This is a genomic window from Catonella massiliensis, from assembly GCF_016651435.1.
In the GTDB taxonomy this organism is placed as follows: domain Bacteria; phylum Bacillota; class Clostridia; order Lachnospirales; family Lachnospiraceae; genus Catonella; species Catonella massiliensis.
In genome coordinates this window covers 922,742-979,084 of the sequence record NZ_JAEPRJ010000001.1, presented here as the reverse complement: position 1 = coordinate 979,084, position 56,343 = coordinate 922,742, and the positions used below count along the sequence as shown (strand labels likewise).

The window sequence follows — 56,343 nt, the reverse complement described above, 5'->3', positions numbered from 1 at the left end:
TTCTTTTCAATTTTAATTCCCTGCTTTTTCTGCCTAAAATTAAATATATCAGGTGCTTCGTGAAGATTCTGCCCAATTCCATGTCCTGCAAGGTCTCTTACAACTGAGTAGCCATGGCTTTCAACATAAGACTGGATAGCGATAGATATATCATTTATGTGATTACCGGGTACCGCCTGCTTGATTCCCTCAAAAAAGCTCTGTTTAGTAACTTCAATAAGGTCCTTAAGCTCAGGAATAACCGTTCCTACGGGTACGGTCCTTGCTGCGTCTGCATGCCACCCCTTATAGATGAGGCCTGCATCAAGACTTACTATATCACCTTCATCAATGTAATGCTCTTTAGCAGGAATTCCGTGTACAACCTGATCGTTGACGGATACACAAATGGAAGCTGGAAAACCATTATAACCAAGAAAAGAAGGGATTCCATCACATTTACGAATCAGTTCTTCTCCTTTTTTATCTATCTCATAAGTTGAAAGTCCCGGCTTAACATAGGCTTCAAGCTCTGAAAGCACAAAAGCCAGCCGTTTGCCGGCCTCTCTCATCAAAGAAATAGCGTTTTCATCCTTTATTCCCACTTCCATAGTCTCTCCCTCAGCCTCTTAATCAGCCTAATATCTTACAAATGTCCTCAAATACTTCCTTCATATCCTTTGTGCCGTCTACTTCTTTGTATACATTTCTTCTCTGATAGAACTCTTCGAGCGGTTTTGTCTGAGCGTGATATACCTCAAGACGCTTCTTTACTGTCTCAGGCATATCATCAGGGCGCTGAATAAGATCCCCGCTACATTTATCGCAAACACCATTTTTCTTTGTGTTATTGTACACAAGATGATAAGTTTCACCACAGTTCGGACAGGTCCTTCTTCCAGACATTCTCTCAATTATCTTCTCATCAGGTACAACCACATTTACAGCATAGTCAATTTTCTCGCCTAATTTCTTAAGAGCCTCTTCAAGTACTTCAGCCTGTGGAATGGTTCTTGGATAACCATCAAGGATATAGCCCCTAGCACAGTCATCTTTTGATACTCTATCTAAGAGAATGCTTACCGTAAGTTCATCCGGAACAAGCTGCCCCTTATCGATGTATTCCTTAGCCTTTAGACCAAGCTCCGTATTGTTTTTAATATTATATCTAAAGATATCGCCGGTTGAGATATGTGGAAGACCGTATTTTTCAGCAATTTTAATTGCCTGTGTACCTTTGCCCGCCCCAGGAGCACCGAGCATAACAATTTTCATATAGACCTCCTCAAGTTATTATTTAATAGGGAATTCCAGAGGAATTACCTATTAAAATAAAAGCTGTAGCCGGACTATAACATTCATCTGTCATAACCTGCTACAGCTCGATATTAAATGTAACTCTTAATCATTTAAAAAACCTTTGTAATGTCTCTCAAGCATCATTGACTCAATCTGCTTCATTGTTTCAAGTATAACACCTACAACGATGATGAGGGATGTACCACCAAACGATACATCTGCCCCAAATACTCCTGAACATATAATCGGAATAAGTGCTGCAACTGTAAGGCCGCAAGCTCCGATAAATATGATGCTGTTAAGTACCTTTGTGAGGAAATCACTAGTAGGACGGCCAGGTCTGATACCCGGTATAAATCCACCCGACTTCTTCATGTTGTTTGCAATCTCAAGCGGATTGAAGGTTATTGAGGTATAGAAGTAAGCAAAGAATATAATCATAACCACATAGAGTATAAGTCCCAATGTGTATTTTGCCTCTCCCCAGCTACTGAAGTTACACCAAGCCTGCTGGTTCAATACCTTTAAAATCTTCTCACCTAAGGTTGCACCTGCTCCACTCTTTGGCTGTATTCCAAGGAATCTGCAGATAATAATAGGTGTCTGGAGAATTGAACTTGCAAAGATGATTGGCATAACACCGCCGGTATTTACCTTAAGTGGTATATTTGATCCTGAACCACCTACAAGTCTTCTTCCCTGAAGCTTCTGTGCGTACTGCACAGGAATCTTTCTAATTGCATCATTTAATACAATTATATAAACAGTAAGCGCAACAATTATTGCTACGATGAGTATTGCTGCTATAACCTTATTGATAACAGTAGTTCCGCCTACAACATAAGTCTTAAAAAGATTTATGATATCTGAAGGCATTCTTGAAACTATGTTTACAAGAAGGATGATTGATATACCATTACCAACTCCCTTGTCAGTAATCTTTTCACCTATCCACATAAGGAAGGCAGATCCTGCCGTAAGAGTAAGAGTAATTACTACAACTGAAAGCACAGAGTAATTCTCCAAATATCCTGAACGGCCAAATCCGATTGCCATAGCTATACTCTCAATAAGAGCAAGTGCAACTGTTACATAACGTGTAGCAGCACCAATCTTCTTTCTGCCTTCTTCTCCCTCTTTCTGTATCTCCTCAAGCCTAGGAATGGCTATTGTGAGGAGCTGCATAATGATGGAAGACGTGATATATGGTGTAATACTAAGTGCAAATATTGATAACTGTTCAAATGACCCACCGGTAATGGCATTCAGAAATGAAAGCTGTGTAATCTGGTTCAAGAACTCAGATATCCTGCTACGGTCAATTCCCGGAATAGGAAGCTGTGATCCAAGTCTGACTACTGCAAGACACAAGAGAGTGAATAAAATTCTCTCTCTTATATCTTTTACCTTAAGAGCATTACGAATCGCTTTTATCATTAGATCACCTCAGCAATCCCGCCAAGATTTTTAATCTTTTCTTCTGCCGAAGCACTGTAAGCGTTTACTTTAACTGTAAGCTTCTTTGTAAGTTCTCCGTTTCCAAGAATCTTTACGCCGTCGCATACCTTTTTGATTACACCTGCATCAAGGAGAGCCTGAATTGTTACTTCAGTTCCATCTTCGAAGAGGTTAAGCTCAGATACATTGATAGCTACAATTTCCTTAGAATTTCTGTTGTGGAAACCTCTCTTAGGAATTCTCCTGTAAAGTGGCATCTGACCACCCTCGAATCCCGGTCTTGGAGCTCCTGAACGAGCCTTCTGTCCCTTATGTCCCTTACCGGCAGTCTTACCATTTCCAGAAGCATGACCACGGCCTCTTCTGAAATTATTACTCTGACGAGAGCCCGCTATTGGCTGTAAGTCTGTTAAATTCATGTTCACACCTCCCCTTCTTTAGATTTCTTCTACCTTAAGCAGATACTCAACCTGCTTAATCATTCCTCTTGTTGCCTCATTGTTAGGAAGGGTGTTGCTACGGCCTGTTTTCTTAAGACCAAGAGCTTCAACTGTCTTCCTGTGCTTTGGTATACGTCCGATAACAGACTTAACCAATGTTACTTTTAATTTATCAGCCATTTTATTATCCTCCTATGTTTTATTTACTATTATATCTTAGCATTTACAGATCAGATACGGAAATGCCACGAAGTCTAGCAAATTCTTCAGGAGTCTTAAGCTTTGATAAACCGTTGATTGTTGCAAGTACAACGTTCTGCTTATTGTTTGAACCAAGAGACTTAGTTCTGATATTCCTGTAACCTGCAAGCTCAAGTACGTTACGAGCAGGACCACCGGCAATTACTCCGGTACCATCAGGGGCTTTCTTAAGAAGAACCTCTGCACTTCCAAACTTACCAACATAATCATGAGGTACACTTCCGTTTTCATCAATTGGAAGTGAAACCATATTCTTAATAGCGTCTTCTTTACCCTTACGGATAGCTTCAGGGATTTCAGCAGCCTTTCCAAGACCTGCACCAACTCTGCCGTTCTTGTCTCCTACAACTACGAGAGCTGAGAATCTCATGTTGCGTCCGCCCTTTACAACCTTGACAACGCGCTTGATGGCAACTACTTTGTCAAAAAGCTCATTGTTCTCAGTATTATTATCTACTGAACGATTCATGTTTATTCCTCCTTCTCTTAGAATTGAAGACCTGCTTCTCTAGCAGCGTCAGCGAGTGCCTGTACTTTACCCTGATAAATGAAACCACCTCTATCGAAAACGACTTCCTTAATTCCCTTTTCAAGTGCCTTTTTAGCTATAGCAGTACCTACTGCAGAAGCAGCAGCTACATCATTGGTATGCTCAAGACCGGACTTAACATCCTTTTCAAGTGTGGATGCAGCAACTAAAGTAGCTCCAGCCTGGTCGTCAATGATCTGTGCGTACATATGGCTATTACTTCTAAATACAGCGAGACGAGGTCTTGCAGCTGTACCTGAAAGGTGTGCACGCATTCTTCTATGTTTCTTTTCGCGAATAGCGCTTCTTGATGCTTTACGAACCATTCTTTTTCACTCCTTTAATTATTTTTTACCGGTCTTACCAACCTTGCGTCTGATAACTTCATAATCATACTTAATACCCTTGCCCTTATATGGCTCTGGCATTCTCTTTTCTCTAATCTCAGCTGCGTACTGTCCAACTTTCTCCTTGTCAATACCTTTAACAATAATCTTGTTAGTACCTTCAACTGTTGACTCAACTCCCTCAGGATCGGTCATAACTACCGGATGAGAATATCCTAAGTTAAGGGTAAGCTCTTTTCCTGCTTTAGAAACTCTGTAACCTACACCGTTTACTTCAAGTGTCTTGGCATAACCCTCAGTTACACCAACAACCATGTTATTAATAAGTGTTCTTGTAAGTCCATGAAGAGATTTCATCTTCTTCAATTCATTAGGTCTTGTAACAACAATCTCACCATTTTCAAGCTTGATTATCATTTCTTTAGGAAGCACTCTCTCAAGTGTTCCCTTAGGACCTTTTACAGTCACTTTATTATTTTCTGCAATATCAACAGTAACTCCTGCCGGTACTGCGATAGGCATTCTTCCTATACGTGACATGCCCGCACCTCCATTTTTATTTTTTTGCAGATTATTCTGCTTGTTATCAGATACTAATTACCAAACAAATGCAAGAACTTCTCCACCAACTCCGAAGCTTCTAGCCTCTTTGTCAGTGATAACACCCTTGTTAGTAGATACGATAGCAACTCCGAGACCACCAAGAACCTTTGGAAGGTCTGCACAGTTAGCATATACTCTATAACCAGGCTTTGAGATTCTCTTTAATCCGTTAATAACCTTTTCATTCTTATCCTTACCGTACTTAAGCTCGATGTGGATATTCTTGAAACCATTAACCTCATTGATAGCGAAACTCTTTATATAACCCTCTCTTAAGAGGATCTCTGCGATTGATACCTTCATATTGGAAGCAGGTACATCAACCTCATCGTGTTTAGCCGTATTTGCATTACGGATTCTTGTAAGCATATCAGCAATTGGATCACTTGTTGTCATTTATCTAACCTCCTTCCTAATATTACCAGCTGGCTTTCTTCACGCCTGGGATCTGTCCTTTATAAGCTAATTCACGGAAGCAGATTCTGCAGATTCCGTATTTTCTTAAATAAGCATGAGGACGGCCACAGATTTTGCAACGTGTATATTCCCTGGTAGAGAACTTTGCAGGTCTTTCCTGCTTAAGTTTCATTGATAACTTAGCCATGTTTCCTCCTTAATTACTTTGCAAAAGGCATTCCGAATGCTCTAAGGAGCTCTCTTGCCTCTTCGTCTGTTTCAGCGGTAGTAACGAAAATTACGTCCATACCTCTTACCTTGTCTACTTTATCATACTCAATCTCAGGGAAAATAAGCTGTTCCTTAAGACCAAGTGCATAATCACCTCTACCATCAAAAGCATTAGGATTAACACCTCTGAAGTCACGTACTCGTGGAAGTGCAAGATTGATGAGACGGTCAACGAACTCATACATTCTGTCACCTCTAAGAGTAACTTTACATCCGATTGGCATTCCCTCACGGAGTTTGAAGTTTGCGACAGACTTCTTAGCCTTTGTATATACAGCTTTCTGTCCTGTAATTATTCCAAGGTCATTAGCAGCTGTCTCAAGAACCTTAGCGTTCTCTTTAGCCTCACCAACACCCATATTGATAACTACCTTATCAAGCTTTGGAATCTGCATTACATTCTTATAACCGAACTTTTTCTGTAAAGCAGGTGCAATTTCCTTATCGTAGGTTTCTCTTAACCTGTTCACTATAAATACCTCCTTCCGTTTTAGTCAATGATATCGCCTGTTGCTTTAGCTACGCGGACTTTCTTATCACCCTGCATAGTAAATCCAACTCTTGTTACCTTGCCCTTTGCAACATACATAACATTAGAGATATCTATAGCAGCTTCCTCGTGTACGAGACCGCCGTTAGGATTGCTCTGTGATGCTTTCTTATGCTTTGTTACCATGTTAACACCTTCAACGATTACCTTACCTTCCTTAACGGAGATAACTTTTCCTTCGGTGCCCTTGTATTTTCCTGTGATTACCTTAACGGTATCACCCTTTTTAATCTTACTGGTAGCCACTCTTACACCTCCTTATAAAACTTCCGGAGCAAGTGATACGATCTTCATGAAGTGTTTCTCACGAAGCTCTCTTGCTACTGGTCCAAATATACGAGTTCCGGTTGGTGTCTTGTCATCCTTTATTATAACTGCTGCATTCTCATCGAACTTTATGTAAGAACCGTCTTTTCTACGGCAGCCCTTCTTAGTACGAACTACAACAGCCTTTACAACGTCACCCTTTTTAACAACTCCGCCTGGTGTTGCATCTTTAACGCTGGCAACGATTATATCGCCTATAGCTGCATATCTTCTGGTCGAGCCACCCATAACACGAATGCAAAGAAGCTCTTTTGCACCGGTATTATCAGCAACTGCCAATCTGGTTTCCTGCTGTACCATTACTAGCACTCCTTTCAAATATTAAAAGATGGGATAATTATTTTGCTCTTTCAACTATTTCAACAAGTCTCCATCTCTTTGTCTTTGACAGAGGTCTGGTCTCCATAACTTTAACTCTGTCACCTACATGGCACTCGTTGTTAGCATCCTCAGCGTAAAGCTTACGAGTTCTCTTAACGATCTTACCATACAGTGGGTGCTTCACATTATCTATAACTGCAACAACGATAGTCTTGTCCATCTTATCGCTAACTACCTTGCCGGTACGCACTTTTCTAAGATTTCTCTCTTCCACGAGTATGTCTCCTTTCTTCGGATTAATTACCTAAGTTAGTTAGCCTGTCTTGTTAAAACAGTCTGAATTCTTGCGATATTCTTTCTAACTTCTCTAATACGGCTTGTATTATCAAGCTGGTTGGTTGCATTCTGGAATCTTAAGTTGAAAAGCTCCTTCTTTGCAGCAACCAATTCTTCATTAAGCTCAACCTGTGTCTTACCATTAAGGTCCTGAACATACTTTGTACTTTTCATTATTCAGCACCTCCTTCTAAATCTGCTTTAGATACTACTTTACACTTAAGTGGAAGCTTGTGCATAGCGAGACGAAGTGCCTCTCTTGCTATAACCTCATCAACTCCACCAATTTCAAACATTACTCTGCCAGGCTTAACAACTGCTACCCAGTAGTCAAGGGAACCTTTACCTGAACCCATTCGAGTTTCAGCAGGCTGAATAGTAACCGGCTTATCAGGGAATATCTTAATCCAAACCTTACCACCACGCTTAATGTAACGAGTCATAGCAATTCTGGCTGCTTCTATCTGATTTGACTTAACCCAAGATGGCTCAAGTGCAACGATACCGAACTCTCCATTTGATATAGTATTGCCTCTGTGAGCAGCGCCCTTCATAGAGCCACGGAACTGCTTACGATGCTTTACTCTTTTAGGCATTAACATTATTTATCGCTCCCTTCCTTTTTGTTGTTTCCCTTAGTAGGAAGAACTTCTCCAAGGTAGATCCAGCACTTAACACCAACCTTACCATAGGTTGTGTCAGCCTCTGCAAAACCATACTCGATGTCTGCACGAAGTGTCTGAAGAGGAATAGTTCCCTCGCTATAGAACTCTGTACGAGCCATATCAGCACCGCCAAGACGACCGGATACGCTTGTCTTTATACCCTTAGCACCATTCTTCATTGTTCTTCCCATAGCAGACTTCATAGCACGTCTGAAGGAAATACGGGCTTCAAGATCCTTAGCTATCTTCTCTGCAACTAACTGTGCATTTAAGTCAGCCTTCTTAATTTCTTTAACCTTAAGGTCTACTTTCTGTTTGCTTAACTTCTGAACTTCTACCTTTAATCTGTCAACATCTGCACCACCCTTACCGATTACGATACCCGGCTGTGATGTGCTAACGATAATGATAACTCTGTCAGATGTTCTTTCTATATCAATACTGCCTACTCCTGCATCATAGAGTTTCTTCTTAAGAAATTCTCTAATCTTATAATCTTCTACAAGGAAGTCTGCGAAATCTTTACCGGCATACCATTTTGATGACCAGTCTTTGATTACACCAACTCTTATACCGTGAGGATTAACTTTCTGTCCCATTTGGTCTTAACTCTCCTTTCTTATTACTTCTCGTTAAGAATTACAGTTATATGACTCATTCTCTTGAAGATGCGGTATGCGCTTCCTCTTGCCCTTGGCTGTACTCTCTTCATGATAGGGCCATCTCCTGCGAAACACTCCTCAACGAAAAGGTTGTCGCGGTTAAGACCTTTAACCTCTGCATTTGCAATTGCAGATTTAAGTAACTTTTCTATTACTGTTGAAGCATATCTTGGGTTGTATGCTAATATACCGAGTGCTGTATTTACATCCTTGCCTCTGATCGCATCAAGAACGAAACAAGCCTTCTGAGTTGAAACTCTGGCATAAGATAACTTTGCGTGTGGTCTCATTTCTCTGTTGTTCTCATTTCTTTCTCTTTTGATCTGGGATCTATGTCCTTTTGCCATGGATGTACCTCCTTTCAGTTTTATGGAAATATTTTATTACATTCTCTTTTCGTCTTTACCATGTCCTCTGTAAGACCTTGTTGGTACGAATTCTCCAAGCTTGTGTCCTACCATATCTTCTGTAACATATACAGGCACATGCTTTCTTCCGTCGTGAACAGCTATTGTGTGTCCAACGAATGAAGGGAAAATTGTTGAACGACGTGACCAAGTCTTAACTACGCTCTTATCACCGGCAGCGTTAAGAGCATCTATCTTCTTTAATAAATGTCCATCAGCAAATGGTCCCTTTTTAAGTGATCTTGCCATGATTAAACCTCCTTATAATCTATTATTTAAGTCCCTTACCATCGCGTCTTCTTACGATTAACTTATTGGACCTCTTATTGCTCTTTCTTGTCTTAAGACCAAGAGCAGGTTTACCCCAAGGTGTTACAGGGCCTGGACGACCAATTCCTGTTTTACCTTCACCACCACCGTGTGGATGGTCGTTAGGGTTCATGACAGAACCACGAACTGTAGGTCTGAAACCTTTATTACGTGTACGTCCTGCTTTACCAACATTTACAAGTTCATGCTCAATATTTCCAACCTGACCGATAGTAGCACGGCACTCTACAGGTACCATTCTCATTTCTCCGGATGGCATTCTAAGTGTAGCATACTTGCCTTCCTTAGCCATAAGCTGAGCTGCATTACCTGCTGCACGAACTAACTGTCCACCCTTGCCAGGATATAACTCTATATTGTGAATATTTGAACCAACTGGAATAGATGAAAGTGGAAGACAATTTCCTACTCTTACTTCAGCCTCAGTACCGTTCATAAGTGTTGTTCCTACTGTTAAGCCTACAGGAGCAAGGATATAAGCCTTCTCACCGTCTGCATAATGTAAGAGTGCTATGTTTGCTGTACGGTTTGGATCGTACTCAATAGCAACAACCTTTGCAGGGATTCCATCTTTTCTTCTCTTAAAATCAATAATTCTATAAAGTCTGCGTGAACCGCCTCCTCTATGTCTTACTGTAATCTTACCCTGATTGTTACGGCCTGAATTCTTCTTAAGTGATACACACAAAGACTTCTCCGGAGTTGACTTTGTAATCTCTGCATAGTCTAAACCGGTCATATTACGTCTGGAAGGTGTATATGGGCCGAATTTCTTAATTCCCATTATAAAACTCCTTTCATCTTAAGGCTTTCGCCCTAAGTCGCTGTTATCGGCTGCGTGCCATACTATTTGTTAATTATAATCCCTGGAAGATCTCGATATCCTTGCTATCCTCTGAAAGCTTTACATAAGCCTTCTTTGTCTTAGCAGTTCTTCCGTAAGTTACTCCACGTCTCTTTACTTTTCCGTCTGCATTTACTGTGTTTACCTTAACAACCTTTGTTCCGGCGAACATCTTCTCTACAGCTTCCTTAATCTGAGTCTTGGTAGCTTCAGGATTTACAGAGAAAGCATATTTCTTCTCTGCCATGCCGTTCATACTCTTTTCAGTGATGATAGGCTTCAAAATAACGTCATAATATTTAATATCTGCCATTATGCGTATACCTCCTCAATCTTTGAAACAGCATCCTTTGTAATAACAAGGCTGTCATGATTTAAGATATCATATACACTGATGCTATTGGTCAAAGTTGTTGCAACTGACTCAAGGTTTCTAGCAGAAAGAATTACGTTCTCTTCCTTCTCACCAAGAATAATAAGAGCCTTGTTAGCCTTAATATCCTCTAAAACCTTCTTTGCAGCCTTTGTCTTAATCTCACCAAGCTTGAACTCATCAAGCACGATAAGCTTATTCTCATTTAACTTTGTTGTGAGTGCTGAGCAGATAGCTGCCTGCTTCTCTTTTCTATTCATCTTAAATGAATAATCTCTTGGCTGTGGTGCAAATACAACACCGCCGCCCTTCCACTGTGGGCTTCTGATAGATCCCTGTCTAGCGTGACCGGTTCCCTTCTGTCTCCAAGGCTTTCTTCCGCCTCCACGAACTGCCGCACGTGTCTTAGCACTCTGTGTACCCTGACGGTTGTTAGCAAGCTGTAAAACAACTGCTCTATGCATCAGATGCTCTTTTACTTCTACTGCAAAGATTGCATCATTAAGTTCTAATGTTCCAACTTCTTTGCCTTCCATATTTAATACAGATATGTTTGCCATTTATATTTCCTCCTTCCCGTCAGGTTATATTATTTACTTTTTCTTGTAGTGTTCTTAATCATTACAAGTGCCTTCTTAGAGCCAGGAACAGCTCCCTTAACAAGGATCATGTTCTTCTCTACGTCAACTCTTACTACCTCAAGATTCTGAACTGTAACCCTAACGTGTCCCATATGTCCGGCCATCTTCTTGCCCTTGAATACCTTACTAGGGTCAGAACAAGCACCATTAGAACCAGCGTGTCTGTGGTACTTAGAACCGTGAGTCATAGGTCCTCTGTGAAGACCGTGTCTGTGAATAGCACCCTGGAAACCTTTACCCTTAGATGTAGCAGTTACATCAACCTTATCGCCTGATGCAAATACATCTGCTTTGATTTCGTCTCCAGCCTTGTAATTCTCAGCATCCTCAAGTTTGAATTCTCTTAAAAATCTCTTTACAGGAACGCCTGCCTTAGCAAAGTGTCCTTTCTTTGGCTTATTAACGAGTTTCTCGCGAATCTCACCAAAACCTACCTGAACTGCGCTATAGCCATCATTTTCTACTGTCTTAACCTGAGTTACTACAGCAGGATCAGCCTTTAATACAGTTACAGGAATTAATGAACCATCTTCAGCAAAAATCTGTGTCATACCGATTTTTGTAGCAAGTATTGCTTTCTTCATCTCTTTACCTCCTGTTAATCTACAGCGGACCGGACTCTGCCGGTCATCCTAGATGGCTTAAATAGGAGTTTTCTCTCTATCCATAACCCTAAGGATCTTGCTAATTTTGTTTCCTACTTATTCTTCATGTTGATTTTGATCTCAACACCAGCAGGAACATCAAGTCTTGATAACGCGTCAACTAATTTCTGGTCAGGCTCGAAAACATCGATGAGTCTCTTGTGAGTTCTCTGCTCGAACTGTTCTCTGGAGTCCTTATACTTGTGCACCGCACGAAGTATTGTAACTATCTCTTTCTTTGTTGGAAGAGGTACAGGACCACTAACCTTTGCTCCAGCCTTCTTTACAGTATCAACAATCTTTGCTGCTGAACTGTCGATGAGCTGATGATCATACGCTTTTAATGTAATTCTCATTACTTGACTTGCCATAAAAAAAGTCGCCTCCTTTTCGCACTTTCGTGAATCATCACGTATTTAGTACGACAAGCGGTGACTGTACACACACCCGGGTGTTTCATAATCATAAACATACTGATAATCACACCACGCCCTACTCTGTAGAACATATTAGTTGTTTTCTGTACAGTGACTTGTCGCCAGGTTTACAGACCTTTCGGCCTCTTGACATTCGCTCCACGAAAAACCCAAAACCCACTTTTTGCAGTATTCTCGGCAACCTCCGCTTCTTAGCTATCATGCCACAACATTGTTATTATACGCCAAAGATGGCGTATTATCAAGCATTTATTTAATAAAAGCATAATTTTAGTTATTTTCTACAATTAATTTTATTATTTCATCAAATAAATTGTCATATATTTTCTTACTATAATGTAGACCGTCACTGGTCTCATTTTTATAGCCATCGATACTTTCTACAATTGCATAAGCATCAATATATCTTATATTTGTATCCTTAAGTTCATCTTTCATAAGTGAATTGAACTTTAGTATGTCAGCCAAAGATATGTGGTATTTTGACTTATCTATATATGGCAGGATAGATATATAGCTAACTTTTGCTCCTGTAGTTTCGGAGATTTTCTTAAGCTTTCCGCTCAAATCCTTGGCATAACCGTCACCAAGACTGTTTACTCCAAGCATTACCACGATATTGCCTATCGATTTCTCTCTTATTTCTTTTAAGACATCAGTCTTATCTGCTGTTGTTAGGGAATTCTCTGTATAGTCAGGATTAACTAACCCAAGCTTTACAACCAAGTCGTCGCCAATCAGCCCCGCTCCTGCGCCGCTTTCTGCAAGCCAGTACACTTTTCTGTCATACTTCTTTTCATATTCCCTTTTGTTGCGGCTCATAAGATAAATATTACTATCACCTATAATAAGTACGGCATCTCCATGGTTTCCAGGCTTACCACTGCTAACATAAGAGGATATTTCATCCCCATTAGTTTCATTCAATGTAGCGCTCTTACCCTCGGGCTTGATTGTCTCAATGTAGAATTCAGGCTTGCCCTTAAAGAGCCCTGTTCCAACAACATTTTCATATAAGAAAATCCCAAACACATTTAATATCGTAATAATCAAAATGAGCTTAAAAAGCTTGTATCTCTTGTTTTCATTCATAGACACATACCTCCTTAAGCCCATACTTTGGTCAATCTTTTAATACATTGCTTACTCTTTCTATCTGTCTTTTCTTCTTACCTTTCTTTTTGGCAAGAAGGGTGGCCTTAGCCTTATTCTTTTCTATGACAGAAAGAATTGCCTTAAATACCGGATTATGCACCTTTTTGGAATAATGAATTCCATCCCAGGTACAATTTCTGTAATTCTTCACCGACTTTGCAATACCATATGCATCTATATAAACGATGTCTGTATTCTTAAAGCCTTCTCTCGCAGTGCTGTTATGCTCTGCCATCAGCCGTGACTTATCCTTGTATCTTCCTTTATGTACATATGGAAGAATGTTTACATAGTAAACTCTGCAACCGCTTTTCTTTGCCAGCTTTTTAAGACAGTTCACGGTGTTCTTTGCAGCCTCTCTACCAGGCCAATTGGCACCGAGCACTACAACAATGTCTTCTATCTTCTTTTTCTTTACTTCCTTAATAAGGTCAAAATTTCTTGTATTAGTAAATGTGTTAACAACCTTCCTTGGCATTTTTCTACCTAAATGAATCTTAAAATCAGGATATATAAAGTTGATGGTTACACCACCCTCGGCCAGCCAATATACTTTATCAGGGTTATCCACTCCCGTACCGTAGTTTTTACCAAGAGCCATTCCGTATGCGATGCTGTCACCCAGTATCAATGTTGTCTTTGGTTTCGCATTTGCGCTTGTCCTTGTCTTAGTTTTTGCCTCTGCTGTTATGCCCGGGAACTGTAAGCATAATATGGCAGCAATCAGCATTCCGCATAGGAAAGAAATTAACTTATACTTAGAGTCCCCTCTCATAGCTCCATTCATATTTAGTTACTTTCCGAATATTCTGCTGAATGCAAGAAAGTAAAGTGCGGGTAGTATTTAAGCCAAGCCTTTCCAACAATTTTTTCTTTCTTTACATACTTATTATCCCAATACCTTGCATCCTTACTTTCATCCCTATTGTCCCCAAGCATAAAGTAACATCCTTTTGGAACTGTATAAGGCCCAAAATCCCCATTTGGAGGATCGTTAAGATAAGGCTCTGACAAAGGCTTTTTACTGTCATTAATATAGACAAGTCCTTTCTTAATCTCAACCTTCTCTCCCGGAAGTCCTATGATTCTTTTTAGGTAATTTTCACTTTCATCGTCAGGATAAGCAAACATCACTATATCTCCCCTTTTAGGGTCTTCAAAAAGGTAAGCCAGCCTGTTTACTATCAGTCTGTCACCCGGTTCAACGACAGGAAGCATAGAGCCTGTTGGAACTTCTGCATTTGCATATACAAATTTATTCATCAAAAATGCTAATACAAAAGCCAGCGCAATTAGAAACACATAGTCTCTAATTTCTTTAAAAACAGACTTTTTATCCCATTTCTTTTTTTCTTTGATATCTTCTGTATTGTTTTCCATTATTCTCCTATCCACCTTCCCGATGCCCCACAAGGAAGCACCAAGCCATTTTTCTTTACCGGAAGCCCAATCTCTTCAGCCATTACCCTGCCACCAAACTTGTCTGTGATTGCAGTATTTAGCATATAGCTAAGCACTGCAGGCTGAAGACCGGTCGTGTAACTGTTGATAAGGAAGAATTTGCTCTCCTTATGTAAAAGTTCCGTACACTTCTTAACAAAAGGATATACAGCCTCTTCGATCTTCCATATTTCACCCTTAGGTCCTCTTCCGTAGGAAGGAGGATCCATTATTATTCCATCGTAATGATTGCCGCGTCTTATTTCTCTTTCTACAAATTTGACACAGTCATCCACTATGTAGCGAATAGGAGCCTCTTCAAGTCCTGAGAGCTTTGCATTTTCCTTTGCCCAGGCTACCATCCCCTTAGCAGCATCTACATGAACTACTTCGGCTCCAGCCTTTGCTGCTGCAACTGTCGCTCCTCCGGTGTAGGCAAAGAGGTTTAGAACCTTGAGTTTTTTCCTGCTCTTATTTATAATATCGGAAAACCAGTCCCAGTTTACAGCCTGTTCCGGAAAGAGTCCTGTGTGCTTGAAGCTAAAGGGCTTCAGATTGAAGGTCAAGTCTCTGTAATGAATATTCCACTGTTCAGGGAGGTTGAAAAACTCCCATTCACCACCGCCCCTGTTGCTTCTATGGTAGTGGGCAGATGGTCTTTTCCACTCCTTAAGCGTCTTTTCTGTATCCCATATTACCTGAGGATCAGGACGAATAAGAGAATATCCACCCCAGTTCTCAAGCTTTTCTCCTGACGAACAATCCAGGACTTCATATTCTTTCCAATTGTTAGCAATCCACATCAGATAACAACTCCTATTTCTAATAAAACAGCCACATCCCGGTTAAGTTTAAGTACAAAATACCCATACCAAAACCTCCACCCTGATGTGGCAAAGTAAATTAAACCTTAACTCAAAGAGTAATTTCTCTTATTCAGCTTTTCCTACTGAACCAAAGAGTTCCATCTTCTCTTTAACTGTAGCCTTGATAGCCTCAAAGCCCGGAGCAAGTACCTTACGAGGGTCAAAGCCCTTACTTGCCTTATCCTTGTTTGCTTCAAAGTACTCTCTTGTTGCTGCTGTAAATGATATCTGGCACTCTGTATTAACATTAATCTTAGATACACCAAGCTCGATGGCCTTCTTAATCATGTCCGCAGGAATGCCTGTACCACCGTGGAGCACAAGTGGAAGGATTCCTGTCTTCTTCTGGATAGCATCAAGAGTTTCAAATGAAAGACCCTTCCAGTTTGGAGGATATACTCCGTGGATGTTACCGATACCAGCTGCAAGGAAGTCTACTCCAAGGTCAGCAACTCTCTTGCATTCTTCAGGATCAGCACATTCACCCATACCAATTACACCATCTTCTTCTCCACCGATAGATCCAACTTCTGCCTCAATGGAAACACCCATCTTATGAGCAGCTGCAACGAGCTCTGTTGTCTTTGCTACATTCTCATCGATAGGATAATGTGAACCATCAAACATAATTGAAGAAAAGCCTGCATCAAGACACTTGTAGCAGCCTTCAAATGAGCCGTGGTCAAGATGAAGAGCTACAGGTACGGATATCTTAAGATCCTTAAGTAAACCATTTACCATACCTACAACCGCATTGTATCCACCCATGTACTTTCCTGCGCCTTCAGATACACCAAGGATAACAGGACTTTTAAGTTCTTCAGCAGTCATAAGGATGGCCTTTGTCCACTCTAAGTTATTGATATTGAACTGGCCTACAGCATAACGTCCTGCTTTTGCCTTAACTAACATATCCTTTGCTGATACTAAATACATATTATTCTCCATTCCGCATCAGTATGATGCTATTAAATTTTTGTTTACTTTAACTGCCCACATTTTATCACAACAGACTATAAATGTAAAATAAAAAGTTTTTTAAGCCTTACTATATTGTCCGTTTAAGAAATTAGCAAGTATATCCTCTACTTCACCCTTAAGTACAGGCACTGATGCAATAGCATTTTCTGCAAGGGAAGCCCTTAGGTGCTTATCAATTCCACTGCATATAACCATATCCACGCCGGCTTTTTTAAGTGCAGCTACAGCTTCCTCAGGTGAATCTGCCTCAAGCGTAGTCCTCTCAAGGATTTTCTTACCCTTTGTATCTGCAATGACGAACCTATGAGCATTAACAAGCTTACCTACAAACTTTTCATCCTCATCAAGAGCGATTGCTACCTTGTGGTCCTCTCCGTATTCCTCTCTATCTATGCTATGGTCAACATTCCTTAGTAAAAACTCAATTGTATCTGCTGTCTCACCAAGCACATCCAGTTCAAGTTCTTCAACCTTACCGTTGTCCATAGCATCCGCTATCCTGCTGTCCATTGGAAGCCTTGAAAGCACCGGAATGCCGTATTTAAGACCAACATCATCTGTCTTTCCTTCTCCAAACGGATAGATAAGCTTACCGCAGTCCGGGCATTTGATATAGCTGTAGTTCTCAACTATTCCAAGTACAGGTATTTCCATAGCATTAGCCATATTTACGGCTTTCTCAACTATCATAGATACCAGTTCAGAAGGAGAGGTAACGATGATTATGCCGTCAACAGGCAGTGACTGAAATACAGTAAGTGGCACATCACCTGTACCAGGTGGCATGTCTACAAACATGTACTCCACATCTTTCCAGTCTACCTCTGACCAGAACTGCTTAACTGTGCCTGCTATTATAGGTCCTCTCCAGACAACAGGAACTGATTCTTCGTCCAAAAGCAGGTTTACAGACATTACCTGAATTCCGCCCTTGGTAAGCTCCGGCTGTATTCCGTTTTCATTTGCCTCTGCCTTATTTTTTAAGCCAAAGCACCTTGGAATGGATGGTCCGGTTATATCCGCATCAAGAACTGCTGAATTGTAACCTTTCTTTTGAAATATCGCCGCAAGCCTTGAGGTGACGAATGACTTGCCTACTCCACCCTTTCCGCTGACTACACCAATTACCCTCTTTACAGAGCCTTCATTTTTTAAGTCAATAATCTGACTTTGTCCATTATCACGACTCATAGATGTGTATATACCTCCATTAATCTCATCATTTTTCATTAATCTTTTACATTTTACCACTTTCAGCTAAAATATTCAAATTTTATGCGCTGCTTCATTTTTTAAATTTGTATTGGATTTTAGTTTATATTTATGGTATAATTACAAATGTTTACGCTCAAAAATTAAGAGTGAGATTTGAAAGGAATGGTGCTAATGGCTTCCAATGCTAAAGATAAAGAAAGTAAAGAAGTAAAAAAAGAAACGAAAGAAGTAAAAAAAGAAACGAAAGAAACAAAAAAAGAAACTGCCGCAAAGAAAACTACTAAAAAATCAACCAAGAAAACTGCTGTGGCGGCTGAAAACACAAAACCAGAGAATACCACCGCTGTGGCAAAGGATGATTTTTTAACAAAATTAGAAGGACTTCTTCAAATTGCAAAAAAGAATAAAGATGTAATCGAGTCCGATAAGTTAAATGATTATTTTAAGAGTCTTAACATTGACGCCAGCCACTACGAGAAAATCTATGATTATCTCGAGAGCAACGGCGTTACCATTATGAACATCAACGATATGGATGACGATCTCTTTGATGATTCACTTCCTGAAGTTGATGACGATGCAGACCTTGATATAGGAGATGACATTACTCTATCAATAATGTCAGATGATCCTGTGAAGATTTATCTTAAGGAAATCGGTAACTACCCTCTTCTAAGTATGGAAGAGGAAGTTGAACTTGCAAAGAAAATAGCCCAAGGTGATCAGGATGCTTCAGACAGGCTTACAGAGTCCAATCTCAGGCTTGTTGTAAGTATAGCAAAGAAGTATGTAGGACGTGGTCTTTCCTTCCTCGACCTAATACAGGAAGGAAATCTTGGACTCATCAAAGCAGTAGATAAGTTTGATTATACCAAGGGCTATAAATTCAGTACTTATGCTACCTGGTGGATAAGGCAGGCAATTACACGTTCTATAGCGGACCAGTCAAGAACAATACGTATACCTGTGCATATGTCAGAGGTTATCAACAAGGCATACAGAGTATCCAGGAGCCTGCTTCAGGAGCTAGGGCGTGAACCTACCGAGGAGGAAATTGCAGCACAGATGAATCTTCCTGTAGAAAAGGTGCGTGAAATAATGAAGATTTCCGCTGATCCTATATCACTTGATACTCCTATCGGAGAAGAGGACGACAGCCATCTTGGCGATTTTATCAAAGATGATACTATAATGGGCCCTGAAGAAGCTGCTACCTACACTATGCTTCAGGATCAGATAAAAAAGCTTCTTACTACCCTTTCCGAAAGGGAGCAGAGGGTACTCGTGCTTAGATTTGGCCTTCTTGATGGAAGAACCAGAACTCTTGAAGAGGTAGGCAAAGAATTTAATGTAACCAGAGAGCGTATCAGACAGATAGAAGCAAAGGCTCTTAGAAAGCTCCGCCACCCTAACAGGGCAAGGATGCTTAGAGGCTTTGATTCTTATTAAATATCGTACAAAAAGGGACAGCTCCGATTTGGAAATGTCCCATTTTGTATGATTCCAGAGCAAATTTTTCAATCACTTCCGGCAGCATATTTTCTTTATCCATTTCATCATTTAGCAAAAAATCCGCATTGATGCTTTGGTTATATAAAGTTTAGCCGTCGTTTCTCCTGTCTTCCTTCTTCACATCCATCAACTTACCATTATAGTAAAACTTCTGGGAAAACTTGATTCCAAGTGCCTTTTCATACTTTTTGATAATAGGAAGTTCCCTCTCTGTAATGATAATCAAGTTCCTTCCTACCCTGCCTGCACGCCCTGTCCTACCTGCCCTGTGAAGATAGGTATCGGCGTCCTCAGGTAGATTTACATGAAAAACTGTATCCACATCATCAAACTGTAAACCTCTCGCAGCAAGATCTGTAGCTATGAGATACTTTATCTTACCGTGCGAAAAGCCCTGCATAGCCTTCTTTCTTTCTTCCTTATTACGCTCTCCTCCTATAAAATCCACCTGATAGTGGTGGTAGGCAAGCTTCTTGTAGGTCTCTTCTATATCATAAGTACCATTTACAAAGATAATCGCCTTCCTGGTCCTTATTGCCCCTGTAGTACCACGAAGAATTTCAAGCTTGTTTCTTTTTTCACAAACAATATACCAATGCTTGATATTGGCTGGGATTTCCCTTCCTCCGTCAGCACTAATCTCCTCTATATCAGGAGCCCAGGCCTTTGCCCCATCAAGAGCTGCCCTTGTCTGGGTAGCAGAGAACAATAAAAGCTGCCTGTCCCTTACGAGGCATTTGATAAGTGCATTCGTAGTCTCCTTATTGTTCTTATCAAAAAGTCTGTCGCCCTCATCAAGCACTAAAGATTTTACTAAATGTGCTGCAATTTTTCTTTTTCTGATTAGCTCTATTATCCGCCCCGGTGTACCTACAATAATCTGAGGCTTATTTTTGAGATTTTCAATCTGCCTTATTATGCTTGCATTTCCACCGAGACAGACAGAATGAAGGCCTATACCTGTATATCCTCTGACAAGCTCAGCCTGTCTATGTATCTGCAAAGCAAGCTCTGTGGTAGGAGCGGCTATAATAACCTTGTTCTCCCTTTCCACATTTTTATACTTCTCGAATAAAGGAAGTAAATAAGCCAAGGTCTTGCCCGAACCTGTAGGAGCCTGCACAAAATAGCTGCCCCCCTCAAGCACCTTGGCATAAACCGCCTCCTGAACAGGTGTTGGTCTCTTAAATCTAAACTTTCCTATGCCTGAGAGTATCTTTTTATCACTAATAAATTCATTAAATTCCATTACTTGGTAAACCAACTGCCTTTCATACTATGCTTATACACCCTGTAAGCCTTTTTCTTGTTCTTAAAACTATAGCTTGCAAGCTTATATCCATCCGGATTGTACTCCTCAAAGCTACCGCTTCCAGTAGAGGCCGCTATAAGATAACCCTGATTAAGAGAAACACTTCCATTCTCAGCGGAATAAGGAAGTTCGATACTGTTTTCAAGGCTATACGTCATCTTCTCACCATCTACCAGATACTTGTAGCTAAAGGAATTCAAACCGCCAGAGTTATTGTCAAATACTATCAGATGATACTGTTTCTTACCAAGCTTTTCGCTCTTATCAACATAGGCCGTACTTTGCTTTTTCTGGCTGACAAAGTCTCCATCCTTACTGTAGAACGCATCACCATAAGCTGATTTCAGGTCATTGGTGCCTGAAATAACTCCCTTTATCTTGGGATTTCTGAAAACATTGTTAATCCTGACAATGGACGAAGTGTTCTTCTCACTTACAATCAAGTCATTATCATTAATAAACTGCACTGAGGTAAACTTTAACTTGGAACCGCCTTTCTTATAGTAAGCAGAAAAAAGTTTGTTAAAGTTTACTATTTCTTTAGACTTGCCCTCTAAGATATCTACTGAGAAAATCCCGTCATTTCCGTTTCTTCTTGACAGAGTTACAGCCTTCCTTATACCCGTATTGAGGTCCATATCTCCAAGTGCATAAGCTCCGCCTTCAAGCGGGATAAACTTCTCGACCTTACCAAATCTGTCAATAACAGCAAACCTGTTACTATCAACTGCGTAAAAAAGCTTGTCATCAATCTGTGCTATATTGGTCTCAGCGGCTCCTCCACCTTTAACAAGCGGAAGCTCAGCCCTCAAGATGCCGTAGTTATCGTAGAATAATATATGTTTTTCTTTCCTGCCGTTATCATCGAGTCCAAATACAGCAAATAACCCATCCGAAAGCTGGGTAACCTCTCTATCAAGAGAAGCTTCAAGAGTCTTCATAGTCACGGTTTCAGCCTCAGGAATATCTAACCTGTACCCTGCTTTAGCTATCATTTTATTGTTTTCATCATAAATGTATACCGATACATAATTTCTCTCTCCCGGTACCATTCCTATGATTATGCCTTCCTGCTCAGCAAGTGGCATGCCGGTAGTATTGGTATATAATGCTCCCTGAAAGTCCTTTGTATTTGCATCTTCCTTACCGTCAATTTCCTTTACATTAACCGAATATATGGTATTTACTCTAAACTTGAGCTTAAAATAAATATAAAGACCTGTGGTATTGGTTCCATAAGGATTTACGATAAGAAGAGGCGAATCTACAGTATAGTTCCCCTTTTTCTTATAATTCTCGATTATACTCTTTGCAGCCTTTTGATACTTCATAGAATATATATCAGGCTTCTTCACCTTAAGCTTCTTTGCAACCTTCTTGTACATGTCTTTTGCAGATACAACCTCCGACTTTACAAACTCCACCCTGTTTGGTACAGTTGTTTCCTCTTTTTTTATGTCATCCTTCTTAGTCTTTGTCAAGTAAGCTGCAGCCGCAAGCACTGCAATAAAAAACAGTGAAATTATAAGTGAAATTTTTAAAGCTTTCTTTAACATATCTACCTCAACAATCTGCCAATATTTGCATCCTCTGCGAAGTCCGGCGTACTGTAAAGTACCAGTAAATCAGTGATTTTATTTTCATCAATGTATTTTTTAAGACTTTTATTAAAATATCTTAAATCAAGCATTATTATTCTATCATAATCCTTTATCAAAAATGGTGCAAGACTATGAGCAAAACTATCTTTAATTAAAAGCAGGGTCTTACCTGTGTTGTTATCTGTCTTAATATCTGTAACACTGTGGTTGCCACCAAAGAATACCGTGTACTTATCTTTCCCCTTCAAGGCACTTAGCATATAGATACTGTCATAGCTCTTTTCCTTGTCATTATCCCATACCATCTTTGCTTTGTCTATTTCTTTAGAAAAATATAAGGTAATATCATCAGGTATTACCCCTCCTATGACACCTGTATTTACCTTAGAATCATAGGTTCCAAGGAAGTCCTTAGTAACTGTATCAGCCTTTAGTTTATTAAGAGGCTGGGCCTTAAGCCCCAGTCCGGAAGCAACAGCCTCATAGCCGTAGTAAGCTCCGAGACTGGTCCAGTGATGGTCTGTCCTGTAATAGATATACTCATTTGCATGCTTTTTAAGGTTGTCACCGAGGTCAGTAACATATTCATCCCCTGCTTCGTTTTTTATGCCTGTAATAAATTTTGTCTGGTTATAGATAGGCGCATAGGCAGGCAGCTTATCTCCTAATATCTCAGAAGAAGAGGGTGCCAGTGCTACCTGAAAATGTCCCTTGCCAAATTTGTCTGCGTATGTTTTCACAAATTCAGCTATTGTTTTTTCATTGTTCTTTGCAGTCTCCGACTCAAAAAGTGAAGCGTCATATTTCCCGAACAGATAGCCATCTTTGCCAAAATACACGCCATTGTCATCTGTTCTTCCTCGGAGTCTCTCTACAGCCGTTTTCACACCCATAAAAAAGCTTCTTTCAGGAAACTGGTCTGTGATAAAGGTCTCATAGTCTTTCATAAAACTTCCGTCAAAGAGCTTAGCTGTAGTAAACTTAGGCCGCTGCTCCAAATATCTGTTCTCGGACTGTGAAAACTCGGTAGGCTTATGAAGCACAGCTCCAAAGAAAAGTGCAGCTAAAGTCCCTCCAAATACGGCTATCTTAGCATTTTCAAAAGTAAATATTTTCATATATATCTCCCATTAGAACCTAAAATACAGGAACGGATTGTAGGTTGATGCCACCAAATAAGCTACACATATTCCTAAAATCACTTCAAGCATAATTATACCGGCCACCTTAAATACCAGTTTGTCCTTGGCTGCAAGTTTTTCTATACACCTCTTAGGCACATCGGTACTTGCAACTGCAAGTATTATTATAAGCACAAGGTTATTAAGTAAAAGATAGATAAACTCTTTATTTATGACAGAATAACCGCCTAATCCAAACATTCCGGCTATGAACTCTGCCCCTTTCTTAAATGAATCAAAGGAAAAGAGTACCCATCCAATGATAACCAAAAACATTGTATAAAGATGTCTGACAATCTTTGGCATCTTCTCTATTATTTTCAATAGAAAAACCTTTTCAAAAATCAGGATGACTCCATAGTACAGTCCCCAGGCAACAAAGTTCCAGCTTGCACCATGCCAGAAGCCTGTAAGCATCCATACAATAACTATATTTCTTATCTGCTTGGCAATACCGGCTCTATTGCCACCAAGTGGAATATACACATATTCCTTAAACCAGGTAGACAGCGAAATATGCCATCTTCTCCAGAATTCAGTGATTGACTTAGCTATATAAGGATAGTTGAAGTTTTCATCAAAATGGAAGCCAAACATAAGTCCCATACCTATAGCCATATCCGAATATCCTGAAAAGTCAAAATAAATCTGGAAAGTATAAGCCAGTATCCCCAGCCAAAAACTTCCTACTGACATTTCAGAAGCAGTCAGTGCATTTACACTGTCCCAAAGAAGACCGGCGTTATTGGCAAGCAGAACTTTTTTACCAAGACCGAAGATGAAACGGCTGATACCCCTCGCAAAATCGGCTCTGTTTTCTACTCTTCCCTGCATTTCCTCTGCTACTGTACGGTACCTTACGATAGGCCCTGCAATCAACTGCGGGAAAAGGGTTACATAGGTTCCAAAGTCAAGGATGTTTTTCTGTACCTTAGTATCGCCCCTGTACACATCAATAACATAGGACAGACTCTGAAATGTATAAAATGATATACCTATTGGCAGAGCCAGCTTGATAGCAGCTATCCCGGCACCTGTAAGCGAATTGATGGTATCTATGGTAAAATTAGCGTACTTAAAGTAACCAAGCAGCAAGAGATTGATAGCTACTGCTGCCACAAGCGAAACCTTAGCCTTGTTTTTCTTACCTGCTGACATCTGTTTATCTATAATAATTCCAAATACATAGTCTACAGTTATGGTAAAGCACATAAGTAATATGTATACAGGTTCTCCCCAAGCATAAAAAAGTATGCTTGACAAAAACAAAACAAGATTCCTTATACGCTTTGGCACTATGAAGTAAATTGCTAGTACTAGTGGCAGGAACCTTGTAATAAATAAAATACTGGAAAAAACCATTTGTGTTACTCCTTTTTACTCAGATAAGCACACATATCATACCATATTTACTATGAAAATAAAAGAGATAGCTAGGGAAATCTTGTTCATTTTCTTATAGGTTGTTTTGGGGCTTAAATGCAACTTAAAAAAAAGACTGCGAGAGCCTTAACCCTCGCAATCTCCTTGTAACTAATTAAGCAATTTTTGATTGGATATTTGTGAAGTACCAGCGCTGCTCTTACCACTATAGTCTTAGCTTCTGCTTTTATTAGTACTTCCCTTTGTTCCGGAATTATTGTTTGAACTGTTAGTTGTTCCGGATGATTTACTCTGTCCTCCTTTCATACTATTGTTGGAACCACCTTCGTTGTTGGCCCAGTTTCTGCGTCTGCCGTTTGGAGGGGCTCCCTCAGGTCTTCCCTGCGGACCTCCGTTACCCTGTGGGCCTCCGAAGTTGCCGCCACCACCAGGACCTCCGTTACCCTGTGGACCTCCGAAGTTGCCGCCACCACCAGGGCCTCCGTTACCGTTTGGTCCTCCGAAGTTGCCGCCACCACCAGGACCTCCGTTACCCTGTGGACCTCCGAAATTTCCATTGCCACCCGGGCCTCCGTTACCATTTGGGCCTCCGTTACCATTTGGGCCTCCGAAGTTGCCATTATTGCCATTTATTGAGCCCCCCCTGGGTCCACCTCCATTTCCATTCTGATTGTTGTTTCCACCATTTCCATTCTGAGCTATATTTCCGTTTGGTCCGCCAAAGCCTCCATTTCCATTTGGACCTCCGAAGCTGTCGTTACCACCCGGGCCACCGTTGCCGTTTGGACCTCCGAAGCCTCCGTTACCTGGGCCTCCATTCATTCCGTTCCCGAAGCCTCCCCTGGGTCCACCTTCATTTCCGCCTGGACCACCGTTACCGCCAGGGCCTCCCTGCATGCCACCCATTCCGCCTGAGTCACTTACGAGCTGGCTAAGAGTCACCTGCTGTGTTGTAGTTCCTGCTGTCACTGTATAGGTCTCACCCTGTGTCATGCCTTTTGTACTGATGATAACACTGTTATACTCTTTGGCTGGTGTGTAGCTTGCAAGTATATTACCCTTTGAATCAGCAATGCTAACAGTGGTTCCTGCTGCCTGATTGGATACGCTTAACTGTACAACACCCTGAGTTGATGAAGAACCGAAGTTCTCAGTCATACTCTGAATCTCTGTTACTATGAAAGTACCGCCTGTGATTGTACCTGTACCGTTATAATCGATACCTCCGTTACCACCCCTGGTTGGACCACTTACATAGGTCTCACCACCGCTTACTGTGAGGTCACCGTTAGAATCAATTCCATCTCCTTCCGCATTTACTGTAATCTTACCACCTGAGATATTGATGCTTGCATCTTCTGCCTGCATATTTTCCTTCTGTCCTGTTACAGAAGAAGCTGTTGCATTGATACCATCATCACTTGACACCACATTTACTTCGCCGCCCGAGATATTTACATCCTTGCCTTCAAGACCTTCATTACTTTGGGTAATGTTAATCTTACCACCAACTATATCAAGGGTAGTTCCTGCGTGAATACCGTCATCTGCTGCATTTATTGTAATAGTGCCACCTTCAATGTACACGAAGCCCTTAGTTGTGTCATCACTGTTTTCAGAGTGGATACCATCAGTTCCTGTTGTAATATTGATAGTACCATCAGCTATTCTTACACTGTCCTTTCCGCTGATGCCCTTCTTTGTGGATGTTATGTCAATATTTCCACCTGTAATTACAACATCATCCTTGCCCACTATGCCGTGAGCGGTAGAGCTTATCTTAAGAGAACCGCTTCCATTGATGGTAAGGTCTCCCTTTGAGAAGATAACACCGTCAACATTGTTGTCATCAGTAGCTACAAAGGTTCCTGAAGTTGTAAGTGTACTCGTAGTACCATCCTTTAGTGTTACGAAAACCTTGTCTGCCTCTTTTACATATATAGCAGCACTGCTTTCATTGGTAATTGTCACACCATCAAGTACAAGTTGAACCTTAGCAGTATCCGCCACATTGACAATTATCTGCCCCGAATAGCTTCCTGAAAGGATGTAAACACCTTCCTTGGTTATAGTATAGGTTGAATCCTTTATTTCACTTAGATTAACCTTGGTAGCACTTGATTCATCGTAAGACGCATCTTTGTCACGATCTGTAAACATATCTGCCTTCACTGTTCCTGTCGCAGTAGAGGAGGAAGTTCCTGAAGATGCAGTAGTTGTTGTGCTGCTGGTTGTAGAGCTGTCAGTAGTTACACTGGCACCGCTTGTGGTACTTGAAGTGGTAGTTACCACAGTTTTGGAAGCGGTGCTGCTATTTGCAGCACCTGCTTTGTTACAAGCTGTTACACTAAGTAAAAGCCCACCTGTTAAAGCTATCATCATTATCTTCTTTTTCATAATTTTAGTTTCCTTTCTTATAAGCTGTTTATTGTTATTTTTCTTGTTAATTAAAGTTCTTCTCCACCCATTCCAGGACGGTTTAAGCGAATTTCCAAGTTACCGTTTTTACATCTAAGTGCATCAATAAATTCTTTTTCTATTCCCTCCTTATTCAGGGTAACATCATAGCTAAGCTTGAATAAGCTACCCATATTGGTTGTCTTTACACCAAGTAAGTTTGAGCTCTTGGTATATTTATTAAGTGTTTCTGTAAATACTTCTGTGTAGTCAAGATTTTCAGGTATTGTAATTGTAAGACTCTTCTGCAATTTAGATCCTGCAAAAACTACATATCCCAGTTTTGTGTAAATGAGAGTTACTACTCCCATTATGAGAGCAAATACTGCCGCATATCCTACAAATCCCATACCTATTGCAAGTCCTGTAGCCATTGATAAAAAGATTGCTCCTATTTCCTTCGCAGTGCCAGGTACCGAACGGAATCTTACAAGTCCGAACGTTCCTGCAACAGCTACTCCTGCTCCTACATTGCCATTTACCAAAAGTATTACCATACTTACTACAGCAGGGAGCATTGCAAGTGTAACCACAAAACTCTGTGAATATCTGCTCTTATAGGTATAGACCAGGGCTAGGAAGATTCCTATCGCAAGCGCCGCTCCTATACAAATAAAAACTGATACAGGTGAAACTGCTGTGGCAGTTCCACTGCTAAATAAACTATTAAACATATCCATACTCCAACCTCTCTTTCATGTTTTCTTCGTTGTTAAATTCTACCTCCCTTGCAAATAACCATCTTCTGTTCTTCAATATCTCTGTGTAGGCATTGCCGTACTTTGAAAATGAAACTTTGTAAATGCCGTATTTGCTAAGAACTTCTACTAACCATAATGGGAAAGTATCTGCTGATTTTATTTCTAGTAGGGCCTCTCCGTCTTCAAGTATTGGTTTTCCATAAACCTCATTGGTTAGACTTAAGTTGTCTTCTCTCCAAAGAATGTTTTCATCGAATGTCATTCGAAAATCAGGATTGTCTTTATCGAAGAACGCCTGTCTGTCATAACTTAGGAATACTTTTGGCTCTATATCACCATAGAAGTCTAAGAAATAATCAATTTCCTTTCCTATCTGGCTTTCTTTCTCAAGCTTCTTTCCCTTACAAAGGTAATTCATTGCTTCTTTTTCTTTAGCTTCAATCCTCCTTTTGTAAACTATTCCATCGAATTTCTTTTTTAGTTCTATGAATACCTTATCCTCTTCATTTACCTTTTTATAACTTCTTACCCTAAGCTTTTCTTTATAAATTGGCTTATCAAGAGAATGCCTTATGAGTAAAAAATCAGGTTTGTCAAAGTAGATATTTCTTATTGTACTGTTGCCGTAGCTGTCTGCCTTCATATAAGGCTTCATTGCTTCAAGTACTGCTTCCTTTTGTTCTTTACTTAATAAGAACTTTATTTCAAACCTCTGAAATGTACCCTGTCCCATAAGTTTTCCTCCTTTCATTTTTTATTATTTTCTCTGTCTTTTTTTTATGTGATTTATTTTATGAATACATAATAAACTACGAACCTAAAATGAACCTTAAAGTTTAAAAAAAGATTTTAAAAAAGAAAAAAGCGTCTTACATTGCTGTAAAACGCTGTATAATTTCTAAATAGTTTATGATATAATCAATATGTTGCCTCTCCCACTAGGCATAGAAGGGAGGTGAATTTATGGAATCATTGATAACCTTTTTGAGCTCTGTTGCAGCAGGTATAGTCGCCAACTATATCTGCAAATGGCTGAACAGAGAAAAGAAAAATGGCAACCAGTCTAAAAAGGAATAAGCCACCTTAAAAAAACGGAATAGAAACCCCCAAGAGCTACCATCTCTTGGGGGTTTTGAATTTATGGCTATTGATAACCTTTCGCCTGTTCACATTATAATACAGATTTATATAAAAAGTCAACATCTCACTTTATTTTATATAGCGGCAAAACCACCTTCAAGGTCTGCTATTATATCATCTATATGCTCTGTTCCTATTGAAAGTCTAATTGTATTTTGCTTAATGTTCTGCTCAGCAAGCTCCTTCTCATTAAGCTGTGAATGAGTTGTGGTTGCAGGGTGGATAACAAGTGACTTTACATCAGCCACATTGGCAAGGAGGGAGAATATCTTAAGGTTATCTATGAACTTCCAAGCTTCTTCCTTTCCTCCCTTAATCTCAATCGTAAATATGGAAGCACCCCCATTTGGAAAATACTTCTTATAAAGCTCGTGGTCAGGATGTTCAGGAAGTGATGGATGGTTAACCTTTAGAACCTTAGGATGATTCTTAAGGAAGTCCACAACCTTCTTGGTATTCTCAACATGTCTGTCAAGTCTTAAAGAAAGAGTCTCCACACCCTGTAAGAGAAGGAAGGCATTAAATGGAGATATTGCAGCTCCTGTATCTCTTAGGAGAATTGCTCGTATATAGGTAACAAAGGCAGCAGGACCAACAGCATCATAGAAGGAAATGCCGTGGTAGCTAGGGTTTGGCTCTGCAATATTGCCATACTTTCCGCTAGCCTTCCAGTCAAACTTACCTGATTCAACAACTACACCGCCCAAAGTAGTTCCATGTCCTCCTATGAACTTTGTAGCTGAGTGTACTACTATGTCTGCACCATGCTCAAAAGGTCTGATTAAATAAGGAGTTCCGAAGGTATTGTCAACTACTACAGGAAGTCCATGTTTATGAGCAAGCTCAGAAACCGCATCAATATCAGGAATATCACTGTTAGGATTGCCAAGAGTTTCAATAAATATTCCTCTGGTGTTATCCTTAATTGCCGCTTCTACCTCAGCAAGATTATGTATATCTACAAATGTTGTCTCGATTCCAAACTGAGGAAGTGTGTGTGCAAGAAGATTGTAGCTTCCTCCGTAGATTGTCTTCTGTGCAACTATATGTCCGCCATTTGCAGCCAGAGCTTCGATAGTATAAGTAATTGCCGATGAACCTGACGCCAATGCCAGAGCAGCACTTCCACCTTCAAGAGCAGCTATTCTCTTCTCAAGTACATCCTGGGTGGAATTGGTAAGTCTTCCATAGATGTTACCCGGATCTGCTAAGCCAAATCTATCAGCCGCGTGTTTGCTGTTATGAAATACATAAGAAGTAGTCTGATAAATAGGTACCGCTCTTGCATCTGTAGTAGGGTCTGCCTGCTCCTGTCCAACGTGTAACTGTAAGGTTTCAAATCTGTATTTGCTCATAATGTAAATCTCCTTTTCAAATAATCTTTTTTCATATACTCTGTCAACCTTATTTTTTGTGGTTGTTTTTGATGGACTTATAATACCACTAAATATCTCATTTGAAAAATCGTTTGATTTTATGTATTGTTATAAGTTTTAACTATATGCCTATCTGTTTGCTAGGTTTATCTTATATAGTGATATTTTCCTCTTAACCCTTAAAAGGAGCCGGCTAACTGCCGACTCCTTTTAGTATTACTCACTATCTTCAATTCTCTTTCTCTTAAACACAAAGGCTGCAAACAAAAGCAGACAACCTGTAATTAAGTATAGATGGTCAAAAGATGAAGTTCTTCCCGATATTTCAATGATTCCCTTTACCAGGAAACCATTTGCAAAGACTGCAAGTGCAGTATTTAGAAAGTACTTGTTTAACGAATTCTTAAACAACAGGAATACTCCTGCAATAAGTGGGAAGATGAACATCAGTCTCATATGTACCGAGTACTGCCCGTATGAAAACATTTCATAAACATAGGCAAATACTGCAAGGAAGAGACTTAGTGCCCCGCAAATAATGAGATTTTTAGTAGTTTTTTTGTTTTTAATATCCAATGTAAACAATGTCGCTCACCTCTCTTTCTGATATATTATGTCCGTTGGTTGTAGGATTATTGATAATGCTGCCGTTAAAGTACATGGTTGATGAACCGCCTCCGTCAAGGTTGTAGGCTGTAGTCGCACCATACTCCTTCATAACCTCCGCAAGTTCGTAGAGAGAAAGTCCCTCACTCTCGCTTGTTCTTCCGTCAGATACTACTAAGATGTAGTGGTTAGAATCAACTATGCCTATTGCTGTACGAGGATTCTTTGTCATAGCCTGTCTTACCTCAGTGTTCTGGTCTACTGTTATACTACCATTTTCTATAAGTGAAGGTCCAAAGGCAAAGAGGTTTACTACTCCGTCAGCTAGGAGCTGCTCTGCAGTCACATCAGTTTCATAAATTATCTTAAATGAACCATCCTTATATACCGCAAGATCCGGATAATCGCTGTCGCTTCTTACCGTATTTCTGTAAATTACACCGTTTTTAATAACATATCCGCTTCTGTCTGCTCCGTAATAATCGCCGTTTACTGCTAAGATAGCATTGTTGTTTGAAGCCATAGATGATGTGGTTTCGGTTACATTTGTGCCGAATGAGTCATAGGCAAGGGCTGTCTTTAAATAATTTGCATCCAAAAGCTTGACATCAGCCACATATACAGTGGTATTGTTCTTTCTGACTGTTGTTATTGTTATATCTACATTGCCGTCCTTGTAAGAGGTATCCGTCACAGTCTTTTGGGTTGCCGCAGCTGTATTACCGGTAGCTGCCGTATTTTCAGTAGTCGTGTCTGCCACAGTCTGATTCTCAGTAGCAGTTCCTGCTGTACCCGTATTGTCAGATACAGCATTGTTTGTCCCACTTGTAGCTGTATTATCAACTACAGCATTGCCTGCTCCATTCGCTGCCTCATCTGTAGATGTATTTTCAGCAGCCTGTGCTATGGTGGTGTCTGTATTTTTTACAACCACAGCCTGTACCTCAGGGATTACAAAGGTCTTTAGCAGTACATAGCTGTCAAGCGAGCCAATTAGAAGTCCTGCCGCTATACTAAGTGCAAGTGGTTTTTTTAGAAATTTCTTATTACGCATGGTTCTTCCTCCTTTTTAAGTATTGGTAATCTTGCTATACTTTTTTTCTCCTTTTCATTTTTCATCTTAAACACAAAGAGCTTTTGTGCGGTAAAACTAATGGCAAAGCAAGCAAGCTCTGCAATCAGCTTAAGTAAATAAATGTTTCCTCCTGACAGGGTATTTAGTCCTAAAAGTATAATGGTATTTAATCCAAGTATACCTGCCGCAAGGCTGAAGTACCTTATGAGGCTTCCCTTTCCTTTTTCACTGTGCTTAAATACAAACTTCTTGTTTATGTTGAAATTCAAGGTACTGCTTATTAGCCTTGCTCCTACATTGGAAAACACTAACATAAGGGAGGTTGGCAGAGCCGCAAACAACAAACTTAAAAGTCCGTATGCCGCGTAGTCTGTAGCAAATGCAGCTATTGAGGAAAGAGTGAATCTAAATATCTCTCCGTATATCTTTACCGCATCCTTTACAGGACTAAAATGGCTGCCACTGTTGTCATCTATGTAAACGGTTTCGATTGGAACTTCCTTTATGCTAAGTCCGTTTTTCTTAGCAAGTAAGAGCATGTTCATTTCGTATTCGTACCTGTCTCCGTTTATTGAGAGTAGAAATGGTATGCTGCTTACACTAAAGGCTCTGAGACCACACTGGGTATCATTTAGGAAAAGTCCGGATACGAGGAAATAAATGTATTTTGTTATGGTATTTCCTACCTTTGACTTAAGAGGAACTTTTCCTGTAAAATATCTTGCTCCTGTAGTTATCGCTGCTTCATCTATCCTAAGACTGTTAGAGACCTTGATTATGTCACTAACTGTGTGCTGTCCATCTGAATCAGCTGTAACTATAATTCCATCCTCGTTAAGCCCTTTTATATAAGTAAAGGCTGTCTTGAGTGCCGCTCCCTTTCCTTTGTTGACACCATGTACAAGTACTATAGCGTATTTTTCTGCTTCTACAAATATATTATTGAATTTATCGCCTGAACCATCATCTACAACTATAATCTGAAACAGATTAAGTGCGCTTACTTCTTCAAGCAGCTTGATTAGTTTTTCATCAGGTTCAAAGGCAGGTATAACTAAAAATTTCATAGGCTTTCTCCTTTCTTTGCTGTTCTTTATGTTGAGGTCATTATATAAGGTGAAGCTTAAACGAAACTTAAATAAATAAATTTTTATTTTTGGCAATTGAAATTTGTCTTATATTTAATTCTCTTGACACTTATATCTTTTTATCTTATGTTAGAATAAGCAAAAGATCACGAAGGAGATAAAATATGAGGCTTTTACTTGCAGAGGATGAAAAATCGCTTTCAAAGGCTGTCAAGGCTATACTTGAAGCCAGCAAATATAGTGTAGATGCGGTGTTTGACGGTGAAGAAGCTCTTGAATACCTTGATGTAGACACCTACGATGGGGTAATCTTAGACGTGATGATGCCTAAGAAAGACGGCTTTACCGTACTAAAGGAACTAAGAAATAAAGGAAATCTCATCCCTGTACTCTTACTCACCGCCAAATCCGAGGTAGATGATAAGGTAGAGGGACTTGATTTGGGTGCAAATGATTATCTGACCAAGCCTTTTGAGCCAAAGGAGCTGCTTGCAAGAATCAGAGCTATGACAAGGAGCCGTATGGCTGAAGGTGACTCCATACTTGAGTTTGGCAACGTTTCCCTTAACCGTGCAAGCTTTGTGCTATCCACTAAGACAGGTGAATTTAAGCTATCCAACAAGGAATTTCAGATGATGGAGCTTATGATGAGTTATCCTAAGAATCTCATTTCTGCTGAGAAATTCATGGAGAAAATCTGGGGCTTTGATACTGAGGCAGATATCAGTGTTGTCTGGGTAAATATTTCTTATCTGAGAAAGAAACTGGCTTCACTTGGGGCTGATATCGAAATCAAGGTGACCAGAAATCTTGGCTACTCTCTGATTATGTCAAAATAGAAAGGATTTTCTGCACTAATGAAAAAAAACAATGCAATTTCAAGACTCAGGTTCAAGCTGATAGCAGTTTCAATGGCTGTAACCCTGCTTATACTGGGGCTTATTGTAGGGGGAATTAACTATATCAACTTCAAGAAGGTAATTGACAATGCCGACACTACCATAGATTATCTAGCTAATAATTATAATACTGAAGAGACAAGGCCTGAGCCTCCTGATGAGGAAGGCGGCGGAGATGGCTTTAGACCTTTTGATGATGGAATCTCACCCGAGGTGAAGTTTGAGAGCAGATATTTCGTTGTTAGCTTTGATAGTGAGGGGAATGTAGCTTCAAGTGATACTAAGCACATCTTCGCCATTTCTGATGAAGACAGTATTAAAATTGCAAAGCAGATATATGAAGGCAGTTCAGACAGAGGCTTTTATAGAAACTATAGATATGCCAAGATAAGCTTAAATGGCTATAATGCTGTTATGTGTCTTGATGTATATAATGGTCTATCCAGTGCAAATTACTTCCTTATTGTAAGCCTCTCTGCATCATTTATTGGCTGGATTACTGTATTTATCATAGTTTTAGCATTTTCAAAGCGGATAATTGCACCTGTTTCAAAAAGCTATGAAAGGCAAAAGAGATTCATATCTGATGCAGGTCACGAAATAAAGACTCCTCTTGCCATCATAGAGGCTGACATAGGAGTTATGGAGATAAATGATGGTGAAAATGAATGGTTAGATGATATTAAAGTTCAGGTAAGAAGGCTTGCAAAGCTGACTAACGACCTCATACATTTATCAAAACTTGACGAGGGTAAGGACAGCTTAAAATTTATTGATTTCTCAGTGTCAGACCTGGCTAAAGAGACTGTTACTTCTTTTAGCGGACTTGCTACAATAAACAACAAGAAACTGGAAGCAAATATTAAACCAAATCTCACCTTAAAAGGTGATGCAGAAAGCATAAGGGAGTTGCTTACCATCCTCCTTGATAATGCTATCAAATACTCTACCGGGGATGGAAATATAGTTCTTGAAATAAATAAGAAAAACGGACATATTACTATAGATGCTGTCAATTCAGCCAAAGGTCTATCTAAAGAAAACGCCGAGCATCTTTTCGACAGGTTCTACAGAGTCGATAATTCCAGAAACTCTGAAACAGGCGGACATGGCATAGGTCTTTCTATGGCAAAGGCTATCGTTAATGCTCACAATGGCAAGATAACTGCTGAGGTTACAGAGAATGAAGAGCTAAGGATAAAGGTGGTTATATAAATTATTATTCTACTCTTTTTTTAATTGCTCTTTTTCTTAGTCCCCGAACCCACCCTCGCAGCTTAGTCAATGTATGGTGTTATCTCTTAAACAATGATAATTGATACGCTTGTACTCGATAATGGTCATAACAATAAGGTGGGGATTCGAACCCCGGCTTACCTTAAGCCAGCCATATTTGAATGAGCAAAGCTCGAAAAGTTTACATTCGCCCTAATTTGCTACCAACTAAGTAAATTAAAATCACGTACTAGTCTTCAATAAGGTCTGTACTCCAGTTTGTTGCCTGAAGGCTGTTGTCAAGCAGTCTAATCTCTTTGGAAAGCTTATCGACTGTTTTCTGAAGGTCAGTTACTTTGAGAGTAGGAACAATCTTAATCTCAGTTCCTCTTGCCCTTCCTGCCATACTGCTTGCCTCATAGACAAAATCCCTATATGCCCCTGCCTTAAGAATGAGGGCATCTTTCTTGGCAATTACTTCTGTAATAGTCATATCACCAATCTTTGTCTCATTATTAGTCTTATTTATCTTGCTTGCAAGAAAACCAAATCTTTCTATGCAACCATCTAATTCCTTTATAAGTTCCTTAGGATTCTCAGCAGGCTCTTCGCCCTCCTGTACGAGTGCATTATTTCTTATCCTCGACCTGAGTCTTTCTATGTTGTTAACTAAATCAGCTCTTTCCTGTAATGCCTCTGCAAGTTTCATATCATACCTCCATTCAAATTCTGATATTATTTATCTTTCATAATAAACTACTTTCGTGATAAAAACAAGGCAAATTACTTAAGCTAATCTAACATTATAAATCCGCCTCAAGCTCCCTACTGTGCTTTCCCATAGGAATGACTATAGGTGCATCTGAAGTAGGATCTGTAATAACCTTGCTATTAAGCCCGTATACATCCTTTAAAGGAATGGATTATGCTGTTCTTACAGATGAGGAAAGGAGAAGCTTGAAATCTGTAGCTTTGCATCCTTGAGTTAGTGTATAATTATCATTGGCAATAGCAAAAAAAGAAGGGGTTGCCCCCTTCCCAATCATACAGTTTTATTTTATTATTGATTTGAGAAAAAAATAACATAAAGGAAAAAAACTGTATGACTAATGCTATTGTAAAAGAAAAAAAGATTTCATTCAAGACCTTAGAGAAGAAAATTTTTGAAGAGGCCTGCAAGCTTGCCAGGGAACACACTAAAATCATACTTGAAAACTATGATGATATTCTTTCAAAAGAGAGGGATACTTCTAAATATAGGAATAAAGGAAAGAGAAAGACTTCGATAAGAACCGTATATGGAGATGTCGAGTATGAAAGAAGGGTGTACCAGACAAGGCTTAGAGATGGAACGAAAGCCCATGTTTATCTTCTTGATGAACAAATGGGTATGGAGAAGATAGGCTTAATATCTACTAATCTTGCAGAGAAGATCGCCAATTCAGTTACGGAACTCCCGTACAGGGCATCTGCTGAGATGTTAAGTTCTTCTACAGGACAGACCATAAGTGCGGGAGGCGTATGGAATATAGCCCAGAAGCTTGGTCAGAGGATAACATCAGAAGAAGACCTTGATGTGAAGAAGATGAAGGCAGGCAGACCTGATGGGAAAAGGGAAATCGGAGTTCTTTTTGAGGAAATGGATGGAGTATGGCTTTCGATGCAGGGCAGAGGGCATAAACGCATGGGTAAAAAGGAGATGAAGGTCTTTACCATGTATGAAGGCTGGGATGCGGAGAAGGAAAAGGAAGGGCGCAGCACTCTAGTGGAGAAAGTGGTGTTTGCAGGCATGGATGGAAGCAGTGGATTCCACAATAAAAGAGAGGCCGTGATACAGAAGAAATATAACCCTGACGAAATAGGCAGGCGTATCTTAAATGGAGATGGTGGAAGCTGGATAAAAGAGCCTTATGATGACGAGGCGGTGTTTCAGCTTGACAGATACCACATTTATCAGGAAATTTTAAGGAAAATAAGCAGTAAAGCTGTACAAAAGGATATACGAAGGCTCTTTGATTCAGAGAAGATTGAAGAAATGTTTGATTATATACGTGAGTATATAAGAGTAAGTAAAAGCGAAGATGAAAGCGATAAAACCAGTAAAAAAGCCGAGGAGCTGTACGCCTACCTTCACAATAACAGAGAAGGGCTGCTACCGTACTACAAGCGGGGAATAAAACTCCCAGAACCTGTAGAAGGCATCATTTATAAAAACATGGGTATACAGGAAACACAAAACTGTACACTGATAACGCTGAGAATGAAGCACAGGCGCATGAGATGGTCAGAATCAGGAGCTGATAACCTTGCGAAGCTTCTGTGCAGGAAAGAAAACAAAGACCTGATAGAGACAGTCGAACGTTACTCTGGGGAATTGATATTTGATGAGAGCCAGAGCGAGATAAAAGAGCCTCTCAGCGCTTCAAAATCACCGTTACGAGACGGTAAAGGGCTTCCATATATGGAAGTAGGCAGAGGAAGTCTTCCACTAACCGGTACACCATTAACAGCAGGTAGAAAGGCATTAAGAAATTTTATACTTGGCAACTAAAGAAAAAATATCTGTTCAGTGCATAATCTGGGCTTGTTTGTGATACAAAAAAATAAAAAAACAATGATAAAAGAAAAAGGTAAGGAAATTTGCCAACGAGTACTTGACACAAACCATCCTTGATAGCCGTATTGACAATTCTGCATAGTGAAATTATAATGAACTTTAGGTTTATTAAAGAAAAACTTCCCTCTTTTAGCTTCCGGACTTGCCGTTAAAATGAGGGGGGGATTTTAGGAGGAATAAAATGGGACTCTTAGACATCGTAAAAAAATTAGCTACAGGAGCTTCCGACGAGGACAATCGGAAAAATAAGGCAAGGATGCGGGAAATCTTTAATTCACTGGTAGAAAGCGGGGACGACTACAAATTAATTTATTGTCACTTGGAGAATTATAACGATGTAGTTGTGGCTAGCGTCACTGTCCACAGCAATTTCATTGTAGGCTACAAACCTGGAGAAGTTGTTGTGATTCAGGTCAGTCCGGATTTGACGGAGTACGGAGAAGCAGAGGTCTTCAACAAGGAAAATGGCGGACAAGTCGCCGCTTCTTGGACAGGGTTTTGTTCGGTAGCGAAGGAAGGAAAAATGTATCAGCTTGAGCCGATTACCTATTCGCCCGGCATTAATAGGGGAGCGAAGTATTCTGTGGCGGTAACACAGTCCGGTGAAGAAGTCTCAGCCTTTCGTAAGTTTTGTAAAGCAGGCTTCTAAAGAAAGGCTTCTAAAGATATATAAAACAAAAGAGTATTTGACAAGGCAGGCACTTGCATTTTTGCAGGTGCTTTTTTATTTTCCCAATATGACTCAGTTATCATGACCATTTCGGGTATCGGTTACATCAACGGCGGAATGATACTCTGTGAAATAGGTAATATTCACCGTTTCTCCAGTCCCGGTAAGCTGCTTGCCTTTGCGGGCCTTGATCCTTCTGTATATTACATCGATAGATCTTCGGGGGGGCTTATTTACAGTGTCCGGTTTTTTGTCCGTCCCCCTCTCTACAAATCTACAAATTACTTAAGCTAATCTAACATTATAAATCCGCCTCAAGCTCCCTACTGTGCTTTCCTATAGGAATGACCATAGGTGCATCTGAAGTAGGATCTGTAATAACCTTACTATTAAGCCCATATACATCCTTTATAAGTTTCTCACTTATTACATTTTCAGGTCTTCCTTCAGCATAAAGATTCCCTGATTTGAGGGCAAATATATAGTCTGCGTATCTTACAGAGAGATTGATATCGTGAAGAACCATAATGATGGTAGTCTTCTTAGTCCTGTTTAGCTCTCCAAGCAAATCAAGTATCTCTACCTGATATGCTATGTCAAGAAATGTCGTTGGCTCATCTAAAAATAATATATCAGTCTGTTGCGCAAGTGCAAGTGCTATCCACACTCTTTGGCGCTGTCCTCCGGAAAGCTCATCTACCGCCCTGTCCCGAAGCTCGGTTATGCCCATAGTCTCCATGGCTTCATCTATAGCCTTAAAGTCTTTATCATCCATTCCCCTAAATACCTTCCTATAAGGGAAACGTCCTCTGCTAATCAAATCATAGACGGTTATTCCCTCAGGCACCAGTGGTGATTGTGGCATAAGACTTATTATTTTAGATATTTCCTTAGATGAATACTCGGATACAGCCTTATTATCCAGATAAATATCTCCACTCATAACTTTATTTAATCTGCAAAAGGTCTTTAGAAGAGTAGATTTGCCACAGCCGTTTGCGCCTATGATTACTGATATTTTACCTTCGGGTATGGTCAGATTAAGTCCATTTATTATAGCTTTCCCGTCATAACCAGCTACCAGATTTTTGGCTTCTAATATGTGTTTTCCCATTAATTCACACCTCTTCTATTCATTCTAATAAGCAGATACAGCATATATGGTGCTCCTAAAAGCCCAGTAACAACACCTACAGGATAGTGTACAGGAAATGCATGAAAAGCAACTAAATCTGCTCCTAAAGTAAGTACCGTTCCTACTAGTCCCGCAGGAATAAGACTTGATTTCCCCTTTCCTGCAAGGCTTGCGGCAATAGGCCCTGAAAGAAAGGCTACTGACGCTATAGGTCCTGTGACAGATGTTGCAAATGATACAAGTATAACTGCACCTATAATCATTACCGAATAGGTAAGTCTTGTATTAAGTCCAAGTGATACTGCAAAGTTATCTCCCAGAGGAATAATCTCCATATGCCTTGATAGTGAAGTGAGTGCTACAGTGATTATCCCGACCACAACAATAAGTGCAGGCACATCTTCCATCTGCACTCCATTTAAGCTACCACTAAGCCACTGCATGGTAGTTCCTACATCATACTCCGCAGCTTTTGCCAGCAGATAAGAAGTAACTGCTCTTAAAAGTGCTGAAATTCCTATACCTATAAGTATCATTCTTCCATAGGTAAAATGCCCTTTAATCACTGACAGTTTGTAAATAATTAAAGCAGTTGCAATACCAAATATCATCGCGAGCACGGACACTATGCTTCCCCTAAGTCCAAGCACCAGTATCAGAAAAACTGCTGCAGTGCTTGTTCCTGCGGATATACCTATTACATCAGGTGAGGCGAGTGGATTGTGTAACAATGTCTGAAATACATAGCCCGCCACTCCAAAGGCAAACCCTGAAAATACAGCTCCCATCATTCTCGGCAGCCTCACACTTTCTACTGCATAAGATACTCCTTCAATAGTTTCGCCAAGTAAAACCTTTATCACATCTCCTATGGGATAGGACACACTCCCTAAGCAAAGTTCACAGGCTATCAGTATAAGAGTGATGGTAAAAAGAGCAAGTACAACCAGTCTCCATCTAAGAGTCCTTTTCTTATATCCTGCATTTAACTCTGTCATAGACTCTTTACCCTCCCTTTCCTAATGGCCAGAATGAATACCGGTGCACCGATGACAGCAGTAACTATCCCCACTTCAGTCTCTCCCGGCAAGCTTATTATTCTTCCTATTATGTCTGAAACAAGCATTAGTATAGCTGAACCCAGAAAAGAAAGAGGCAGCATCTTACTCATTTCGCTTCCAAATATCAGTCTTATAATATGAGGTATGATAAGCCCTACAAAGCCTATTGGTCCTGCAAGTGCTGTAGTAGCACCGCATAATAGTACTGATGAAAGTGCTCCTATTGTTCTTGTCATCACTACATTAGTTCCAAGAGCCGTAGCGGCTTCATCTCCTAAAGCCAAATTATTCAAATACCCTGAAATGAACATTGATATAATAAATCCCACTATTAGGAATGGACTAATGAGCATAATATTTTCCCATGTTGCACTTCCTATGCTCCCTACCTGCCAGAACCTAAAAGCTTCCATTACCCGGTTATTTGGTAACATTATGGTACTTACAAGTGAACCTAAGACTATGCTTACAGCCGAACCTGAGAGTGCCAGTTTTAGCGGTGTGGCACCGTCTTTGCCCATGCTTGCTACACTGTACACAAAAACTGCAGTAACTCCTGCTCCTATTATGGCAAGCCATATATACTGATACGCAACTGTAATATTAAAAAATGCTATACCTGCAACCACGAAGAGTGAGGCCCCGGTATTTACACCAAGTATACTTGGATCAGCAATAGGATTCCTTGTTATGCTCTGCATAAGAGCCCCTGATATGCCAAGTGCTCCTCCCGCAAGTATGCCAAATACGGTTCTTGGAATTCTTTGTAATATTATAGTCGCCTCAAGGCTATCAGGAGCATTTCCAAGGAGAACGTCTATAACCTTAGTAAATGCTATACTTTTAGCCCCCAAAGATATTGAAAATATTGCCATAATAGAAAGCAGGGCCAAGCATAAGATGATAGAAAATACAAACTTTTTCTTTCCCATGTTTACCCTGCCTTTTTATTTATTTAACTACTGCATTTATTGCTTCAAGATAGTTCACAAGCTCTGCCTTTATAGAAAGCACTGAAGGATTGCAGGCTGCAGCAAGATTGCCGTTGCTGTCAAGCACCACTACCCTGCCCTCTTTGACTGCCGGAATCTTAGAGAAGATTGCATCTTTCTTCAAGGCTGCAACTGTCTTATCATCACCGTAAGTTATGATAATGTCTGTATCACTTAGGGCATCAACTGCCAGTTCAGAAGATATCTGCACATAGAATGCATTTTTATCTTTTGCCTGTGCCTCTACCTTTTCAGGAAAAGTAAAGCCTAAGTCTGTAAGATATGCCCCTCTTGGATCTGCTGTTCTATAAACGGAAAAGTTACTTAGGTCAGCTGCATTAATATAACACATTGCTACACTCTTGTTCGCAAGATTAGGATATTTTGCGAGGTTTTCTTTTATGAATGCATCTGTATCAGAAACCAGCTTCTCTCCCTCGCTCTTTAGTCCCAAAGCCTCTGCGGCCTCAACTGTCTGTTCTCTCCAGGTGGTCTTCCAAGCTGTTTCTCTGAATGGAAGGGTTGGTGCTATCTCAGAAAGGCGCTTATATGCCTTTTCATCCATTCCTGAGTAAGGAGCTACTATTATATCAGGCTTGGCTGCTGCTACAGCCTCATAGTCATAGCCTTCAAGGTCGTTAAACACATTGGGATTTTCTGTACCAAGCTCCTTGAATTTTGCCTCAGTCCAAGGCAAAAGGCCCTTATCAGTAACAGGTCCCCAGTTTGCCCTAGCTGTTCCTACAGGAACAATTCCAAGAGCCAAAACCGCGTCCGCATTGTTCCAGTCAAGTGTTACTACTCTTTCAGGTTTTGACTTAATTACAGTCTCCCCGTATGCATGCTTCATTGTTATAGGAAATGAAGCCATAGCTGTGGAGCTTGATGAAGCACTGCCCGTAGAAGCGGAACTTGATGCGGTAGACGTTTTGTTGTCTTTAGCCTCTGTGGATGATGACTTTGCTGAACTTGTCACGCTTGCGGTCTTGGACGCAGCAGAATTTGCACTCTCTCCATTCTTAGCTCCACAACCTGTAACCAAGGCAACTGCAAGCGCCATTGGTATTACTGCACTTAATACATTTTTAATTCTCATAATTTCCCTTTCTTCACACGTTTTACAGAGAATACAACAGTTATGCATTTTCCCCTCATAATTGCAATTGCATATCTTTTGCACTTTTCTGTGTCTTATTATGTTATGGCTTAAATATAACAATTTCGTAAATAATAATCAATATCATTATTATACAAATTTTATATTTTTTTAAGATTCATTTAGTGCAATATTCAATAATCACCTGCCCACCTTCACCATCTTATCAAACCTATCATAATTGTTTATATTGGACACTAAGGTTTCATCATATTTATATTGTAATTCATCTATATGCTGTAAATCCTTGCGTAAATTTATATTATTTTTAATGATTCTTTGACTTAACAAATCTTAATAAAAATGTTATAATTAGATAGATAACTATAATTTGCCTAAAATATTTATGGATATTCATATTTTAGCTTTGTTATCCTTTTATCAAACTCATAAATTATGAGTATTGTTAATAATATCACAAAATCGGTTTCGCTTTGTGGAAGCCTTATTTGTGGTTTTATATTTGTTCTTTACTAAACTAAAACTTAAGGAAGGGATGCCTATATGTTTATTGCGAGACAGCCCATATTTGATAAGACCAAAGAAGTATATGGATATGAGTTGCTTTTTAGAGGCAGCAATACATCCGACGCTTACAACGGTACCAGCGCCGAAAGTTCGACTGCTGTAGTGCTCGGTGGGCTTTTTGAGATTGGAGTAGATAAGATAGTTGGAGATAAAAAGGCCTTTGTCAATTTCAACTACAATTCACTTATGTCCAATTCCATTGAGCTGGTAGATCCTTCTACCCTTATCATTGAGGTTCTGGAAGATGTCGAAGTTGACGCACGGCTTATGCGCCGTTTAGATAGTTTGCATAAAGAAGGATATCGTATTGCCTTAGATGACTTTGTACAGAGCATCAAAGACTTTAAGATAGTTCCGGTTGCTGATATCATCAAATATGACCTTATAGCTACTCCTCTTGATACAATTCAGGATGAGGTAATGGAAGCACTCAGGCGTAAAAAGGTGCTTTTAGCTGAGAAGGTTGAAACTGAGGAAGAGTTCATAGCCGCCCGTAAAATGGGCTTCCAACTCTTTCAAGGTTACTTTTTTAGTAAGCCTGTTATAATTGCGGGGCTTAAAGGCAAGAAACCTGATATCACTATATACAGAAGGATACTTAATGAGCTGCATCAGGAAGAACCTTCTTTCCAGGGACTGGCTGAAATACTTGAAACTGATGTTTCAGTCGCATACAGACTGGTAAATGTGGTCAGCAAGAAGAATGAACATGACATACAAAAAGGACTTAAATCAGCACTTGTCAAGATGGGACTTACCGACTTTGAACGCTGGGTGCATATTATGATGCTACAGGATCTCTCTGTAAATAAGCCTCACGAGCTTATAAGGACTTCTCTTATACGTTCAAAGTTTGGAGAGCTGGTTGCCAATAATACCGGAAGCCTCTATACAAGGGCTTCTGAAGTATCGCTTATGTGTCTCTTTAGCGTACTGGATGCCATGCTTGATCTCACAATGGAAGAAGCTATGGCTGACTTATCCATAAGCAGTGATATCAAGGATGCTCTTGTCAAACGAGAAGGCCCTCTTGAACCTGTTCTTGAACTGGCAGAAGCCTATGAGCAGGCTGACTGGGAGAAGTTAGACCGTATAGCATCTAAGCTTGGTATTGACTCAAACCGCCTTGGAGGCTGGTATATGGAGTCCATTGAATGGTCAGATAGAATCATGGAGGGCGTATAAGAAATTCCTGTTAAAATTATAATACATCTCCGGGAATAAAAGGAGTCAGGTACATTCCACCTGACTCCTTTTTTATGACTAAATCACTGCCTCTAATCTCTCGTATAATAAAACCTTTTCTACTACTCTATCCTCGCAGCGGCTATAACTAAATTGCGTCTACTGCTCTATTCTCGCAGCAAATTAACTATATTTCTCCAAGCATATTTTCAGGATCTTTTTCTGCCTTAACCTTATCATTAGCTTTGATTATGATTCCATCTTCATCTATTAGATAGGTAGTCCTTACAACCCCCATATACTCTCTTCCTGCCATCTTCTTTTTATGCCACACGTCATAAGCCTTGATTGCAGTTAACTCCTCATCAGAAAGAATAGTAAATGACAGTGAATTCTTTTCCTGAAATTTCTTGTGTGAAGCCACACTGTCTTTGCTTATTCCAATCACCTCTACACCTTTTTCAGTAAAAAGAGGATATCTCTCAGAATATCCACAGGCCTGCTTTGTACAGCCCGAGGTACTATCCTTTGGATAAAAATAAAGTATAAGCTTCTTTCCTTTGTACTCTGATAGCGAATGCATATTGCCATCCTGATCCGGCAAATTAAAATCCGGTGCCTTTGTTCCTACTTCTAACATAGTCCCTCCTATTCTGTGCTTATTCCTGATCCTCAGGGAACATAACCAAATCCCTTACAAATACCTCAATGAACTCACGACATCCGCCACAGCCGGTGCTACAGCCTGTTATCTCAGAAACCTCTTCGAAGGTCTTTGCTCCGCCATTCACAGCGTCAATTATCTGTCCATAAGTTACACTTTCACAATTACAAGCTATTTTATCTCTTTTCATATTATTTCCTTTTCTATTTTTATTTTAGTTACAAAAGTCAATGAATCCTATTGAAAGCAAGCCACACTGAATTCACTGGTTTTAACTCCTAAGCATTAAATCAAGTCTAACTTAGTCTAAATGGTTATCCTATTTTTTTCAAGTGTAAATGCAAATATCGTCATTTTTACCATTAAAATAGCCTTATAACGAAATCAATCCCAAAGCTTACCCCAAACTTCATTGCAGACCTTTTTACAGAAATTTAGTGAAAACATATAGTCCTGTGTCTTCATTACATTTTTCTTTGCGAGTTCTTCTGTATATTGGGTTAAAGGATATATACTGGAGCCAAATCTTGTTCCACCGTTATGCATAACAGTCGCCTTCACTCCGTATTTCGCTATCCTCACCTTATTATCAGTCCCTCTTTTAAGCTTAACCTTGGCAAGGCCTCCTACATATCTGTCTCCAACCCTTCCATCTGACATGGTGCTGTTAACAAAGTTCCCAAGTGAATAGTATACCAGCATCTTATGTCCTGTTTTCTTATCTGTCACATATTTAATAGGCTCTATTACATGTGGGTGAGCGCCAAGCACAAGGTCAACTCCGTTTTCCACAAATATCTTGCTCCAGATCTTTTGATAATCTGAGATTCCTCTAAAGTACTCCGTCCCCCAGTGTGGGCATACTATAGTAAAGTCTGCCTCCTTTTCAGCCCTTTTTATATCATTTATTACCTCATCTTTTACAAGATAGTTGACTGCATAAGGCATATCCTTTGGAAGAGGGATTCCATTGGTTCCGTAGGTATAGTTAAGAATCGCAACTTTTATTCCGTTTTTCTTGTAAATGCAGAGCTTCTTTTTCTGAGCCTCAGAGGTATTTATACCAACAGTCTTTATCTTAGGATATTTTTTCCAGAAGTTAAGACAGTTGTATATTCCCTGCTTCCCCCTGTCAAGTGAGTGGTTGTTGCTTTGAAGAACTACATCAAAGCCTGCATTTGCAATTGCATCTCCCAGTTCATAAGGACCATTGAAGGTAGGATAGCCACTTACCCCAAGCTCTTTACCGCCAAGGATTGTTTCCTGATTGACTATAGCCAAATCTGCTTTTTTGATAATGGGCTTAATTAGCTTAAATATTGGATTGAAATCATAGCCTCCCTTTCCATCCTCCGACCAGTAAGCAAGCCGTGTGTGTAAAAGTACATCCCCCGCCATAACAAGGTCAAGCTCGTTTTCCTTACTTTTCTGCTTTGCTTCCTTAGCAGTTTCATTTTTAACTTCATTTCCTACTTCATTATCTGCAAATGCCTTATATTGCGATGTTATATTGGCAGTAAATAAAACCAATGAAAGCCACAATGTTACTATTTTTTTAAGTTTCATAATCCCCCTTCTTTATATAGACATTAAGATACAGCGTCAAAATAGGCTTCATTTTTACATATAAGCTCGTAAAAACTCTTGCCATTTTGACTGCTGTATAATACTATTTTTTAATCTTAATTGCTAAAAATCTCTTCTCCATTTGAAAGTACCCTAAACTTCTTAGTCTTAAAATCAGCTATAAGTTCAGCCCTTTCTCCCTCAGCCTCTCTAATTATGTGAAGCTTATCCTCATCAGTATCAGGTATTTCAAACTTACCATCGAGGGCAAAGGCCTTAGAGGTATTTCTAAACTCCATAAGCTTAAGCAAATCTCTTACTACAGGGCGTTCTACCTCTTTGTCCACTTCCTCCAAGGTGTAATAATGCCTGTTGATGTTTCTACCTACTTTAGTTTCTTCAAGAAGCTTAAGGTCGTTCTTACCTGCAAGAAGTCCCACATAGTACACCTGAGGTATGCCCTTTGCAAAGAACTGTACTGCCCTTGCTAAGAGGTAAGCATCATCATGGTCTCCGAGAGCCGCATAGTATGTACAGTTCACCTGATAGATATCAAGGTTGTTGTAAGCGGCTGTATTGTATATCTTCTTAACATTGGCGCCAAACTTAAATATATCTTCCTTTGTTCTCTCAATCTCTTCATCAGGAAGCAGGTCCTTTACATCTACCACACCTATACCATCGTGTGTGTCAAGAGTAGTAAACTGCTTGTTAGGAGATTTTAGCAGCCATTCTTTAAGATGCTTTGTCTGTCCATAGTAAAGCGAATTGAGAAGAAGCATAGGAAGGGCAAAGTCATAAACAAAGTAACCCTTTTCTGCTATCTTAAAAGGAATGGTGTAATGCTCGTGAATCTCAGGAAGAATGGTAACTCCTGTAGGTGAAAGTACATCAGTAACTTCTGATAGAAGCTCCCATACATAAGGCTCTACAAAGAAACAGCTTGTACCCGCTTTCTTTGTAGCATAGGCAAAGGCATCAAGCCTTATAATAGCGGCTCCCCTCTTTGCCATACTTGTAAGGTTGTCAACGAGGAACTTTTTGGCAGTATCTGAAGGGCAGTTAATATCTATCTGCTCTTCGTCAAAGGTACACCATACCTTCTCTGTAGTTCCGTCTTCAAAATGTGCCTCTACATAAGGTGCTCTAGGCTTTCTCTTGTAGATGGCATCTACCTCAGCTTCTGTAGGCTCTCCATTTTCCCAGAAATCCTTGTATCTGATAAACAGGTCCTTGTACGGACTCTTATCCTTGTTTTTGAGAAAGTCCTTATAATAAGGACTTTGCGCACTTATGTGGTTTAACATATAGTCAAACATAAGATAATACTTCTCAGAAAGCTTCGTAACATCATCCCAGTCACCAAAGGCCTCATCCACTACATCGTATCTCATAGGAGCAAAGCCTCTGTCGCCTGACGATGGGAAAAACGGCAGGATATGGACTCCTCCAACAGCCTTACTAAAATGCTTGTCAAGCACCCGAGATAGGTCCTTAAAGTTATTTCCCATGCAGTCAGCATAGGTGATGAGCATAATCTTGTTCTCAAGTTTCTTCATAAGCGCTTCTCCTTTTATATTATATTTGATTTTTCAGCTTGTCCCTAACCATCATAAGTGCATATCCAAGATAGTTATGTCCCTGCCACTCTGAGGGTATAAATCTTCTTTGATCTGTCATAGAAAGCCCTATTCCCCAGATTCTATCTTTAACTGCACACTCTACCAATGTACAATCCTTTGTATCAAGTAATTTACTTTTTAGAGAATCATTTTGAGAAAATTTAGCCATAAGCCCTTCGTATATTACTATCTGCCGTACTCCATTCCAAATATAATCATCATAGCCTGATACAAGCCTTCCTAGCTCCTTTATTCTAGCCACATCTCTTTCGGCTAAAATTTCTTTTGCTATTTTTTCATCACCAAAACATAGAGCTTTTTCATACATCATGTATTGCTCCATAGATGAAAATTCTATACCATCAATTCGAAAATCTGATAAATACCAATTACTCAGGAAACCATAATCTTCCTAAGGATTGTGAAAGCCAATAATCTTCATTGTACCTTTCCTACCTTTCTAAAAATATGTTATTTTATGAATGTGTCTTGCTCTATATTAGTATAAGCTATTTTCATAATTACAACAAGGAGAATAGTTAAATTATGCAAAATAAATTAGTGGTATTAGGAAATAAATACTCTCCCTTGGGAACAGCGTAAGTTGGGGGAAGTAATTAAAGTATGTAATGGAAGAGATTATAAACACTTAGATGTAGGTAAAATTCCTGTATATGGTACAGGCGGTTACATGCTTAGTGTATCGGAAGCTTTATCTTATAAAGACGATTCAATTGGCATTGGTAGAAAAGGAACTATTGACAGACCGTATATTTTAAAAGCACCTTTTTGGACTGTAGACACATTATTTTACTGTATTCCAAAGCAAAATAATGATTTAAAGTTTATTTTTAGCGTTTTTCAAAATGTTGATTGGAAATCAATGGATGAATCTACGGGAGTACCAAGTTTATCAAAAGCAGCAATTAATAAAGTTAACATTTTAACACCCAATATACTTGAACAGATGAAAATTGGGACATATTTTTCTACCCTCGACCACCTTATCACCCTTCACCAGCGTAAGTAAAAACACTAAGGAGGAAATGAATGAATACACTAGAAAGCATCAGCTCAAAACCCATATTGTTTTGCGATTATTATAAGCAGTGGATTACCATTTATAAAGAAGGGGCTATTCGTCCTGTTACAATGAGCAAATACAATATGGCATATAGATGGCTTGTTAAACTTATACCTAATCTCCCTTTAGCAGATCTTGATAGAATTGCTTATCAAAAACTGCTGAATGACTATGCCAGTGAACACGAAAGGCAGACCACAATGGACTTTCACCATCATTTAAAATGTGCGATACTTGATGCAGTAGATGAAGGTTATATTAGCCGTGATCCTACAAGAAAAGCCGTAATCAAAGGAAAAAGTCCTCGTACCAAAAAGCCTAAATACCTTAATCAGTACGAACTTCATAAATTACTTGATGACTTAAGGCTCACTGCTGATATTAGTATGGATTGGCTTATTCTTCTGATTGCAAAGACTGGAATGCGTTTTTCTGAGGCCTTAGCTCTTACCCCAAGCGACTTCAATTTATCGCATCAAACCCTGACTGTGTCAAAAACTTGGGATTATAAAGGGAGCGGCGGTTTTCTTCCTACCAAAAACAAATCTTCAATAAGAAAAATACCCTTAGACTGGCAAACCGTAATACAGTTTGCTGAACTCCTAAGGGATATTCCTGAAGACAAGCCCATATTTGTAAATGATAAAATATATAACTCAACAGCCAACGATATACTTGCAAGACATTGTAGAAATGCTGAAGTCCCTATAATTTCAATCCACGGACTTCGCCACACTCATGCCTCTCTATTACTCTTTGCAGGAGTATCCATTGCAAGCGTTGCAAGAAGGCTCGGTCACTCAAATATAACCACAACTCAAAAAACTTACTTACACATCATACAGGAACTTGAAAGTAAGGACATTGATATTATAATGAGGTCCTTATCAAATCTTAATTCATAATAATAAATCCGCTGGTGAAGGTAAAAGCTTGCAGCAACTTTCACTGCAAGCTTCATTATCATTTTAGCTAATATATGGTCTGGCCTCAGGAATCAACTTCTCGTCAAAATCCTTCTTAAGCTCAGAATAAAATTTGTATTTAGGAAGCGATGCTTCATTCTTCTCCTTATAAGCTGCATAATCAGCACTTTCCTTCAATTTATTCTCGTTTGCAAGCTTCCCATCCTTATAGTTATACACCTCATACCTGACAGCTTCTTCCTCTAGGAACCATTTGTTAGCGTATTTTTTAATCTCCTTATCGGCTGCTTCGTACCGCATTTGATTGATAATAGCCGAAACATCCCTATTAATGTATTTATCAAAATCTTTTTCCATCTCATCAACCATACGAGAAATGAGACTGCTTAGTTTCGGATTGGTACTTGCAAATTCATTTATATTCTCTCGGATTTCCTTAAGTTTAGCATCAAAATCATCGATTCCGCTCTCTGCGGCACTCATCGAATCCACAAAGCCCTGTAAAAGCGATACTATATATTCAAAATCTACCTTAAATTTGCTATAGGCAACCAACTCATAATCATCCGATATCTCATTATCCCCTTCGTCTTTAGCAGGTCTATCCCGCATTTCAGCAATCACATTGTTATATACAGCAGCATAATCTTCATAGTCTTCTTCAGTAAAATCATACTTCTTTAACATCTCATTATCGTATGTAGAAAATGATTTTAAATGTGCAAAATTATGATCAAATTCTCTAAACAGGACTATAAACACCTTTTTCTGCCTGTCTGAGAGTCCCAGTACATCATTTGGAGTAGGAGCAAAGTTCCTAATAGTTTTAAGTGAGGTCTCAAACTGCGAAAGTACTGTGTCCCAGTCTTCTGCAATCGCCTTTCCAAATCCACCTTTAGAATATAGTACCAAAGCTTCATTTATCCTCTTTTTATATTCCTTTGGAGAACGGAAGGTAACTATCTGTCCGTACATCTTATTTGAGTCATTAATTCTATTGGTTCTTGAAAATGCCTGAATCAGATGCTGTGGCTTCATTGGCTCCCTATCTATGAAGATAGTTGAGAGGCAAGGTGCATCGAAGCCTGTAAGCAGTCTATCCACAACTATAACAAGGTCCAGCTGCTCCATTCTATCAGTATATTTATTCCCATTTCTAGCCAGCCTTTCATTTAAGTTGTTATTATAAGCAGTAATCTCGCCTAAACCATAACTCCTGCTGTTAAACATCTTGCTATAATCATCTAAATACCTCTTCATTGCTTCCTGATTTGTTTTTGAAGCCTCTTCATTTTCTACAACTGAAAAAGTAATCGCAGTCTTAGGAAAATCAGGAAGTGCCTTCATTACTTCTTCACTAATCTTAAGTTCATCCTCACCTGCCTTTATCCTCATAATAAGGTCATAATACTCTTGTGCTGAGGCTATTGAATCTACAGTCAGCATAGCTTCGTAGGTTTTTCCTTTTACAAGCTGCATACCAAACTTTGACTTAGAACGGTTCAGTATCACATCAAGCACTTTACGCTTATGATTCTCACTGTTGTAATAAGCAGCTTCGTCCTCAGGTCTTATATTTTCAGGCCCCAGATTCTCTATATTAAATCCAAGTACAGCCTTATCGTGTATTGCCTCCTTTATAGTATAGCTATGAAGGCACTCACCATATAGTTCTTCAGTTGTCTGAGGCAGGTCTCCCTTTTGCTCATACTTATTTTCTTCAAAAATAGGAGTTCCTGTGAAACCAAACCACAAGGAATTAGCAAAAAATCTCTCAATCTCCCGCTTTGTTTGTGGACTTACAGCCCTATGACATTCATCCACTACAAAAGCTATTCTTAGAGATTTAATCTGATTATAGTCTTTTGAGCCGTCTTTCAGGCTATCTCTAATCATTTTTTGCATTTTTTGAATAGTGGTCACTATCATCTGCCTGTTGCCGTCAGTTAGTTTTTTTATCAGACGGTTTACATTTTCTGTGTTGTCTACATCTATGGTATCATTTTCAGAATAAGACTTGAAAGCATCTCCTGTCTGCTTATCAAGATCCTTTCTATCTATTAAAAACAAGGTCTTTTCTATAGACGGAATGTCCATAAGCAGGTTCCTGGTTGCCTTGTACGAAGTCATAGTCTTTCCTGAACCTGTAGTATGCCAGATATAGCCTGACTTACCTGTTTTTGAAGCCCTGCGCATAGCCTCTATCGCATGAATCTGATATGGCCTTAGGATAAGCAGTTTCTTCCTCACATTGTCTAAAACCGTATATTTAGATACCATTTCGTGAGCCTGAGGTATCCTTAGTACAGACTTCGTAAACTCTATATAATCACAAACAGGCTTATTGTCTTCATCAACCCAGCCTGTTAGGAATTCCTTATTTAACTCAGTATCTCTTGCAGCCGCAAAATACTTTGTATCCACTGCATTACTTACTACAAACATCTGAACATTTGAAAAAAGCCCTCTGAATTTACCCTCTGATATATAGTTTTTTATCTGATTAAATCCATTTATATAGGAATGAGCCTTGTTCTTAAGTTCAATATGAATCATAGGTATTCCATTTATGAGAAGGGTAACATCATATCTACTGTTTCTCCCATTTTTATCTTCTTCTGACTTAAAGACTCTGTATTGATTAATTACCTCATATACACTTGAGCCTCCTGCAATATGCTCGTTATTCATTACCTTAAGATGAAGTACCTTATCACCCCTATGCACATGTACATAGACTTTACCATTTTCCCCAACAAGCCACTGCCCTGCATCATAGAATGAAGCATGAGAGAGGTCATTCTTTACTTTAGCAAATTCTGATTCACTTAAGGGTTGGTCTCCCAGTTCAGCCTTGTTATTCTGCTCCAAAATATACTTAAAATTATCCCACAATGCCTCTTCAGTCCTAATATCAGGGCGGTATGTCCACTGTGACTCTCCGCCGGTAAGCTCAGCTATGAGTCTTTCTTCTAACACCGATTCCAGTTCTGCCATAATTTTCCCCCATCTTAGCCATTAACACTATAGTCTATATGTTTTCCTGTTGTTACAAGAGCATCTATATCATCATAAGCGTTTTCAAGCCTTTCCTGATGATATTCAAAATATCCGTCAAATATTTCTTGGGTTATTCTCTTATTCTCCCATTCTCTAAGCACATCGCCTGTCATTCTCCCTTTTGCCTTTGCATACCTTTCAATAAGAAAAAGGAAAAATTCCATCTCTTTTGTCATGTCATTCACTCCTTAAATGTACCGAGTTCCTAGGATTTCCTGTTATCTTTTCTACTTCCCACATGTCAAAAATAGCTCTTGCAGAAAATTCCCACATAGCCATATCAGCATCTTCTAACATCCTATGTGTTTCAGACATAAGGAATTCTCTGGCAGCCTCCATTTCAGTCAATCCATACTTTTCCATAATCATTTTGATTACATTCTTATTATAGCAATCTAATGAAAATATAGGTATCTTAGTCATAGTGTTATTACCTCTTTGAATATAAGCAGTTTAAGAGCCTCATCCGTCTTAAATGCATATTGGTCTTTTAGCCTCTGAGTAAGAAATCGCCTTATTGCCTCTTCTTCATCATACAATCCATCGAGATAAAGGTCAATAACCTGAGCAGTTTGGTCGTCTGCCACAGGACCTGATATTATATCCCAGTCTCCTGCTATGTATTCACCTTTTCTATTCTTTACTACAAAATCAAGCCAGTCTACATTAGGTGAATCAAAGCTTAGAAGACGGATATTCTTTAGTTCATCTTCATTAACTTCATAGACTGTAACAAAGGCATTGCTTTCACCTCTCCTTTTTGCAGTTCTCCAAGCCCATCTAGCAGCCTGTTCCATATCGCTGGTTGTATAAAACCCTTTGCCAAAGTCCAGTTCTCTTTGTACCTTTAGCAATATAGGCTCTTTCACTTCAACATTGCTCCCATGATATAAAATCATTATTTCTATCCTTTCTTAGGAAACATATTTTGCAGCATGAATTTTTTAATAAGTTTTAGGTTATCACACTTTCGTTGGTGAAGGGTGATAAGGTGGTCGAGGTTTTCTATATAGTTCCCAATTCTCCGTTGTTCATCATAAGTTGGAAGTGGAAGTAATATAGATTTCATTCCTTCGATATCAATACTTTTTCCATCTCTTATTCCATATACATGTGGCTTTAGTAAAACATCGATAAATTGTCTTGACCTAAAGAACGGATAAAAGAATCTACAATCTGTATTTTCTCCATGAAAAGTATGATATGCAGGACTTATAATTCCACTTGAATTAGCCTTTTCAAGTCCACCTTCAAAGGATCTAAGGTGAACAATAAAATCATCTTTTTTTACCATTTTATATGTAGACAAGTTGGATTTATCATACTGTAATGCTCGATCTGATTTGTCTCTTAGAACAGTCCCGCCACCCTGAATAATCGTTAATGCAGGAAGTTCTGTATGGTTCTTTTCTGAGTATTCTTTAAATACTTCCCCCAACTTACGCTGTTCCCAATCGTCAGTAAATCCTGCAAATCTTATCTCCGGATTTTTTTCACCATTTTTCGGAAACATTTTTTGGAGCATAAATTTTTTCAGTTTTTTTGTTTCATCACACTTACGCTGGTGAAGGGTGATAAGGTGGTCGAGGGAATGTAATATGGCAGAAATTTGTTGTTGCTCCTTTACATCAACTGGCAATTTAACTGTTACCTCTGTAAAAAAGGCTTTTACATCTACATTAAGTAAACCATGATTTCGTGCCCCTTCAGAACATATTTGTGATACATCATGATACCAAGCGAGTGTATCAAAATAACATTCTAAATAATCAGAATTAACCTTATCAGATATTAACTTAAAGCATATATAGAGAGTTGATAAACACCCCTTTTCATATGAATTTAACCTCTTAATAGAACCATAGTCATATCCATTTGAATAACTTTTGTTATATGCAAATTCACCCTTTTGTAAAAGGTAGTATTCAGACATATCTTTTGCAGCAACTACCTTATTGAAAAAATCTCTCTGGTCGATTAATCCATGCTGAGATGATATTGTTAATGGTAAATCGGATTCATTATCTTTGTTTTTTCTGGTTAATCTTTCGCAAATCTCCCCCAACTTACGCTGTTCCCAATCATCAGTAAAGCCCTTAAATCTTATATTTGGTTTATTTGCCATTTCAACCCTCCAAAAAGACCTTTACAAATTCTTCCACTGCTTCCTTAGTATCCTGACTGCTATAGGTAAGTTCTCCAAACATTTCAAGTAGAGCCTCATTACACTCTTTTATTTCTCTATTTATATCCCTGAAACTTTCAGAAAGCTCTCTAATGTCTATTTCTTCCTCTTCTTCACTTGTATCTATGTATCTTGGTATATTCAAGTTAAAATCATTCTTTTCTATGTCTTCATAGGAAGCAAGGAAACTTAGCTTATCTACTGTTTTTCTATCATTATAAAGCTTGATTACCCTGTCGATATGCTCCTTATTCATTACATTCTGTTTCTTCTCTTTTTCAAAGAGATTCGATGCATCAACAAAGAGCACATCCCTTCCCTCTCTATGCTTTTTAAGCACTATGATACAGGTAGGTATGGAGGTATTGTAAAACATATTGGCAGGAAGGCCTATTACAGCATATATAGAGCCATTTTCAAGTAAAATCCTTCTTATCTCTCCCTCTGATGCCCCTCTAAAAAGTACTCCATGCGGAAGTACTATAGCCATAGTTCCACTTTGCTTTAAGTGATAGAAACCATGTAATAGGAACGCATAGTCTGCCTTTG

The 56,343-nt window shown here is 39.4% G+C and carries 66 protein-coding genes and 1 pseudogene (2 of these 67 only partly in view); 9 read left to right on the top strand and 58 right to left on the bottom strand.

Annotated features, from left to right (window positions below):
• From map to JJN12_RS04275, 31 genes and pseudogenes are all read right to left on the bottom strand, one after another.
• Positions 1-590: the 5' portion of a type I methionyl aminopeptidase gene (map, locus tag JJN12_RS04420; protein ID WP_208428542.1), read on the bottom strand. The gene continues 166 nt to the left of window position 1, outside the view; the window shows 590 of its 756 coding nt (coding positions 1-590); the start codon lies at positions 588-590; its stop codon lies beyond the left edge, outside the window.
• Between the two features lie 22 nt (positions 591-612).
• Complete coding sequence (locus tag JJN12_RS04415) at positions 613-1,254, bottom strand: adenylate kinase (RefSeq protein WP_208428541.1); 642 nt, start codon at positions 1,252-1,254, stop codon at positions 613-615.
• A 126-nt stretch (positions 1,255-1,380) separates the two neighbouring features.
• Positions 1,381-2,715 carry a preprotein translocase subunit SecY gene (gene secY / locus JJN12_RS04410; RefSeq protein ID WP_208428540.1) on the bottom strand — a complete coding sequence of 445 codons (1,335 nt, stop codon included), beginning with the start codon at positions 2,713-2,715 and terminating at the stop codon, positions 1,381-1,383.
• Positions 2,715-3,155, bottom strand: a complete 441-nt coding sequence (rplO, locus tag JJN12_RS04405; RefSeq protein ID WP_208428539.1) for a 50S ribosomal protein L15 — start codon at positions 3,153-3,155, stop codon at positions 2,715-2,717. Before rplO ends, secY begins: the two co-directional genes overlap by 1 nt.
• Before the next feature lie 18 nt (positions 3,156-3,173).
• Positions 3,174-3,356, bottom strand: a complete 183-nt coding sequence (rpmD, locus tag JJN12_RS04400; RefSeq protein ID WP_208428538.1) for a 50S ribosomal protein L30 — start codon at positions 3,354-3,356, stop codon at positions 3,174-3,176.
• Between the two features lie 43 nt (positions 3,357-3,399).
• On the bottom strand, positions 3,400-3,906 hold the full coding sequence (gene rpsE / locus JJN12_RS04395; RefSeq protein ID WP_208428537.1) for a 30S ribosomal protein S5: 507 nt from the start codon (positions 3,904-3,906) through the stop codon (positions 3,400-3,402).
• Positions 3,907-3,923: 17 nt separating this feature from the next.
• Positions 3,924-4,292, bottom strand: a complete 369-nt coding sequence (gene rplR, locus JJN12_RS04390) for a 50S ribosomal protein L18 (RefSeq protein WP_208428536.1) — start codon at positions 4,290-4,292, stop codon at positions 3,924-3,926.
• Positions 4,293-4,310: 18 nt separating this feature from the next.
• Positions 4,311-4,853, bottom strand: a complete 543-nt coding sequence (gene rplF / locus JJN12_RS04385) for a 50S ribosomal protein L6 (protein ID WP_208428535.1) — start codon at positions 4,851-4,853, stop codon at positions 4,311-4,313.
• Positions 4,854-4,910: 57 nt separating this feature from the next.
• The gene (rpsH, locus tag JJN12_RS04380) at positions 4,911-5,312 is read right to left on the bottom strand and encodes a 30S ribosomal protein S8 (RefSeq protein WP_208428534.1); all 402 of its coding nucleotides are present in this window, start codon (positions 5,310-5,312) and stop codon (positions 4,911-4,913) included.
• A gap of 22 nt (positions 5,313-5,334) precedes the next feature.
• The gene (locus tag JJN12_RS04375; RefSeq protein WP_023353552.1) at positions 5,335-5,520 is read right to left on the bottom strand and encodes a type Z 30S ribosomal protein S14; all 186 of its coding nucleotides are present in this window, start codon (positions 5,518-5,520) and stop codon (positions 5,335-5,337) included.
• 13 nt (positions 5,521-5,533) lie between these two features.
• Positions 5,534-6,073 carry a 50S ribosomal protein L5 gene (gene rplE, locus JJN12_RS04370; protein WP_208428533.1) on the bottom strand — a complete coding sequence of 180 codons (540 nt, stop codon included), beginning with the start codon at positions 6,071-6,073 and terminating at the stop codon, positions 5,534-5,536.
• 20 nt (positions 6,074-6,093) lie between these two features.
• Positions 6,094-6,399: a 50S ribosomal protein L24 gene (rplX, locus tag JJN12_RS04365; RefSeq protein WP_023353554.1), complete on the bottom strand. Its 306-nt coding sequence runs from the start codon at positions 6,397-6,399 to the stop codon at positions 6,094-6,096.
• Between the two features lie 12 nt (positions 6,400-6,411).
• On the bottom strand, positions 6,412-6,780 hold the full coding sequence (rplN, locus tag JJN12_RS04360) for a 50S ribosomal protein L14 (protein WP_208428532.1): 369 nt from the start codon (positions 6,778-6,780) through the stop codon (positions 6,412-6,414).
• Between the two features lie 37 nt (positions 6,781-6,817).
• Positions 6,818-7,075, bottom strand: coding sequence for a 30S ribosomal protein S17 (gene rpsQ, locus JJN12_RS04355; RefSeq protein ID WP_023353556.1), 258 nt, complete (start codon positions 7,073-7,075; stop codon positions 6,818-6,820).
• Positions 7,076-7,110: 35 nt separating this feature from the next.
• Positions 7,111-7,311, bottom strand: coding sequence for a 50S ribosomal protein L29 (gene rpmC, locus JJN12_RS04350; protein ID WP_023353557.1), 201 nt, complete (start codon positions 7,309-7,311; stop codon positions 7,111-7,113).
• Positions 7,311-7,739, bottom strand: coding sequence for a 50S ribosomal protein L16 (gene rplP / locus JJN12_RS04345; protein WP_208428531.1), 429 nt, complete (start codon positions 7,737-7,739; stop codon positions 7,311-7,313). The genes rpmC and rplP overlap by 1 nt, the downstream gene beginning before the upstream one ends.
• Positions 7,739-8,401 (bottom strand): 30S ribosomal protein S3, encoded by a 663-nt coding sequence (gene rpsC / locus JJN12_RS04340; protein WP_208428530.1) that lies wholly within the window; start codon positions 8,399-8,401, stop codon positions 7,739-7,741. The genes rplP and rpsC overlap by 1 nt, the downstream gene beginning before the upstream one ends.
• Positions 8,402-8,424: 23 nt before the next feature.
• Positions 8,425-8,811, bottom strand: a complete 387-nt coding sequence (gene rplV / locus JJN12_RS04335) for a 50S ribosomal protein L22 (RefSeq protein WP_023353560.1) — start codon at positions 8,809-8,811, stop codon at positions 8,425-8,427.
• 36 nt (positions 8,812-8,847) lie between these two features.
• Complete coding sequence (rpsS, locus tag JJN12_RS04330) at positions 8,848-9,120, bottom strand: 30S ribosomal protein S19 (protein WP_023353561.1); 273 nt, start codon at positions 9,118-9,120, stop codon at positions 8,848-8,850.
• A gap of 22 nt (positions 9,121-9,142) precedes the next feature.
• The gene (gene rplB, locus JJN12_RS04325) at positions 9,143-9,985 is read right to left on the bottom strand and encodes a 50S ribosomal protein L2 (RefSeq protein ID WP_208428529.1); all 843 of its coding nucleotides are present in this window, start codon (positions 9,983-9,985) and stop codon (positions 9,143-9,145) included.
• 73 nt (positions 9,986-10,058) lie between these two features.
• A complete protein-coding gene (rplW, locus tag JJN12_RS04320) occupies positions 10,059-10,358 on the bottom strand; it encodes a 50S ribosomal protein L23 (protein WP_208428528.1) in 300 nt (99 codons plus the stop codon).
• Positions 10,358-10,978, bottom strand: a complete 621-nt coding sequence (gene rplD / locus JJN12_RS04315) for a 50S ribosomal protein L4 (RefSeq protein ID WP_208428527.1) — start codon at positions 10,976-10,978, stop codon at positions 10,358-10,360. Before rplD ends, rplW begins: the two co-directional genes overlap by 1 nt.
• A 29-nt stretch (positions 10,979-11,007) precedes the next feature.
• Positions 11,008-11,643 carry a 50S ribosomal protein L3 gene (rplC, locus tag JJN12_RS04310; RefSeq protein ID WP_208428526.1) on the bottom strand — a complete coding sequence of 212 codons (636 nt, stop codon included), beginning with the start codon at positions 11,641-11,643 and terminating at the stop codon, positions 11,008-11,010.
• Positions 11,644-11,756: 113 nt separating this feature from the next.
• Positions 11,757-12,074, bottom strand: coding sequence for a 30S ribosomal protein S10 (rpsJ, locus tag JJN12_RS04305; protein ID WP_208428525.1), 318 nt, complete (start codon positions 12,072-12,074; stop codon positions 11,757-11,759).
• Positions 12,075-12,410: 336 nt separating this feature from the next.
• Positions 12,411-13,232: an SGNH/GDSL hydrolase family protein gene (locus JJN12_RS04300; protein WP_208428524.1), complete on the bottom strand. Its 822-nt coding sequence runs from the start codon at positions 13,230-13,232 to the stop codon at positions 12,411-12,413.
• A gap of 31 nt (positions 13,233-13,263) precedes the next feature.
• Entirely contained in the window at positions 13,264-14,082 is an 819-nt protein-coding gene (locus JJN12_RS04295; protein ID WP_208428523.1) for an SGNH/GDSL hydrolase family protein, read from the bottom strand.
• A gap of 2 nt (positions 14,083-14,084) precedes the next feature.
• A complete protein-coding gene (lepB, locus tag JJN12_RS04290) occupies positions 14,085-14,675 on the bottom strand; it encodes a signal peptidase I (RefSeq protein ID WP_208428522.1) in 591 nt (196 codons plus the stop codon).
• Complete coding sequence (locus JJN12_RS04285; protein WP_208428521.1) at positions 14,675-15,538, bottom strand: class I SAM-dependent methyltransferase; 864 nt, start codon at positions 15,536-15,538, stop codon at positions 14,675-14,677. Before JJN12_RS04285 ends, lepB begins: the two co-directional genes overlap by 1 nt.
• Positions 15,539-15,667: 129 nt before the next feature.
• Positions 15,668-16,537 carry a class II fructose-1,6-bisphosphate aldolase gene (gene fba, locus JJN12_RS04280; RefSeq protein WP_208428520.1) on the bottom strand — a complete coding sequence of 290 codons (870 nt, stop codon included), beginning with the start codon at positions 16,535-16,537 and terminating at the stop codon, positions 15,668-15,670.
• 102 nt (positions 16,538-16,639) lie between these two features.
• Positions 16,640-16,936, bottom strand: a complete 297-nt coding sequence (locus tag JJN12_RS14760) for a NifB/NifX family molybdenum-iron cluster-binding protein (RefSeq protein WP_456298508.1) — start codon at positions 16,934-16,936, stop codon at positions 16,640-16,642.
• A gap of 60 nt (positions 16,937-16,996) precedes the next feature.
• Positions 16,997-17,773 (bottom strand): annotated as a pseudogene (locus JJN12_RS04275) (P-loop NTPase); the annotation flags it as partial.
• A gap of 186 nt (positions 17,774-17,959) precedes the next feature.
• On the opposite strand from JJN12_RS04275, the gene rpoD reads away from it, so the two are divergent.
• Entirely contained in the window at positions 17,960-19,246 is a 1,287-nt protein-coding gene (rpoD, locus tag JJN12_RS04270; RefSeq protein WP_236013841.1) for an RNA polymerase sigma factor RpoD, read from the top strand.
• 151 nt (positions 19,247-19,397) lie between these two features.
• Here the strand turns inward: rpoD and JJN12_RS04265 are convergent, their stop codons facing one another.
• The 11 genes from JJN12_RS04265 to JJN12_RS04215 form a co-directional block, all read right to left on the bottom strand.
• Entirely contained in the window at positions 19,398-20,558 is a 1,161-nt protein-coding gene (locus JJN12_RS04265; protein ID WP_208428518.1) for a DEAD/DEAH box helicase, read from the bottom strand.
• A complete protein-coding gene (locus JJN12_RS04260; protein WP_208428517.1) occupies positions 20,558-22,177 on the bottom strand; it encodes an aryl-sulfate sulfotransferase in 1,620 nt (539 codons plus the stop codon). Before JJN12_RS04260 ends, JJN12_RS04265 begins: the two co-directional genes overlap by 1 nt.
• Positions 22,178-22,179: 2 nt before the next feature.
• Positions 22,180-23,340, bottom strand: coding sequence for a DHHW family protein (locus JJN12_RS04255; RefSeq protein WP_208428516.1), 1,161 nt, complete (start codon positions 23,338-23,340; stop codon positions 22,180-22,182).
• 12 nt (positions 23,341-23,352) lie between these two features.
• Positions 23,353-24,765, bottom strand: coding sequence for an MBOAT family O-acyltransferase (locus JJN12_RS04250; protein WP_208428515.1), 1,413 nt, complete (start codon positions 24,763-24,765; stop codon positions 23,353-23,355).
• Positions 24,766-24,999: 234 nt separating this feature from the next.
• Positions 25,000-27,183, bottom strand: coding sequence for a carbohydrate-binding domain-containing protein (locus JJN12_RS04245; protein ID WP_208428514.1), 2,184 nt, complete (start codon positions 27,181-27,183; stop codon positions 25,000-25,002).
• Positions 27,184-27,233: 50 nt separating this feature from the next.
• The gene (locus tag JJN12_RS04240; protein WP_236013693.1) at positions 27,234-27,917 is read right to left on the bottom strand and encodes a DUF4956 domain-containing protein; all 684 of its coding nucleotides are present in this window, start codon (positions 27,915-27,917) and stop codon (positions 27,234-27,236) included.
• Positions 27,910-28,677, bottom strand: a complete 768-nt coding sequence (locus JJN12_RS04235; RefSeq protein WP_208428512.1) for a polyphosphate polymerase domain-containing protein — start codon at positions 28,675-28,677, stop codon at positions 27,910-27,912. Before JJN12_RS04235 ends, JJN12_RS04240 begins: the two co-directional genes overlap by 8 nt.
• Before the next feature lie 481 nt (positions 28,678-29,158).
• On the bottom strand, positions 29,159-30,439 hold the full coding sequence (locus JJN12_RS04230) for an O-acetylhomoserine aminocarboxypropyltransferase/cysteine synthase family protein (RefSeq protein WP_208428511.1): 1,281 nt from the start codon (positions 30,437-30,439) through the stop codon (positions 29,159-29,161).
• A gap of 237 nt (positions 30,440-30,676) precedes the next feature.
• Positions 30,677-31,045, bottom strand: a complete 369-nt coding sequence (locus JJN12_RS04225; protein ID WP_208428510.1) for a hypothetical protein — start codon at positions 31,043-31,045, stop codon at positions 30,677-30,679.
• Positions 31,026-32,120 carry a phosphodiester glycosidase family protein gene (locus JJN12_RS04220; RefSeq protein ID WP_208428509.1) on the bottom strand — a complete coding sequence of 365 codons (1,095 nt, stop codon included), beginning with the start codon at positions 32,118-32,120 and terminating at the stop codon, positions 31,026-31,028. The genes JJN12_RS04225 and JJN12_RS04220 overlap by 20 nt, the downstream gene beginning before the upstream one ends.
• A complete protein-coding gene (locus tag JJN12_RS04215) occupies positions 32,099-33,208 on the bottom strand; it encodes a bifunctional glycosyltransferase family 2/GtrA family protein (RefSeq protein ID WP_208428508.1) in 1,110 nt (369 codons plus the stop codon). Before JJN12_RS04215 ends, JJN12_RS04220 begins: the two co-directional genes overlap by 22 nt.
• Positions 33,209-33,393: 185 nt before the next feature.
• On the opposite strand from JJN12_RS04215, the gene JJN12_RS04210 reads away from it, so the two are divergent.
• Entirely contained in the window at positions 33,394-34,068 is a 675-nt protein-coding gene (locus tag JJN12_RS04210) for a response regulator transcription factor (protein WP_208428507.1), read from the top strand.
• Between the two features lie 18 nt (positions 34,069-34,086).
• Positions 34,087-35,343, top strand: coding sequence for a sensor histidine kinase (locus tag JJN12_RS04205; RefSeq protein ID WP_208428506.1), 1,257 nt, complete (start codon positions 34,087-34,089; stop codon positions 35,341-35,343).
• A gap of 250 nt (positions 35,344-35,593) precedes the next feature.
• On the opposite strand, the gene JJN12_RS04200 is transcribed toward JJN12_RS04205, so the two are convergent.
• A complete protein-coding gene (locus JJN12_RS04200; RefSeq protein ID WP_208428505.1) occupies positions 35,594-36,052 on the bottom strand; it encodes a DIP1984 family protein in 459 nt (152 codons plus the stop codon).
• A gap of 393 nt (positions 36,053-36,445) precedes the next feature.
• On the opposite strand from JJN12_RS04200, the gene JJN12_RS04195 reads away from it, so the two are divergent.
• The 3 genes from JJN12_RS04195 (at position 36,446) to JJN12_RS14620 (ending at position 38,924) form a co-directional block, all read left to right on the top strand.
• Positions 36,446-37,894, top strand: coding sequence for an ISLre2 family transposase (locus tag JJN12_RS04195; protein ID WP_208428032.1), 1,449 nt, complete (start codon positions 36,446-36,448; stop codon positions 37,892-37,894).
• A 247-nt stretch (positions 37,895-38,141) separates the two neighbouring features.
• Positions 38,142-38,609, top strand: coding sequence for a hypothetical protein (locus JJN12_RS04190; protein WP_208428504.1), 468 nt, complete (start codon positions 38,142-38,144; stop codon positions 38,607-38,609).
• 102 nt (positions 38,610-38,711) lie between these two features.
• Positions 38,712-38,924: a transposase gene (locus tag JJN12_RS14620; protein WP_408610907.1), complete on the top strand. Its 213-nt coding sequence runs from the start codon at positions 38,712-38,714 to the stop codon at positions 38,922-38,924.
• Between the two features lie 7 nt (positions 38,925-38,931).
• On the opposite strand, the gene JJN12_RS04180 is transcribed toward JJN12_RS14620, so the two are convergent.
• Genes JJN12_RS04180 through JJN12_RS04165 form a run of 4 tightly spaced genes read right to left on the bottom strand, consistent with a single transcriptional unit; the run spans position 38,932 to position 42,914 of the window.
• Positions 38,932-39,744, bottom strand: a complete 813-nt coding sequence (locus JJN12_RS04180; RefSeq protein WP_208428503.1) for an ABC transporter ATP-binding protein — start codon at positions 39,742-39,744, stop codon at positions 38,932-38,934.
• Positions 39,744-40,763, bottom strand: coding sequence for a FecCD family ABC transporter permease (locus JJN12_RS04175; RefSeq protein ID WP_208428502.1), 1,020 nt, complete (start codon positions 40,761-40,763; stop codon positions 39,744-39,746). The genes JJN12_RS04180 and JJN12_RS04175 overlap by 1 nt, the downstream gene beginning before the upstream one ends.
• Positions 40,760-41,758, bottom strand: a complete 999-nt coding sequence (locus JJN12_RS04170; protein ID WP_208428501.1) for a FecCD family ABC transporter permease — start codon at positions 41,756-41,758, stop codon at positions 40,760-40,762. The genes JJN12_RS04175 and JJN12_RS04170 overlap by 4 nt, the downstream gene beginning before the upstream one ends.
• 19 nt (positions 41,759-41,777) lie before the next feature.
• A complete protein-coding gene (locus tag JJN12_RS04165) occupies positions 41,778-42,914 on the bottom strand; it encodes an iron-siderophore ABC transporter substrate-binding protein (RefSeq protein ID WP_208428500.1) in 1,137 nt (378 codons plus the stop codon).
• Between the two features lie 564 nt (positions 42,915-43,478).
• On the opposite strand from JJN12_RS04165, the gene JJN12_RS04160 reads away from it, so the two are divergent.
• Positions 43,479-44,687 (top strand): EAL and HDOD domain-containing protein, encoded by a 1,209-nt coding sequence (locus JJN12_RS04160; RefSeq protein ID WP_208428499.1) that lies wholly within the window; start codon positions 43,479-43,481, stop codon positions 44,685-44,687.
• Positions 44,688-44,874: 187 nt separating this feature from the next.
• Here JJN12_RS04160 and bcp read toward each other — a convergent pair whose 3' ends face one another.
• From bcp to JJN12_RS04135, 5 genes are all read right to left on the bottom strand, one after another.
• Positions 44,875-45,327, bottom strand: a complete 453-nt coding sequence (bcp, locus tag JJN12_RS04155) for a thioredoxin-dependent thiol peroxidase (RefSeq protein ID WP_208428498.1) — start codon at positions 45,325-45,327, stop codon at positions 44,875-44,877.
• Between the two features lie 19 nt (positions 45,328-45,346).
• Positions 45,347-45,541, bottom strand: a complete 195-nt coding sequence (locus tag JJN12_RS04150) for a (2Fe-2S)-binding protein (protein WP_208428497.1) — start codon at positions 45,539-45,541, stop codon at positions 45,347-45,349.
• 194 nt (positions 45,542-45,735) lie between these two features.
• On the bottom strand, positions 45,736-46,917 hold the full coding sequence (locus tag JJN12_RS04145; RefSeq protein WP_208428496.1) for a CapA family protein: 1,182 nt from the start codon (positions 46,915-46,917) through the stop codon (positions 45,736-45,738).
• Positions 46,918-47,033: 116 nt separating this feature from the next.
• Positions 47,034-48,476, bottom strand: a complete 1,443-nt coding sequence (gene gtfA, locus JJN12_RS04140) for a sucrose phosphorylase (RefSeq protein ID WP_208428495.1) — start codon at positions 48,474-48,476, stop codon at positions 47,034-47,036.
• Between the two features lie 19 nt (positions 48,477-48,495).
• Entirely contained in the window at positions 48,496-48,936 is a 441-nt protein-coding gene (locus tag JJN12_RS04135) for an NADAR family protein (protein ID WP_236013839.1), read from the bottom strand.
• Positions 48,937-49,113: 177 nt separating this feature from the next.
• On the opposite strand from JJN12_RS04135, the gene JJN12_RS04130 reads away from it, so the two are divergent.
• Both JJN12_RS04130 and JJN12_RS04125 read left to right on the top strand, forming a co-directional pair.
• Complete coding sequence (locus JJN12_RS04130; protein WP_208430319.1) at positions 49,114-49,569, top strand: restriction endonuclease subunit S; 456 nt, start codon at positions 49,114-49,116, stop codon at positions 49,567-49,569.
• A 20-nt stretch (positions 49,570-49,589) separates the two neighbouring features.
• Positions 49,590-50,528 carry a site-specific integrase gene (locus tag JJN12_RS04125; RefSeq protein WP_208428494.1) on the top strand — a complete coding sequence of 313 codons (939 nt, stop codon included), beginning with the start codon at positions 49,590-49,592 and terminating at the stop codon, positions 50,526-50,528.
• A 63-nt stretch (positions 50,529-50,591) separates the two neighbouring features.
• Here the strand turns inward: JJN12_RS04125 and JJN12_RS04120 are convergent, their stop codons facing one another.
• The 6 genes in view from JJN12_RS04120 to JJN12_RS04095 are tightly spaced (at most 14 nt apart) and all read right to left on the bottom strand, a layout consistent with a single transcriptional unit that may run on beyond the window.
• Positions 50,592-53,546, bottom strand: coding sequence for a type I restriction endonuclease subunit R (locus tag JJN12_RS04120; protein ID WP_208428493.1), 2,955 nt, complete (start codon positions 53,544-53,546; stop codon positions 50,592-50,594).
• A gap of 14 nt (positions 53,547-53,560) precedes the next feature.
• The gene (locus JJN12_RS04115) at positions 53,561-53,785 is read right to left on the bottom strand and encodes a DUF3791 domain-containing protein (RefSeq protein ID WP_208428492.1); all 225 of its coding nucleotides are present in this window, start codon (positions 53,783-53,785) and stop codon (positions 53,561-53,563) included.
• Position 53,786: 1 nt separating this feature from the next.
• Positions 53,787-54,032, bottom strand: a complete 246-nt coding sequence (locus tag JJN12_RS04110; RefSeq protein WP_208428491.1) for a hypothetical protein — start codon at positions 54,030-54,032, stop codon at positions 53,787-53,789.
• Positions 54,029-54,508, bottom strand: coding sequence for a DUF3990 domain-containing protein (locus tag JJN12_RS04105; protein WP_208428490.1), 480 nt, complete (start codon positions 54,506-54,508; stop codon positions 54,029-54,031). The genes JJN12_RS04110 and JJN12_RS04105 overlap by 4 nt, the downstream gene beginning before the upstream one ends.
• Before the next feature lie 5 nt (positions 54,509-54,513).
• Entirely contained in the window at positions 54,514-55,734 is a 1,221-nt protein-coding gene (locus JJN12_RS04100; protein WP_208428489.1) for a restriction endonuclease subunit S, read from the bottom strand.
• A gap of 1 nt (position 55,735) precedes the next feature.
• Positions 55,736-56,343, bottom strand: the 3' portion of a protein-coding gene (locus JJN12_RS04095) for a type I restriction-modification system subunit M (protein ID WP_208428488.1). 988 nt of this gene lie beyond the right edge of the window; only the last 608 of its 1,596 coding nucleotides appear in the window; the start codon falls outside the window, past its right edge; the stop codon is at positions 55,736-55,738.

Bases quoted from the DNA above. Each gene is read 5' to 3' on its own strand.
- JJN12_RS04415 (WP_208428541.1), bottom strand. From the start codon at position 1,254: ATGAAAATTGTTATGCTCGGTGCTCCTGGGGCGGGCAAAGGTACACAG.
- secY (WP_208428540.1), bottom strand. From the start codon at position 2,715: ATGATAAAAGCGATTCGTAATGCTCTTAAGGTAAAAGATATAAGAGAG.
- rplO (WP_208428539.1), bottom strand. From the start codon at position 3,155: ATGAATTTAACAGACTTACAGCCAATAGCGGGCTCTCGTCAGAGTAAT.
- rpmD (WP_208428538.1), bottom strand. From the start codon at position 3,356: ATGGCTGATAAATTAAAAGTAACATTGGTTAAGTCTGTTATCGGACGT.
- rpsE (WP_208428537.1), bottom strand. From the start codon at position 3,906: ATGAATCGTTCAGTAGATAATAATACTGAGAACAATGAGCTTTTTGAC.
- rplR (WP_208428536.1), bottom strand. From the start codon at position 4,292: ATGGTTCGTAAAGCATCAAGAAGCGCTATTCGCGAAAAGAAACATAGA.
- rplF (WP_208428535.1), bottom strand. From the start codon at position 4,853: ATGTCACGTATAGGAAGAATGCCTATCGCAGTACCGGCAGGAGTTACT.
- rpsH (WP_208428534.1), bottom strand. From the start codon at position 5,312: ATGACAACAAGTGATCCAATTGCTGATATGCTTACAAGAATCCGTAAT.
- JJN12_RS04375 (WP_023353552.1), bottom strand. From the start codon at position 5,520: ATGGCTAAGTTATCAATGAAACTTAAGCAGGAAAGACCTGCAAAGTTC.
- rplN (WP_208428532.1), bottom strand. From the start codon at position 6,780: ATGGTACAGCAGGAAACCAGATTGGCAGTTGCTGATAATACCGGTGCA.
- rpmC (WP_023353557.1), bottom strand. From the start codon at position 7,311: ATGAAAAGTACAAAGTATGTTCAGGACCTTAATGGTAAGACACAGGTT.
- rplP (WP_208428531.1), bottom strand. From the start codon at position 7,739: ATGTTAATGCCTAAAAGAGTAAAGCATCGTAAGCAGTTCCGTGGCTCT.
- rpsC (WP_208428530.1), bottom strand. From the start codon at position 8,401: ATGGGACAGAAAGTTAATCCTCACGGTATAAGAGTTGGTGTAATCAAA.
- rplV (WP_023353560.1), bottom strand. From the start codon at position 8,811: ATGGCAAAAGGACATAGATCCCAGATCAAAAGAGAAAGAAATGAGAAC.
- rpsS (WP_023353561.1), bottom strand. From the start codon at position 9,120: ATGGCAAGATCACTTAAAAAGGGACCATTTGCTGATGGACATTTATTA.
- rplB (WP_208428529.1), bottom strand. From the start codon at position 9,985: ATGGGAATTAAGAAATTCGGCCCATATACACCTTCCAGACGTAATATG.
- rplW (WP_208428528.1), bottom strand. From the start codon at position 10,358: ATGGCAGATATTAAATATTATGACGTTATTTTGAAGCCTATCATCACT.
- rplD (WP_208428527.1), bottom strand. From the start codon at position 10,978: ATGGCAAACATATCTGTATTAAATATGGAAGGCAAAGAAGTTGGAACA.
- rplC (WP_208428526.1), bottom strand. From the start codon at position 11,643: ATGAAGAAAGCAATACTTGCTACAAAAATCGGTATGACACAGATTTTT.
- rpsJ (WP_208428525.1), bottom strand. From the start codon at position 12,074: ATGGCAAGTCAAGTAATGAGAATTACATTAAAAGCGTATGATCATCAG.
- JJN12_RS04300 (WP_208428524.1), bottom strand. From the start codon at position 13,232: ATGAATGAAAACAAGAGATACAAGCTTTTTAAGCTCATTTTGATTATT.
- JJN12_RS04295 (WP_208428523.1), bottom strand. From the start codon at position 14,082: ATGAATGGAGCTATGAGAGGGGACTCTAAGTATAAGTTAATTTCTTTC.
- lepB (WP_208428522.1), bottom strand. From the start codon at position 14,675: ATGGAAAACAATACAGAAGATATCAAAGAAAAAAAGAAATGGGATAAA.
- JJN12_RS04285 (WP_208428521.1), bottom strand. From the start codon at position 15,538: ATGTGGATTGCTAACAATTGGAAAGAATATGAAGTCCTGGATTGTTCG.
- fba (WP_208428520.1), bottom strand. From the start codon at position 16,537: ATGTATTTAGTATCAGCAAAGGATATGTTAGTTAAGGCAAAAGCAGGA.
- rpoD (WP_236013841.1), top strand. From the start codon at position 17,960: ATGGTGCTAATGGCTTCCAATGCTAAAGATAAAGAAAGTAAAGAAGTA.
- JJN12_RS04265 (WP_208428518.1), bottom strand. From the start codon at position 20,558: ATGGAATTTAATGAATTTATTAGTGATAAAAAGATACTCTCAGGCATA.
- JJN12_RS04260 (WP_208428517.1), bottom strand. From the start codon at position 22,177: ATGTTAAAGAAAGCTTTAAAAATTTCACTTATAATTTCACTGTTTTTT.
- JJN12_RS04255 (WP_208428516.1), bottom strand. From the start codon at position 23,340: ATGAAAATATTTACTTTTGAAAATGCTAAGATAGCCGTATTTGGAGGG.
- JJN12_RS04250 (WP_208428515.1), bottom strand. From the start codon at position 24,765: ATGGTTTTTTCCAGTATTTTATTTATTACAAGGTTCCTGCCACTAGTA.
- JJN12_RS04245 (WP_208428514.1), bottom strand. From the start codon at position 27,183: ATGAAAAAGAAGATAATGATGATAGCTTTAACAGGTGGGCTTTTACTT.
- JJN12_RS04240 (WP_236013693.1), bottom strand. From the start codon at position 27,917: ATGTTTAATAGTTTATTTAGCAGTGGAACTGCCACAGCAGTTTCACCT.
- JJN12_RS04235 (WP_208428512.1), bottom strand. From the start codon at position 28,677: ATGGGACAGGGTACATTTCAGAGGTTTGAAATAAAGTTCTTATTAAGT.
- JJN12_RS04230 (WP_208428511.1), bottom strand. From the start codon at position 30,439: ATGAGCAAATACAGATTTGAAACCTTACAGTTACACGTTGGACAGGAG.
- JJN12_RS04220 (WP_208428509.1), bottom strand. From the start codon at position 32,120: ATGCGTAATAAGAAATTTCTAAAAAAACCACTTGCACTTAGTATAGCG.
- JJN12_RS04215 (WP_208428508.1), bottom strand. From the start codon at position 33,208: ATGAAATTTTTAGTTATACCTGCCTTTGAACCTGATGAAAAACTAATC.
- JJN12_RS04210 (WP_208428507.1), top strand. From the start codon at position 33,394: ATGAGGCTTTTACTTGCAGAGGATGAAAAATCGCTTTCAAAGGCTGTC.
- JJN12_RS04205 (WP_208428506.1), top strand. From the start codon at position 34,087: ATGAAAAAAAACAATGCAATTTCAAGACTCAGGTTCAAGCTGATAGCA.
- JJN12_RS04200 (WP_208428505.1), bottom strand. From the start codon at position 36,052: ATGAAACTTGCAGAGGCATTACAGGAAAGAGCTGATTTAGTTAACAAC.
- JJN12_RS04195 (WP_208428032.1), top strand. From the start codon at position 36,446: ATGACTAATGCTATTGTAAAAGAAAAAAAGATTTCATTCAAGACCTTA.
- JJN12_RS04190 (WP_208428504.1), top strand. From the start codon at position 38,142: ATGGGACTCTTAGACATCGTAAAAAAATTAGCTACAGGAGCTTCCGAC.
- JJN12_RS14620 (WP_408610907.1), top strand. From the start codon at position 38,712: ATGACCATTTCGGGTATCGGTTACATCAACGGCGGAATGATACTCTGT.
- JJN12_RS04180 (WP_208428503.1), bottom strand. From the start codon at position 39,744: ATGGGAAAACACATATTAGAAGCCAAAAATCTGGTAGCTGGTTATGAC.
- JJN12_RS04175 (WP_208428502.1), bottom strand. From the start codon at position 40,763: ATGACAGAGTTAAATGCAGGATATAAGAAAAGGACTCTTAGATGGAGA.
- JJN12_RS04170 (WP_208428501.1), bottom strand. From the start codon at position 41,758: ATGGGAAAGAAAAAGTTTGTATTTTCTATCATCTTATGCTTGGCCCTG.
- JJN12_RS04165 (WP_208428500.1), bottom strand. From the start codon at position 42,914: ATGAGAATTAAAAATGTATTAAGTGCAGTAATACCAATGGCGCTTGCA.
- JJN12_RS04160 (WP_208428499.1), top strand. From the start codon at position 43,479: ATGTTTATTGCGAGACAGCCCATATTTGATAAGACCAAAGAAGTATAT.
- bcp (WP_208428498.1), bottom strand. From the start codon at position 45,327: ATGTTAGAAGTAGGAACAAAGGCACCGGATTTTAATTTGCCGGATCAG.
- JJN12_RS04150 (WP_208428497.1), bottom strand. From the start codon at position 45,541: ATGAAAAGAGATAAAATAGCTTGTAATTGTGAAAGTGTAACTTATGGA.
- JJN12_RS04145 (WP_208428496.1), bottom strand. From the start codon at position 46,917: ATGAAACTTAAAAAAATAGTAACATTGTGGCTTTCATTGGTTTTATTT.
- gtfA (WP_208428495.1), bottom strand. From the start codon at position 48,476: ATGAAGAAACTTGAGAACAAGATTATGCTCATCACCTATGCTGACTGC.
- JJN12_RS04125 (WP_208428494.1), top strand. From the start codon at position 49,590: ATGAATACACTAGAAAGCATCAGCTCAAAACCCATATTGTTTTGCGAT.
- JJN12_RS04120 (WP_208428493.1), bottom strand. From the start codon at position 53,546: ATGGCAGAACTGGAATCGGTGTTAGAAGAAAGACTCATAGCTGAGCTT.
- JJN12_RS04115 (WP_208428492.1), bottom strand. From the start codon at position 53,785: ATGACAAAAGAGATGGAATTTTTCCTTTTTCTTATTGAAAGGTATGCA.
- JJN12_RS04110 (WP_208428491.1), bottom strand. From the start codon at position 54,032: ATGACTAAGATACCTATATTTTCATTAGATTGCTATAATAAGAATGTA.
- JJN12_RS04105 (WP_208428490.1), bottom strand. From the start codon at position 54,508: ATGATTTTATATCATGGGAGCAATGTTGAAGTGAAAGAGCCTATATTG.
- JJN12_RS04100 (WP_208428489.1), bottom strand. From the start codon at position 55,734: ATGGCAAATAAACCAAATATAAGATTTAAGGGCTTTACTGATGATTGG.